General features: G+C 57.8%; 48 protein-coding genes, 3 tRNA genes, 1 rRNA gene and 2 pseudogenes (2 of these 54 cut by a window edge). 44 read left to right on the top strand and 10 right to left on the bottom strand.

The window, feature by feature from the left end; genetic code table 11:
- Positions 1 to 529, bottom strand: partial view of a sensor histidine kinase gene (locus ACSAMM_RS07220; RefSeq protein WP_457790743.1) — the 5' portion only. 494 nt of this gene lie to the left of the window's left edge; the window shows 529 of its 1,023 coding nt (coding positions 1-529); it begins with the start codon at positions 527 to 529; the stop codon falls past the left edge of the window.
- A 15-nt stretch (positions 530 to 544) separates the two neighbouring features.
- Entirely contained in the window at positions 545 to 1,231 is a 687-nt protein-coding gene (locus ACSAMM_RS07215) for a response regulator transcription factor (RefSeq protein WP_457790741.1), read from the bottom strand.
- A gap of 170 nt (positions 1,232 to 1,401) precedes the next feature.
- Here ACSAMM_RS07215 and ACSAMM_RS07210 point away from each other — a divergent pair, with 170 nt between their 5' ends.
- The 18 genes from ACSAMM_RS07210 to ACSAMM_RS07125 all read left to right on the top strand — a co-directional run bounded on the left by ACSAMM_RS07210 (position 1,402) and on the right by ACSAMM_RS07125 (position 21,111).
- Positions 1,402 to 1,770 carry a ComEA family DNA-binding protein gene (locus tag ACSAMM_RS07210; protein WP_457790739.1) on the top strand — a complete coding sequence of 123 codons (369 nt, stop codon included), beginning with the start codon at positions 1,402 to 1,404 and terminating at the stop codon, positions 1,768 to 1,770.
- 177 nt (positions 1,771 to 1,947) lie between these two features.
- Positions 1,948 to 2,718 carry an FAD-dependent thymidylate synthase gene (thyX, locus tag ACSAMM_RS07205; RefSeq protein ID WP_178721652.1) on the top strand — a complete coding sequence of 257 codons (771 nt, stop codon included), beginning with the start codon at positions 1,948 to 1,950 and terminating at the stop codon, positions 2,716 to 2,718.
- Positions 2,718 to 3,377, top strand: a complete 660-nt coding sequence (locus tag ACSAMM_RS07200; RefSeq protein ID WP_178721654.1) for a thymidylate kinase — start codon at positions 2,718 to 2,720, stop codon at positions 3,375 to 3,377. The genes thyX and ACSAMM_RS07200 overlap by 1 nt, the downstream gene beginning before the upstream one ends.
- Positions 3,378 to 3,394: 17 nt before the next feature.
- A complete protein-coding gene (locus ACSAMM_RS07195; protein ID WP_178721656.1) occupies positions 3,395 to 4,300 on the top strand; it encodes a phosphatidylglycerol lysyltransferase domain-containing protein in 906 nt (301 codons plus the stop codon).
- 48 nt (positions 4,301 to 4,348) lie between these two features.
- Positions 4,349 to 5,182, top strand: a complete 834-nt coding sequence (locus ACSAMM_RS07190; protein WP_457790736.1) for a GNAT family N-acetyltransferase — start codon at positions 4,349 to 4,351, stop codon at positions 5,180 to 5,182.
- A gap of 48 nt (positions 5,183 to 5,230) precedes the next feature.
- Positions 5,231 to 5,779 (top strand): DJ-1 family glyoxalase III, encoded by a 549-nt coding sequence (locus tag ACSAMM_RS07185; protein WP_457790734.1) that lies wholly within the window; start codon positions 5,231 to 5,233, stop codon positions 5,777 to 5,779.
- Positions 5,770 to 6,366, top strand: coding sequence for a 5-formyltetrahydrofolate cyclo-ligase (locus ACSAMM_RS07180; RefSeq protein ID WP_457790732.1), 597 nt, complete (start codon positions 5,770 to 5,772; stop codon positions 6,364 to 6,366). Before ACSAMM_RS07185 ends, ACSAMM_RS07180 begins: the two co-directional genes overlap by 10 nt.
- A 61-nt stretch (positions 6,367 to 6,427) precedes the next feature.
- Positions 6,428 to 7,927, top strand: coding sequence for an endolytic transglycosylase MltG (gene mltG / locus ACSAMM_RS07175; protein WP_457790730.1), 1,500 nt, complete (start codon positions 6,428 to 6,430; stop codon positions 7,925 to 7,927).
- Positions 7,928 to 7,991: 64 nt separating this feature from the next.
- The gene (locus ACSAMM_RS07170; protein WP_457790728.1) at positions 7,992 to 9,221 is read left to right on the top strand and encodes a peptidase U32 family protein; all 1,230 of its coding nucleotides are present in this window, start codon (positions 7,992 to 7,994) and stop codon (positions 9,219 to 9,221) included.
- A 66-nt stretch (positions 9,222 to 9,287) separates the two neighbouring features.
- Entirely contained in the window at positions 9,288 to 10,931 is a 1,644-nt protein-coding gene (locus ACSAMM_RS07165; RefSeq protein ID WP_457790726.1) for a peptidoglycan D,D-transpeptidase FtsI family protein, read from the top strand.
- A 137-nt stretch (positions 10,932 to 11,068) separates the two neighbouring features.
- On the top strand, positions 11,069 to 12,403 hold the full coding sequence (locus ACSAMM_RS07160; protein ID WP_457790724.1) for an MATE family efflux transporter: 1,335 nt from the start codon (positions 11,069 to 11,071) through the stop codon (positions 12,401 to 12,403).
- A 147-nt stretch (positions 12,404 to 12,550) separates the two neighbouring features.
- Positions 12,551 to 13,252, top strand: a complete 702-nt coding sequence (locus ACSAMM_RS07155) for a response regulator transcription factor (RefSeq protein WP_457790722.1) — start codon at positions 12,551 to 12,553, stop codon at positions 13,250 to 13,252.
- Positions 13,253 to 13,270: 18 nt separating this feature from the next.
- Positions 13,271 to 15,151, top strand: a complete 1,881-nt coding sequence (locus tag ACSAMM_RS07150) for a sensor histidine kinase (RefSeq protein ID WP_457790720.1) — start codon at positions 13,271 to 13,273, stop codon at positions 15,149 to 15,151.
- 251 nt (positions 15,152 to 15,402) lie between these two features.
- The gene (locus ACSAMM_RS07145) at positions 15,403 to 15,675 is read left to right on the top strand and encodes a (2Fe-2S) ferredoxin domain-containing protein (protein ID WP_457790718.1); all 273 of its coding nucleotides are present in this window, start codon (positions 15,403 to 15,405) and stop codon (positions 15,673 to 15,675) included.
- A gap of 212 nt (positions 15,676 to 15,887) precedes the next feature.
- Positions 15,888 to 17,618: a [Fe-Fe] hydrogenase large subunit C-terminal domain-containing protein gene (locus ACSAMM_RS07140; protein ID WP_457790716.1), complete on the top strand. Its 1,731-nt coding sequence runs from the start codon at positions 15,888 to 15,890 to the stop codon at positions 17,616 to 17,618.
- Between the two features lie 8 nt (positions 17,619 to 17,626).
- Positions 17,627 to 18,802 (top strand): SpoIIE family protein phosphatase, encoded by a 1,176-nt coding sequence (locus tag ACSAMM_RS07135; protein ID WP_457790714.1) that lies wholly within the window; start codon positions 17,627 to 17,629, stop codon positions 18,800 to 18,802.
- A gap of 25 nt (positions 18,803 to 18,827) precedes the next feature.
- Entirely contained in the window at positions 18,828 to 20,291 is a 1,464-nt protein-coding gene (locus ACSAMM_RS07130; RefSeq protein ID WP_178720843.1) for a monomeric [FeFe] hydrogenase, read from the top strand.
- 10 nt (positions 20,292 to 20,301) lie between these two features.
- Positions 20,302 to 21,111: an HAD-IIA family hydrolase gene (locus tag ACSAMM_RS07125; RefSeq protein ID WP_178720841.1), complete on the top strand. Its 810-nt coding sequence runs from the start codon at positions 20,302 to 20,304 to the stop codon at positions 21,109 to 21,111.
- Between the two features lie 335 nt (positions 21,112 to 21,446).
- On the opposite strand, the gene ACSAMM_RS07120 is transcribed toward ACSAMM_RS07125, so the two are convergent.
- The 4 genes from ACSAMM_RS07120 to ACSAMM_RS07105 form a co-directional block, all read right to left on the bottom strand.
- Entirely contained in the window at positions 21,447 to 22,628 is a 1,182-nt protein-coding gene (locus ACSAMM_RS07120) for a DUF1266 domain-containing protein (protein ID WP_178723225.1), read from the bottom strand.
- Positions 22,629 to 22,808: 180 nt separating this feature from the next.
- Positions 22,809 to 23,294 (bottom strand): hypothetical protein, encoded by a 486-nt coding sequence (locus tag ACSAMM_RS07115; RefSeq protein ID WP_178723227.1) that lies wholly within the window; start codon positions 23,292 to 23,294, stop codon positions 22,809 to 22,811.
- 140 nt (positions 23,295 to 23,434) lie between these two features.
- Entirely contained in the window at positions 23,435 to 24,352 is a 918-nt protein-coding gene (locus tag ACSAMM_RS07110) for a T6SS immunity protein Tdi1 domain-containing protein (RefSeq protein WP_178723229.1), read from the bottom strand.
- 145 nt (positions 24,353 to 24,497) lie between these two features.
- Entirely contained in the window at positions 24,498 to 25,121 is a 624-nt protein-coding gene (locus ACSAMM_RS07105; protein WP_178723231.1) for a TetR family transcriptional regulator, read from the bottom strand.
- A 416-nt stretch (positions 25,122 to 25,537) separates the two neighbouring features.
- Here ACSAMM_RS07105 and ACSAMM_RS07100 point away from each other — a divergent pair, with 416 nt between their 5' ends.
- The 8 genes from ACSAMM_RS07100 (at position 25,538) to ACSAMM_RS07065 (ending at position 34,979) form a co-directional block, all read left to right on the top strand.
- A complete protein-coding gene (locus ACSAMM_RS07100) occupies positions 25,538 to 25,972 on the top strand; it encodes an Rrf2 family transcriptional regulator (RefSeq protein ID WP_178723241.1) in 435 nt (144 codons plus the stop codon).
- Between the two features lie 198 nt (positions 25,973 to 26,170).
- Entirely contained in the window at positions 26,171 to 27,451 is a 1,281-nt protein-coding gene (locus tag ACSAMM_RS07095; RefSeq protein ID WP_178723233.1) for an aminotransferase class I/II-fold pyridoxal phosphate-dependent enzyme, read from the top strand.
- Positions 27,452 to 27,710: 259 nt separating this feature from the next.
- A complete protein-coding gene (gene metF, locus ACSAMM_RS07090; protein ID WP_178723235.1) occupies positions 27,711 to 28,580 on the top strand; it encodes a methylenetetrahydrofolate reductase [NAD(P)H] in 870 nt (289 codons plus the stop codon).
- Positions 28,581 to 28,619: 39 nt separating this feature from the next.
- Positions 28,620 to 29,270, top strand: a complete 651-nt coding sequence (locus ACSAMM_RS07085) for a Vitamin B12 dependent methionine synthase activation subunit (protein ID WP_457790710.1) — start codon at positions 28,620 to 28,622, stop codon at positions 29,268 to 29,270.
- A gap of 76 nt (positions 29,271 to 29,346) precedes the next feature.
- On the top strand, positions 29,347 to 31,734 hold the full coding sequence (locus ACSAMM_RS07080; protein ID WP_457790708.1) for a homocysteine S-methyltransferase family protein: 2,388 nt from the start codon (positions 29,347 to 29,349) through the stop codon (positions 31,732 to 31,734).
- Between the two features lie 24 nt (positions 31,735 to 31,758).
- Entirely contained in the window at positions 31,759 to 33,027 is a 1,269-nt protein-coding gene (locus ACSAMM_RS07075; RefSeq protein ID WP_457790706.1) for a DNA recombination protein RmuC, read from the top strand.
- A gap of 294 nt (positions 33,028 to 33,321) precedes the next feature.
- On the top strand, positions 33,322 to 34,209 hold the full coding sequence (locus ACSAMM_RS07070; RefSeq protein WP_457790704.1) for a polysaccharide deacetylase family protein: 888 nt from the start codon (positions 33,322 to 33,324) through the stop codon (positions 34,207 to 34,209).
- A 32-nt stretch (positions 34,210 to 34,241) separates the two neighbouring features.
- Complete coding sequence (locus ACSAMM_RS07065) at positions 34,242 to 34,979, top strand: N-acetylmuramoyl-L-alanine amidase (RefSeq protein WP_178722637.1); 738 nt, start codon at positions 34,242 to 34,244, stop codon at positions 34,977 to 34,979.
- 130 nt (positions 34,980 to 35,109) lie between these two features.
- On the opposite strand, the gene ACSAMM_RS07060 is transcribed toward ACSAMM_RS07065, so the two are convergent.
- Both ACSAMM_RS07060 and ACSAMM_RS07055 read right to left on the bottom strand, forming a co-directional pair.
- Positions 35,110 to 35,916 carry a hypothetical protein gene (locus tag ACSAMM_RS07060; protein WP_178722635.1) on the bottom strand — a complete coding sequence of 269 codons (807 nt, stop codon included), beginning with the start codon at positions 35,914 to 35,916 and terminating at the stop codon, positions 35,110 to 35,112.
- A gap of 91 nt (positions 35,917 to 36,007) precedes the next feature.
- Entirely contained in the window at positions 36,008 to 36,553 is a 546-nt protein-coding gene (locus ACSAMM_RS07055; protein WP_457790701.1) for an RNA polymerase sigma factor, read from the bottom strand.
- Between the two features lie 148 nt (positions 36,554 to 36,701).
- Between ACSAMM_RS07055 and ACSAMM_RS07050 the strand changes: the two genes are divergently transcribed.
- The 14 genes and pseudogenes from ACSAMM_RS07050 to istB all read left to right on the top strand — a co-directional run bounded on the left by ACSAMM_RS07050 (position 36,702) and on the right by istB (position 43,614).
- A complete protein-coding gene (locus ACSAMM_RS07050; RefSeq protein ID WP_178722631.1) occupies positions 36,702 to 36,938 on the top strand; it encodes a DUF896 domain-containing protein in 237 nt (78 codons plus the stop codon).
- 311 nt (positions 36,939 to 37,249) lie between these two features.
- Positions 37,250 to 37,723 (top strand): Lrp/AsnC ligand binding domain-containing protein, encoded by a 474-nt coding sequence (locus ACSAMM_RS07045; protein WP_178722629.1) that lies wholly within the window; start codon positions 37,250 to 37,252, stop codon positions 37,721 to 37,723.
- A gap of 4 nt (positions 37,724 to 37,727) precedes the next feature.
- Positions 37,728 to 38,909 (top strand): aminotransferase class I/II-fold pyridoxal phosphate-dependent enzyme, encoded by a 1,182-nt coding sequence (locus ACSAMM_RS07040; RefSeq protein WP_178722627.1) that lies wholly within the window; start codon positions 37,728 to 37,730, stop codon positions 38,907 to 38,909.
- A gap of 13 nt (positions 38,910 to 38,922) precedes the next feature.
- The gene (gene ispE / locus ACSAMM_RS07035) at positions 38,923 to 39,798 is read left to right on the top strand and encodes a 4-(cytidine 5'-diphospho)-2-C-methyl-D-erythritol kinase (RefSeq protein ID WP_178722625.1); all 876 of its coding nucleotides are present in this window, start codon (positions 38,923 to 38,925) and stop codon (positions 39,796 to 39,798) included.
- 84 nt (positions 39,799 to 39,882) lie between these two features.
- Complete coding sequence (locus tag ACSAMM_RS07030) at positions 39,883 to 40,557, top strand: stage II sporulation protein R (protein ID WP_178722622.1); 675 nt, start codon at positions 39,883 to 39,885, stop codon at positions 40,555 to 40,557.
- 119 nt (positions 40,558 to 40,676) lie between these two features.
- A tRNA-Lys gene (locus ACSAMM_RS07025) sits at positions 40,677 to 40,752 on the top strand.
- Between the two features lie 3 nt (positions 40,753 to 40,755).
- Positions 40,756 to 40,831, top strand: a tRNA-Glu gene (locus ACSAMM_RS07020).
- Positions 40,832 to 40,907: transfer RNA gene (locus ACSAMM_RS07015), tRNA-Asn, on the top strand.
- A gap of 50 nt (positions 40,908 to 40,957) precedes the next feature.
- Positions 40,958 to 41,074, top strand: a 5S ribosomal RNA gene (gene rrf, locus ACSAMM_RS07010).
- Positions 41,075 to 41,309: 235 nt separating this feature from the next.
- A complete protein-coding gene (locus ACSAMM_RS07005) occupies positions 41,310 to 41,429 on the top strand; it encodes a hypothetical protein (RefSeq protein ID WP_457790698.1) in 120 nt (39 codons plus the stop codon).
- Positions 41,430 to 41,728: 299 nt separating this feature from the next.
- On the top strand, positions 41,729 to 42,412 hold the full coding sequence (gene istA / locus ACSAMM_RS07000; protein WP_457790696.1) for an IS21 family transposase: 684 nt from the start codon (positions 41,729 to 41,731) through the stop codon (positions 42,410 to 42,412).
- Positions 42,413 to 42,511: 99 nt separating this feature from the next.
- Positions 42,512 to 42,631 (top strand): annotated as a pseudogene (locus ACSAMM_RS06995) (Mu transposase domain-containing protein); the annotation flags it as partial.
- 61 nt (positions 42,632 to 42,692) lie between these two features.
- Positions 42,693 to 42,824: a hypothetical protein gene (locus tag ACSAMM_RS06990; protein ID WP_457792203.1), complete on the top strand. Its 132-nt coding sequence runs from the start codon at positions 42,693 to 42,695 to the stop codon at positions 42,822 to 42,824.
- Positions 42,817 to 43,614 (top strand): annotated as a pseudogene (gene istB / locus ACSAMM_RS06985) (IS21-like element helper ATPase IstB). Before ACSAMM_RS06990 ends, istB begins: the two are co-directional and overlap by 8 nt.
- A gap of 449 nt (positions 43,615 to 44,063) precedes the next feature.
- Here the strand turns inward: istB and ACSAMM_RS06980 are convergent.
- The gene (locus ACSAMM_RS06980; RefSeq protein ID WP_457790694.1) at positions 44,064 to 46,256 is read right to left on the bottom strand and encodes an alpha-galactosidase; all 2,193 of its coding nucleotides are present in this window, start codon (positions 46,254 to 46,256) and stop codon (positions 44,064 to 44,066) included.
- 15 nt (positions 46,257 to 46,271) lie between these two features.
- On the bottom strand, positions 46,272 to 48,554 hold the full coding sequence (locus tag ACSAMM_RS06975; protein ID WP_457790692.1) for an alpha-L-rhamnosidase-related protein: 2,283 nt from the start codon (positions 48,552 to 48,554) through the stop codon (positions 46,272 to 46,274).
- A 355-nt stretch (positions 48,555 to 48,909) separates the two neighbouring features.
- Between ACSAMM_RS06975 and ACSAMM_RS06970 the strand changes: the two genes are divergently transcribed.
- The 4 genes in view from ACSAMM_RS06970 to ACSAMM_RS06955 are tightly spaced (at most 21 nt apart) and all read left to right on the top strand, a layout consistent with a single transcriptional unit that may run on beyond the window.
- The gene (locus ACSAMM_RS06970) at positions 48,910 to 55,605 is read left to right on the top strand and encodes a hypothetical protein (protein ID WP_457790690.1); all 6,696 of its coding nucleotides are present in this window, start codon (positions 48,910 to 48,912) and stop codon (positions 55,603 to 55,605) included.
- 21 nt (positions 55,606 to 55,626) lie between these two features.
- The gene (locus tag ACSAMM_RS06965; RefSeq protein ID WP_178720762.1) at positions 55,627 to 56,538 is read left to right on the top strand and encodes a helix-turn-helix domain-containing protein; all 912 of its coding nucleotides are present in this window, start codon (positions 55,627 to 55,629) and stop codon (positions 56,536 to 56,538) included.
- A 4-nt stretch (positions 56,539 to 56,542) separates the two neighbouring features.
- Complete coding sequence (locus tag ACSAMM_RS06960; RefSeq protein ID WP_457790687.1) at positions 56,543 to 57,475, top strand: ABC transporter permease; 933 nt, start codon at positions 56,543 to 56,545, stop codon at positions 57,473 to 57,475.
- Positions 57,472 to 57,671, top strand: partial view of a carbohydrate ABC transporter permease gene (locus ACSAMM_RS06955; protein ID WP_457790685.1) — the 5' end (the start) only. The gene runs 679 nt beyond the window's last position; 200 of the gene's 879 nt are visible here — the first part of the coding sequence; it begins with the start codon at positions 57,472 to 57,474; its stop codon lies beyond the right edge, outside the window. Before ACSAMM_RS06960 ends, ACSAMM_RS06955 begins: the two co-directional genes overlap by 4 nt.

Genomic DNA, 57,671 nt, shown 5'->3' with positions numbered 1-57,671 from the left:
GCCGGGACATTTTCAGCAGAGAGGACACCAGCCACTGGATCCGCTCCAGCTGGATGCGGATGTGGCGGGTGAATTCCTCCCGCTTGTCGGCGGGCAGATCCTCCCCGCTGAGCAGGTCGGTCATCATCAGCATGGAGGTCAGCGGCGTCTTCAGCTGGTGGGAGATGTCCGCCAGGGAATCGGCCAGCTGCAGCTTTTCCGCCTGCAGCTGGTCGTTGTATTCCCCCAGCATGACGGTGACTTTGTAAATCTCGCTTTTCAGGATGCTCAGCTCGCCCTCGCCGTTGTCCCGCACGTCCAGGGCGTGCTCCCCCGCCGTGATGCGGCGCAGGTAGTCGGCCAGGCGTTCCATCTGCCGGTGCCGCCAGAGGGTGTGCCCCAGGCAGATGCCGCAGAATAAGAGACAGACGAGAAGCACGAGACATCCCGTCCCAACTCCTGCCAGGAACCCCGCGATGGTGGCCCCCAGCGTCACGAGCCCCAGCAGCAAGCAGAGGTTTTTCACATCCGGATTGCGAAAATAGCGCATCGCCTTCCGCCCTCCTCAGCGCCGCCCGCCGACCCGGTAGCCCAGGCCGCGGACAGTTTCGATGACCACGGGGTTCTGCGGATCGTCCTCGATCTTCTCCCGCAGCCGCTTGATATAGACGGTCAGCGTGTTGTCGTTGACGAAATCCCCCGACACGTCCCAGATGCTTTCCAGCAGCTGGTTGCGGGACAGCACCTGCCCCGCGTGGTTGGCCAGCGTCATCAGCAGCCGGTATTCCAGCGCGGAGAGAAACACGTCCTGCCCGTTCTTGTACACCTTTCCCAGCGCGGCGTTAATCTGCACCGGCCCAAACTCCATCAGGGTACTCCCGCCCTGTCCCGCCCGGCGCAGCACACTGCGGATCCGGGAGGTCAGTTCCCGGATCCGGAAGGGCTTGGTGATGTAGTCGTCCGCCCCCATGTCCAGGCCCATGACCACACTCACCTCGTCGTCCCGGGCGGTGAGAAAGATGACCGGCATGTCGCCTTGCCGCTTGATCGCGCGGCAGACATCGTAACCGCTGCCGTCCGGCAGAGAGAGATCCAGCACCGCCAGATCGAACCGCTCCGTTTTCAGTGCCTCCAGCGCGTCGGCCACCCCGGCGCAGAGCGTCACGCCGAACCCCTCCTGTCCTAGGGAATATTCCAAGCCGACGGCAATGCTCCTGTCGTCCTCCACCACCAGCAGTTTTTGCTTATCCACGGCCGATCGCCGCCTTTCCAATCGTTCTGTTCCCATTGTAACCGATTTTGCGCCGCTTTGCATGACGAATCCGTCATTTTCCGGATTTTAGGCAATGTGAATAACTTTCACTTGCCATGCCGCCATTCCGGCGGGTACAATATAGGAAGAATTTACCAAGGGGGGCGGGTATGGCGGAACAGGATGAACGGCGGGAAATCCTGCTGTGGGCGGCTGCGGCGGGGCTGCTTACGGCGGTGGGTCTGTGCGCGGTCATCAGCGCCCCGGACTTTGCCCCGGCGGAACGGGTGGTGTATTCGCGGCCGCCGTATACGGCGTCGGCGCCGCTGTCGTCCACCGTGGAGGAAAAAATCAACCTCAATACCGCCAGCCGGGCGGAGCTGCTGCAAATCAGCGGCATCGGGGACGTGACGGCGGACAAAATCCTCGCCTATCGGGACAGTCACGGCGGCTTTCATTCCCTGGAGGAGCTGCTGCAGGTCGACGGCATTGGGGAGAAAAAGCTGGAGGAATGGCGACCCTATCTGACGGTGGAATAAAGACAAGAGACGGCTAGACGGCCGTCTCTTTTTGTGTTGGAGCGCCGCCCTCACCGCCGAGAATAAAAGAGCCGGCCGCCGTCTTGAACATGGGAGGAAATTCTGTTATAATAAGCTGACATGCGGCAATTTGCCGCCGGCCCCGCGCCGGTCTCTGCGAAAGGAAGGGTCACAAATATGAAAGTCACACTGCTGGCGCACACCCCCCAGCCGGAGCATATCCTGGCTGCGGCGGCCCGCCTGTGCTACTCGCCTGCTACCATCGACGACGTGATGGAGAGCCTCACCGAGGAAAAAACCGCTTCCTTTGTGGAGATGCTGGCCGAAATCGGCCACGAAAGCCCCATCGAACACGCGTCCTTCACCTTCGGCATCGAGGGCGTGTCCCGGTCGCTGCTCGCGCAGCTCACCCGCCACCGTATCGCCTCTTTCAGCGTGCAGAGCCAGCGGTATGTCGCGGAAACCATGTTCGAATACGTGGTGCCTCCCCAGATCGCGGATATTCCCGAGGCGGCGGACGAGTTCCGCCGGGCCATGGAGGAGGATCAGCGTCACTACGAAAGCCTGACCGCCCGCCTGAAGGAGAAGCATCTCGCGGACAAGCTCGCCGCCGGCATGGGGGAGAAGGAGGCGAACCGCGCCGCCGAAAAGCAGGCCATCGAGGACGCCCGCTTCGTGCTGCCCAACGCCTGCACCACCAAGATTCTCATGACCATGAACGCCCGCAGCTTGATGAACTTTTTCCATCACCGCTGCTGCAACCGGGCCCAGTGGGAAATCCGCGAATTGGCTGAGCGGATGCTCGTCCTTTGCCTGGAGGTCGCCCCCCATCTGTTTAAGAACGCCGGCCCCTCCTGCATCGCCGGCCCCTGCCCCGAGGGCAAGATGTCCTGCGGCCGGGCCAAAGAGGTGCGAGCCCATTATCAGCAGCTGAAGGAGCGGACGTGATGGGACGGCTGGTGGTCATCGACGGCCTGGACGGCAGCGGGAAATCCACCCAGCTGGCCCGCCTGAACGAGTATCTGTCCGCCGCCGGGGTAAGCTATAAGCAAATCTCGTTTCCCGACTATGCCCAGCCCTCCTCGGCGCTTGTGAAAATGTACCTGGCCGGGGAGCTGGGCGGTTCCGCCGACGCGGTGAACGCCTACGCCGCCTCCTCCTTTTACGCGGTGGATCGGTATGCCAGCTATAAGCGGTTCTGGCAGGCCGATTACGAGGCGGGCGCCCTCATCGTTGCCGCCCGGTACGCTACTTCCAACGCCATCCATCAGATGGCCAAGCTTCCCCCGGAGGAATGGGACGGTTATCTCGCCTGGCTGGAGGATTACGAATACCGTTTGCTCGGGCTGCCCCGGCCGGACGACGTCGTGTTTCTCGACATGCCGCTGGACGTGGCCCAGACGCTGCTGTCCGCCCGATATGAGGGAGACGAAAAGAAAAAGGACATCCACGAGAGGGACAGCCTGTACTTGCGCCGCTGCCGGCAGACGGCGCTGTATGCCGCTGAACGGGGCGGCTGGCATGTGATCCCCTGTGGCCGGGAGGGGAAGCCTCTTCCCCCGGAAGACATCACCCGCGCGCTGATTGCCGCGCTCGCGCTGGAATAATACAAAGGACGTAACGTATGCCAAGCTTAGTCACGACTCTCGAATTTCACGAACCCTGTCTGACGGACGCCTCCTGGATGGTGCCCATCCTGCGCGCGGCGGACAACAAGGCTTGTGAATATTCCTTCACCACCATTTTCATGTGGCGGAAATACTACGAAAACCAAGTGGCCCATTGCGGGGAGCATCTGTTTCTCAAATCCGGCCACGGGCCGGCCAGCACGTATATGATGCCGGTGGGCGGCGATCTGCGGGAAGGCGTGTCCATCCTGCTGGAGCATTGCCGCGCGGAAGGCTACCCGCTCCGGCTGTTCGGTGCCGAGGCGCCGGATACCGAGCGGCTTTCCGACTGGTTCCCCGGCCGGTTTGCCTGCGCTCCCTCGCCGGGAGACGCCGATTATATCTATAACCAGGCTGACCTGGCCCTGCTGGCCGGAAAGAAATACCACGGCAAGCGCAACCATGTGGCCGGTTTCAGCAAGCAGTACGCCTGGACCTATGAAACCATCGACGACGCCAACGCGGGGGAAGCCGCCGACATGGCCACCGAATGGTGCAAGGGCAAGGGCAACTGCGCCGACAAGGGGCTTAAGTCGGAGAACTGCGCCATCCGGGAGGCCCTGCGCCACCGGGACGAGCTGTCTCTGAAGGGCGGCCTCATCCGGGTGGACGGCAAGGTGATCGCCTTTTCCCTGGGCTCGCCTATATCCGGCACCGTGTTCGACGTGCATGTGGAAAAGGCCCTGCCGGAATACAAAGGGGCCTATGCCGTCATCAACAAGGAATTTACAGCCCGGGAGCTGGCGGCATACCCTTTGGTGAACCGGGAAAACGATTTGAATATCGAAGGCCTGCGCAAGGCTAAGCTGTCTTATTATCCGGCGCTGGTGCTGGAAAAATACCTGTGTACAGAAATTCGCTGAAGCACCGGATCGGCCTGTCGGATCCCTGCGGAAAGGAGGGCCTCTCTCATGGCGGAATTGTCGCGGCCGGATCAAATCCCGGCCTTGAAAGCCATCTGGGCCGCCTCCTTCCCGGAGGATTCCCACGAACTCATTGATCGGGCCTTCGGCCGGCTGTACCGCCCCGCGGACTGTATGGTGGAATGCCGGGCCGGCCGGCCGGTCTCCATGGCCTTCCTGCTCCCCGCCGTATGGCACAATGGGCCGTGCACCTATCCTGTGCAGTATATCTACGCCGCCGCCACCCTGCCGGCTTACCGGGGTCAGGGCCTTTTCGGCGCTCTGCTCCGCCAGGCCCATGAGGAAGCGTCCCGCCGGGGACAAGCGGCCTCCTTTCTCCGCCCCGGCGAGCCGTCGCTGACGGCGTATTACCGCCGGTTTGGCTATGAAAACTGGTTTACCGCCGCCGTGCTGCGGCTGTCCCGGGAAGAGCTGGCCGCGTTGGGCGGCCGTGCGGCGGGTATCGCGCGCTTCTCCTCCTGCCCCGACTACGGGGCCCGGCGGGACGCGCTGCTGGCGGCGCATCCCTGCTGGATTCGCTGGGAGGAGCGGCTGGCCAGGCAGGCGGTGGATACCGCTTCCGGCGTGCTGATTGGCCCCGACGGCTGTGCGCTGTGCGAAAGGGCGGGGGATACCCTGCTGGTGCGGGAGCTGCTCTGCCCGCCAGAGCGGCTGGCCGATTACGGCCGGGCGCTTCTGGAATGCTTTCCCAGCTCCCGGTATGAAATCGTCCGCCCGGCGGACGAAACCCGGCCGGGGGAGGCCTTCGCCATGTGGCGGCCGCTGTCCGAAGCGGCCCGGCGGCCGGCTGGCCCGCCGTATCTCGGGCTGACACTGGAATAAGACATAAATAGGCGGGCGCGACGTCGCTTGCTCGAAAGGATGATGGATATGGTGGCCGTGTTTCTGGCCGATGGATTTGAAGAAATCGAAGCGCTGGCCGTGGTGGACGTGCTCCGCCGGGCTGAGCTGACGGTCGTCACCGTGGGGATCGGTGGCCGGACGGTCTGCGGCGCCCATGGGATCCCCGTGGGGGCCGATATGGACGAGGCCGCCTGGGAAAAACAGGACATGGACGCCCTGCAGGCCGTGGTGCTGCCGGGCGGCATGCCGGGCACCCTCCATCTGGAGCAGTCGCCGGCGGTGGCCTGCGCGCTGGAAACGGCCCGGCGGCAGGGCGCCTATGTCTGCGCTATCTGCGCCGCCCCCTCTATCCTGGGCCATAAGGGCCTGCTCCGCGGGCGGAAGGCTGTCTGCTTCCCCGGCTATGAACAGGAGCTGGAGGGCGCGCGGGTGCTCACTGAGCCGGTGGTGACCGATGGGACTGTCATCACCGCCCGGGGCGCTGGCGTGGCCGTGGATTTCGGCCTGGAAATCGCGGCGCGCCTGGTCTCTCCCGAACGGGCCGAGCAGATAAGGAAATCCATGCAATGCCGGTAGGGGATATCCGCCCGATTAAAGCTGGGCTGAGAGAGCAGTATAAACGCCTGCGGCGCAATATGCCGCGGGAAATACAGGATGCGTACGACGAAACCATCGCGAGGCGCGTGGCCGCACTCTGGCAGTATAAGCGCTGCCGGATGCTGCTGACCTATGTGTCCACCGCCATCGAGGTGGATACCCGCCGGATTATTGAGCGCGCCCTGGCCGACGGCAAGCAGGTGGCGGTGCCCCGCTGCGTGCCCGGCACCAGGGATATGGAGTTTTATCTCATCCGCGGTCTGGACGAGCTGGAGCCGGGAACCTTCGGCGTGCTGGAGCCCCGGCCCGATCCGGCGCGGCTGGTAAAAGATTTCTCTTCCGGCTTGTGTTTGATACCCGCCCTGTGCTATGATTGGCATGGATACCGCCTGGGCTATGGAAAAGGGTACTACGACCGCTTCCTGGCCAATTTCGGCGGCCATATGGTTGGCATCTGCTATAGCGAGTGCGTGCGCCGCAAGCTGCCGCACGGGCGGTTTGACCGCCCGGCCGAGCTGCTGGTGACCGAACGATACCTTCGGCGCACCGGCGACCGGCGCGGATAGCCGGGCCGTCATCGGCGCGGAACCGTTTATCCCTACCGAAATTCGAAGGAGTGTGAGGCGCGTGTCCGAACACGATAACACCCAGCCGGAGCGTTCCGTGGACAAGCTGCTGGAGGATCTGGAGGCCGAAAAGGCGGCGCGCAGCCGGGAAGAGGAACGGCTGGGCGAGGTTCTGAAGGTGGACGAACATACGGCGGCCAAAATCTCGGAGGAGCGAAAGAACAAGGTTTCCGGCTTCAAGCTGGACATCGATCTGGACGAAGAGTTTCAGAAAACGGAGGAGCCCGCTCCGCCGTCCGTCAATGACACGGAGGAGCCTGCCCCGTCCGGGGAGCCGGCCGAAGAGACGGCCGAATCCCTGGACGAAGACGAGCCGACGGCTGAACCCGAGGGGCCGGAAGAGGAAACCGATGGGGTGGAGCCGGAAGAGGAACCGGAGGAAGCCGGCCGGGGCAAAAAGAAAAAGAAGACGAAGAAAAGCACCTGGGGCTGTGTACGCGGCATCATTTACGCGGTGCTGGTGCTGGGGATTTCCGGTGTGCTGGCGTATTTCACCATCACCGGCGCCATCGATTTGGCGGGCCTGGGCAAATCCTCCGGAAAGGTGGACGTGGTTATCCCCCGCGGCGCCTCCACCCAGCAGGTGGCCGACGCGCTCAAGGAGGGGGGCGTCATCGATCAGCCCCTCGTGTTCCGGCTGTATTCCAAGCTGACCAAGGCCGACGGTACCTATCAGCCCGGCACCTTCACCCTCGCGCCCAACATGGGCTATGGGGAAATGATCCGTATCCTGCAGAACTCCAAGCCCCGGGAATCGGTGTCGGTGACCATTAAGGAAGGCTTTACCATCAACCAAATCGCCGAGGAACTGGAAAAGGCCGGCGTGTGCGACGCCGACGATTTCTTCGAGGCGGTGGTGTACGGCAAATACGAGGACGCCTACGATTTCGTGGCGGCCATCCCCGGCATCGAGCAAGGGTCGCAGTATGAGGGCCGGATTTACAAGCTGGAAGGCTATATGTTCCCGGATACCTACGAGTTCTTTACCGGAAGCTCGGGGGACACGGTGGTGCGCAAATTTCTCGATAACTTTGCCGCCCGCCTGGATACCAAGCTCCGCTCCGCCATCAGTGCCCAGGGCAAGACCATCGACGAAATCATCGTCATGGCCTCCATCATCCAGGGCGAGGCCTCCAAGGAGGACGATATGCTCAAGGTTTCCCGAGTGCTGTATAACCGGCTGAACAACCCGTCGGAATACCCCCGGCTCGAGTGTGATTCCACCCAGAAATATATCAACGATTTCATCTCTCAAATCGAGGGGCTGGAAATCACCAACAAAGCCTACGATACCTATAAGCGCACCGGTCTGCCGGCGGGCGCCATCAACAATCCCGGCCTGATGGCCATCCAGGCGGCCATTAATCCCTCCCAGGATGAGGAGGTGGTCGGCTGCTATTTCTTCGCCACCGATTTCAACACCGGCATCACCTATTACAGCAAGACCCTTAAGGAACACGAAAGAATCTGCAGAAAATACGGGATCGGCATGTATGGCTGATAAAAGGGCTGCCGCGTGATTGCGGCGGCCCTTTTTCCTGGAATCGGAGAAAGGAGCCTCAGCGATGAACGACCGGTTGGAAATCCTGGCCCCCGCCGGGGATAGGGAACGGCTGGAGGCGGCGCTGCTCTTTGGGGCGGACGCGGTGTATCTGGCGGGCAAGGCCTACGGCATGCGATCCGCCCCCGCCAATTTTGACGAGGAAGGCCTGCGGCATGCCGTGTCTCTGGCGCACAAAACCGGCAGGAAGGTCTACGTCACCGTCAACGTCCTGCCCCGCAACGGGGAGATGGAGGCGTTGCCCGCTTATCTTGAATTCCTGCAGGGCTGCGGCGCCGACGGGATCATCGCGGCGGATTTGGGGGTCATGCGTCTGGCCCTGCGGCACGCGCCCCGCTGCGCCTTGCACGTGTCCACCCAGACCGGGGTGGTCAATTTCGAAACCGCCCGGATGCTGCACGATCTGGGCGCCGCCCGGGTGGTGCTGGCCCGGGAGCTGTCCCTGGACGAGATCGCGGAAATCCGCGCGAAAACCCCGCCGGAGCTGGAGCTGGAGGCCTTCGTCCACGGGGCGATGTGCATGGCCTATTCCGGCCGCTGCCTGCTGTCGGCCTATCTGACCGGCCGGGATGCCAACCGGGGCGGCTGCGCCCAGCCCTGCCGCTGGAAATACCGGATCGTCGAGCCCTCCCGTCCCGACCGCCCCCTGACGGCGGAGGAGGACGAAACCGGCACCTACCTGTTCAACGCCGACGATTTGTGCATGATCGACCACCTGCCGGCGCTGTCGCGCGCAGGCGTGCGCTCCTTGAAAATCGAAGGCCGCGCCAAGGCCGCCTATTATGTGGCGGTGATCGCCAACGCCTACCGGGCGGCGGCGGACGGCTGGGCCGCCTCCGGCTATGCGGCGGATTACCGGCTGGCGCCCTGGATTTCCGCCGAGGTCAATAAGGTCAGCCACCGCCCCTACGGCACCGGCTTTTATTTTGGCCCCCCTGGGCAGAACACGGCGTCTGGCGGTTACATCCGGGAGTTCGAGGTGGCGGCGGTGGCCGAGGAGTGGGCCGGCGGCCTCCAGCGCTTCAGTCAGCGCAACCGCTTCACCGTCGGCGACGAGTGCAGCGTGCTGGAGCCCGGCCGCCCGCCCTTTTCGCTGACCGTTCGGGAGATGTTCGGGCCGGACGGAGAGCCCTTGACCGCCGCGCCCCATCCCACCATGTCGGTGTGGATCCCGCTGTCCCGCCCGCTCGTCCCGGGCAGCCTGCTGCGCCGCCCCGTTTGCGGCGGTGCCTGATTAAAACCCGTCCCCGCCGGGCAAGCTAGATATACGCACTCTAGCGACGGAAAGGACGGGCTCCCCATGAAAAAACGCGCGCTTGTTCTCTTTACCCTGCTGCTGTTCATCCTGAGCGGGGTGGTGCTCCAGGTCTACCGTCTGTCCGACGCCTATCTGTCCCAGGCGGCGGATCAGCAGGGGAGCGTCACCGTGAAGGTGGCGAACAGCCGGGGGACGATTTATGACGCCCGGCTGCGCCCGCTCACCAACGCGGGGGAGGAATACCGCCTGAGCGTCACGCCGTCGCCGGAAGCTATCGCGGCCCTTTCCGGTATGCTGGACGAGGAGCAGCTCGCCGCTGTGTCCGAGCGGCTGCAAAGCGGGAAGCCCGCCGTTGTCACCCTGCCGGAAATCCCGGCCAATCTGGAGGGAAGCCTGCTGTTCAAGGTGCCGGTGCGGTACGGCGGCCGCCTGCTGGCCCCCCATCTGCTGGGCTATATGGACGGGGACGGTCTCCACGGCCTGACCGGCGTGGAGCTGGCCTTCGACGAATACCTGAACAGCTGCGGCGGTCAGGCGTCCGTCACCTATTCGGTGGATGCCATGGGCAAGCCGCTGCAGGGGATCGCGCCCCAGGTGGTCAACACCCTGGCTGACGCCAAGGCCGGCGTGGTGCTCACCATCGATCAGGATATCCAGAAAATCGCGGAGGAAGCGGCGAAAAGGTACATGACCAAGGGCGCGGTGGTGGTTATGGAACCCGCCACCGGCCGGATCGCCGCCATGGTCAGCCTGCCTGACTTTCAGCCGGGCACGGTGGCGGACAGCCTGGACGCCGCCGATTCCCCCCTTCTCAACCGGGCACTGTGCAATTACAACCTGGGCTCGGTGTTTAAAATCACCTCCGCCGCCGCCGCGCTGGAAAAGGGGATCCCCATCTCCACCGCCTTCCCCTGCAATGGATCCGTCACCATCGGCAACGTGACCTTCCATTGCCACAACCGCTTGGGCCACGGCACGCTGAATATGCAGGACGGCTTCGCCCAGTCCTGCAACCCCTATTTTATTCAGCTGATGCAGCAGGCGGGCGGCTCCGCCCTGTTGGGTATGGCCTCTAACCTGGGCTTCGACCGGTCGCTGATTCTGGCCGACGGCCTGAAAACCGCCCGCGCCACCCTGCCCACGGCGGAGGAGCTGCTCTCCCCGGCGGCGGTGGGCAATCTGGCCTTCGGTCAGGGCAGCCTGCTGGGCACGCCGGTGCACGTGGCCCAGATGGTGGCCGCCGTGGTTAACGGGGGGAAAATCATCCGTCCCACCATCCTGAAAGGCTACTGCGACAAGGAGGGCCGGCTGTCCGAGGAAACGATCGAACCCGAGCAGACCGTTTTCTCCAAACAGACCGCCCAAACCCTCAAGGACCTGATGATTTACGCCGTCAAGGAAGGCACCGGCGCCTCCGCCCAGCCCACCGTCAGCGCCGGCGCCGCCGGCGGCAAGACCGGCACGGCGGAAACCGGATGGAAAAGCGAGAACAAGGCGGTGGTGCAGAGCTGGTTCGGCGGCTTTTACCCGGCGGAAAATCCCAAATACGTCATCGCCGTCATCGCGGAGGATTCCGACAACACCAAGGGGAAATCCTCTCCCGTGTTCAAGAAAATCTGCGAGGATATCTATATGCTGGAGCAGGCGCGCAAGGTCCTGGCCGGCGAGACCTCCTCCGACAGCTGATTCCGTCCCGCCCTTTCCAGGGGCGGGCTTTTGCTATACGCCCGCCGTATGGCAACCATCAAAAATCTATAGTTTCCTTATACCCTTTTCCTGTGGTATGATAGATCCGAACTCCAACAGACAGGCGGCGACAGGGTATGATAACCGATTTGACGCAGGGCAGTATCAGCAAACGGCTGTGGCTGTTCTCCATCCCGATGCTCATCAGCGTCATGTTCCAGCAGATATACAACATCGCGGACAGCATGATCGCGGGGAAATTCGTGGGCGAGGACGCCCTGGCGGCGGTGGGCGCTTCCTATCCGGTGACCATGCTGTTCATGGCGGTGGCCATGGGCTGCAACATCGGCTGCTCGGTGGTGATCTCTCAGTATTTCGGCGCGAAGCGGCTTTCCGAGATGAAAACCGCCGTCTCCACCACCTTCCTGGCCAGCGGTGGTCTCAGCGCCGTGCTGACCGTCGGCGGCCTGCTGTTGTCCGGCCCCATCCTGCGCGCCATCCATACCCCGTCCAACATCTTCGCCGACGCCGCCCTGTACCTGAACATCTACATAGGCGGCCTCGTCTTCCTGTTTTTGTACAACATCTGCACCGGCGTGTTCAACTCCCTGGGCGATTCCCGCACCCCGCTGGTTTTCCTCATCGGCTCCTCTCTGGGCAACATCGGGCTGGATCTCCTCTTCGTCACCGTCTTCGACATGGGGGTGGCCGGCGTGGCCTGGGCCACCTTCATCGCCCAGGGCGCGGCCTGCCTGCTGTCGCTGGCGACCCTGCGCCGGCGGCTGAACCGCCTCGAAACGCCGGAGAAAAGCCCCCGCTTCTCCCTGGAGATGCTGGGCCGGATCAGCCGCATCGCGGTGCCCAGCATCCTGCAGCAGAGCTTCATCTCGGTGGGCAATATGTTCATCCAGGGCCTGGTCAACGGCTACGGCTCCTCCGTCATCGCTGGCTACTCCGCCGCCGTCAAGCTCAACACCTTCGCCATCACCTCCTTCACCACCCTGTCGAACGGCCTGTCCAGCTTTTCGGCCCAGAACCTGGGCGCCGGGAAAATCGACCGGGTCAGACGGGGCTTCTGGTCGGGCTGCCTGCTGGCGGTGTGCGTGGTGGCGCCCTTCACGCTGGTATACGGCCTGTTCACCGACGCCGCGGTGCGCCTGTTCCTGGACACCACCAGCCGGTACGCGCTGGAAATCGGCTGCGACTTCCTGCGGCTGGTGGCTCCGTTTTATCTGGTGATTTCCGTCAAGCTGATGGCCGACGGCATCCTGCGGGGCGCTGGCGCCATGAAAAGCTTCATGGTGGCCACTTTCACCGACTTGATGCTCCGGGTGATGTTGGCCTTTTTGCTGTCGGCCCGGCTCGGCACCGATGGTATTTGGCTGTCCTGGCCCATCGGCTGGACGGCGGCGGCAGTGCTGTCCTGCGCGTTCTATTTTGCCGGTCGCTGGAAAACCCGTTTCTTAAGGTGAGTGATGAATAAATCTTTGCACCCGGATTTATTCATCGCTTACCTGGCGGGGCCGGGCGAATTTTAAGGATTCCTTAAGGTTTCGTTCCGCCCATTTTCCCTCCGCCGCGTTAGAATAGCAACAGAGAGAGAAAAGGAGAGCTGCATCATGGCACAGAAGGTTCTGGTTTGTGACGACGACCGCGAAATCGCGGCAGCCGTGGATATTTACCTGACAGCCGAGGGCTACGAGGTTCTGCAGGCCTACGACGGCTTCCAGGCGCTGGAACTGTTGGAGAAGCACCCGGATGTCCAGCTGATCCTCATGGATATCATGATGCCCCGCCTGGACGGCGTGCACGCCACCATGAAAATCCGGGAAAGCCGGAACATCCCCATCATCATGCTGTCCGCCAAAAGCGAGGATAATGATAAAATCCTCGGCCTCAACATCGGCGCGGATGACTACATGACCAAGCCCTTCAACCCCATGGAGCTCATCGCCCGGGTGAAATCCCAGCTGCGCCGGTATACCAATTTCGGCGTCAGCGAGGAGGGCGGCGCTTCCTCCGTCACCGTCAACGGCGGCCTGGAAATGGACGACGGCGCCAAACGGGTGACGGTGGACGGCCAGGAGGTGGCCCTGACCCCGGTGGAATACAAAATTGTCAAATTCCTCATGGAAAATCGTGGCCTGGTGTTTTCCAGCGCGCAGATTTATGAAAATGTGTGGAACGAGCCCTCTTATGGCGCGGATAACATCGTCGCCGTCCATATCCGCCATATCCGGGAAAAAATCGAGATCAATCCCAAGGAGCCCCGGTATATCAAGGTCATCTGGGGCCACGGCTATAAGATGGAAAAACTCTGACCGAAGGAGGCGGCGCCCGTGAAACTGCGTGAGAGCCTGTTCAGCAAGCTGCTGGCGTCCATATTGTTTATCCTGACGCTGGCGGCTTCGGTTTGCGGCGGTGCCTATGTGTCCTATGTCTCCTACAACGGGGATGTCTGGTCGAGCCGGGAGATTTTGACCCGCACCCGCCCCTTCCAGGATAAAATGAACCAGGACGCCTCCGCCGTGCAGGAATACTACAGTCTCCTGCAGGCGTCGAAATCGGCGGAAACGCCCCTGTCCTATGAAAGCGCCCACCAGATGGCCCAGTATGAGCAGCAGTTGGGCCTCAGCGGCGGCGGTAACTTTGTCTTTCAGCTGCTCGACGGGGAAGGAAACGTCCTGCTTTCCAACCTTCAGGACGGGGAAACGGACGTCAGCGCCCTCGCCGGCGCCAACGGCGCTTACCGCCTGCCCCTGTCCTACAGCCTCTCTGTGTCGAGCGAGCCCAGCTTGCTGGTATACGGCCTGCGGGAGGGCCTGCCCGCGGCGGACGAGTATGCCGACCTGATGGCGCGGCGCATCAATATGCAGGACAGCGTGATGCCGGTGCTCATCGCCACTATTGTATGCGGCCTTCTCTGCGCGCTGCTGTTCTGCTTCCTCGTCGCCGCGGCTGGCCATAGGCCGGGGGGCGAAACCGCCGCGCTCAACCCCTTCGACCACATCTGGCTGGAGGTGCCGGTAGCGGCTCTGCTTCTGCTGTCTTTCCTCTGGGTGATGGCCCTTTACAGTAAGGACTTGGTGCTGTTCTGCATTTCCGCCGTGCTGGCAGGCGGCATGCTGCTGGCCACGGTGCTCTCCATCGTGCGCCGCATCAAGGCGGGTAAGGTCTACCAGACCACCTTCCTGCACCTGCTGGTCAAATTTTTCGTCACCGTCATGCAGCATGTCCACGTGGTGGTCCGGGTGGCGGGCGCTTTCGTGCTGTACGCCGCCGCCCAGCTGGTGCTGGTTTTGGCCATGTCCCAGGGGACCGGCCTCGCCTGGTTTATCTGGATCATGGGCAACTTGTCCCTTATCGTCCTCATCGTCATCGTCGCCATTCAGTACGATAAGGTTAAGCAGGGCACCGAGAAAATGGCGGAAGGCAACCTCGGCGTGGTCATCAACGAGAAAGAGGTGCCCTTCTTCGGCCAGATGGCCCATAATCTCAATTCCAGCGGCAGCGCCATCAAAATCGCCGTGGAACACGCCACCCAGAGCGAACGGATGAAATCCGAGCTCATCACCAACGTCTCCCACGACATCAAGACCCCCCTGACCTCCATCATCAACTATGTGGATTTGTTGAAAACCACCGGCATCACCGATCCCAAGGCCTTGGAATACGTGGACGTGCTGGAACGCAAATCCAAGCGCTTGGCCCAGCTGATGGCCGATTTGGTGGAGGCCTCCAAGGTGACCTCCGGGGCCGTGGGCGTCCATATGGAATCCCTCAACCTGGGCGAGCTGGTCAAGCAGGCCGGCGGCGAGTTCGAGGAGCGCTTCGCCGAGCGGGGCATCCAGCTGATGTGCCGCCTGCCCGATCAGCCGGTGCTGGTCTACGCCGACGGCCGCCATATGTGGCGGGTGCTCGATAACCTGTTCGGCAACGCCGTCAAATACGCCTTGGACAATACCCGCATCTACGTGGATCTCGCCGACCTGGGCAACGAGGTGGTGCTGTCCATGAAGAACATTTCCCGGGATCCCCTGAATATCCATCCCGACGAGCTGATGGAACGGTTTACGCGCGGCGATTCGGCCCGCGTCGGGGAGGGAAGCGGCCTCGGCCTGTCCATCGCCCGCAGCCTGATGGAACTGCAAAACGGCACTCTGGATCTTCAGATAGACGGCGATCTCTTCAAAGTGGTGCTGGCTTTGAAGAAGATGTAATTGTTACAGATCAAGCATTCCCCGGCCCGCGCCGTTTCGCGGGCCGGGGCTTTTTTCGTCCATACCACCAAGCCAAGTCCGTCCGCGTTCACCCGCCTCTCCCAGCCCCATATGGCGCACGCCACCGTGTCCCCTTTTCCCGGCGCCCCTCGCTCTTCCCGTGGCGATTTCCGTCTTTTTTTGCTGGAAATCGCCGCGATAGATTGACAGAAAAATAACAGCACGGTATAATAAAACGGAAAGCCCCGATTATGAAAACAGGGATGGTGTTCGATATGGATTTGATGGTATGCGTGGGCAGCTCCTGCCATTTGCAGAATTCGCGGGATTTGATCAACCGCCTCAAGGAGCTGATCGCCGAAAACCGGCTGGAGGGCCGGGTGGAGCTGAAGGGCTCCTTCTGCATGGGTCACTGCGCCGACGAGGGCGTGTGCGTCAAATTTGCCGATGAGATTTACAGCCTGACCATGGAGAATGTGGACGACTTCTTCGTCCGGCAGGTGGTCGGGAAGCTGGAGGGGTGAACCCGGCGTTTCAAGGCAATACCGCACAATTCTAAGCGCCGGATGGCGTCAGGAAATTTTTTGTCAGATAAAGCAAAAAACGCAGGCAATCCTTTCGGATTGACGAGGCTTTTTGCAAAATATGGCGAAAAATTTCCAAGTCATACGGTGCTTAAAACGAGCGTTGCGAATTGTGCGGTGTTGCCTCAACAGTTTGAGCGAAAGGAAGGGTTATGCTCATGAGGTATATCCGCGTCAAGGAAGCCAATTGTAAAAACTGCTATAAGTGCCTCAAGCACTGCGCCGTGAAGTCCATCAGCTACATAAACGACCGGGTGGAGGTCATCGAGGACGGCTGCATCCTCTGCGGCCGGTGCATCAACGTCTGCCCGCAGAAGGCCAAAACCGTGGTCAACGACCCCGCCGCCGTGCTCGGCATGCTGGCCGACCCCGGCGTACGCACCGTGGCCAGCCTGGCCCCGTCCTACATAGGCGTCTACGGCCGGGAAAACCGGGGCCGCTTTATCGCCGCGCTGAAAGCCCTGGGCTTCGACGAGGTGCAGGAAACGGCTCTGGGGGCCCACGAGGTCAGCCTGCGGTATAAGGAGCTGCTCGACGCGGGGGAGATGCCCGCCGTCCTGGGCACCTGCTGCCCCGCCGTCAACGACCTGATTGTCAAATATTATCCCTCTCTCACCCCCCTCATGGCCCCGGTGGTCTCGCCGGCCCTGGCCCATGGGCGGCTGATTAAGCAGGAGCAGGGGGCGGACACCCGGGTGGTGTTCGTCGGCCCCTGCCTGGCCAAAATCAAGGAGATCGCTGAGCATCCCGAATCGGCCGACGCTGTGCTGTCCTTCCGGATGCTGGATAAGCTGCTGGCGGATCGGGGGATCGACCCCGCCGGCCTGCCGGAGGACGAAGCCCCCCTGCCCGCCCCCTTTTCCCGGATTTATCCCATCCCCGAAGGGGTGGTGCGGGACGTGCGCGGCGCCGCCGGAACCGAATCCAGCGCCTACAACGGCTACCGGTTCATGAGCGTGTGCGGTCTGGAAAACGTCATGGAGTTTTTGAAGGAGCTGGAGGCCGGGCACATCGGCCGCGTCTTTGCCGAGCTCAATGCCTGTGACGGCGGCTGTGTCAACGGCCCCCTTATCGCGGAGGATAAGCGGGCGGCTTACCGCGGCCTGCTCGAGGTGGAAAGCTACGCCGAGGCCTCCGCCCCTGTCGAATCCCGGCCGATTGCGCTGGGGCAGGCCTTCGAGGCCGAGCCGCTCGAGCCCCCCATGCCCGACGAGGCCACCATCCGCAAGATCCTGACGGAAATCGGCAAGCCCACCCCGGACAAGGAGCTCAACTGCGGCTCCTGCGGCTATCCCACCTGCCGGGACAAGGCCATCGCGGTGTATCAGAAAAAGGCCGAGCTGTACATGTGCCTGCCCTATATCAACGATTTGTCCCAGTCCCTGAGCAACGTCACCCTCAGCGTGTCCCCCAACCTCATCCTGGCGGTGGACAGGGACCTGCGCATCGTCGAGCTCAACCTCACCGCCCAGAAGCTGTTCGGGGTCACGCGGCAGATGGCCCTGAAAGCCGATTTGTACGAGTTTATGGACCCCGCCGATTTCGAGGAGGTGTTCCAGACCCACCGGAATATCCTCGACAAAAAGGTCAAGCTCGATCCCCTGAACATCATCACCTCTCAAACCCTGATTTATGTCCCCGACCAGGAGCTGGTCATGGGCTTCATCAAGGACATCACCGAGGAGGAGCAGGCCAAGGAGAAGAATTTCCGCGCCCGGCTGGAATCGGCGGAGATGGCCCAGAAGGTCATTGAAAAGCAGATGATCGCGGCCCAGGAAATCGCCAGCCTGCTCGGGGAGACCACGGCGGAAACCAAGGTCACGCTGAACCTGCTCAAGGATCTCATGCTCGACGAAGCGGGGTCGGCTGACCGGAAAGGATGAAGGAAGGCTTGAGCAATCGCCTGTATTTCGACGTCACCTCCAAAAGCCTCAATAAGAAAAACGAAGAGCTCTGCGGCGACAAAGTGGAAGTGGTGCGCACCGGGGACGACGTGATCGTCGTGCTCTCCGACGGCCTGGGCAGCGGCGTGAAGGCCAACATCCTGGCCACCCTGACCTCCAAAATCATCGCCACCATGATGAAGTCGGGCGCCACCCTGGAGGATACGGTGGACACCATCGTTCATACCCTGCCGGTGTGCAAGGTGCGGCATATGGCCTATTCCACCTTCTCCATTCTCAAGCTGACCGCCGACGGCAAGGCCTACCTGACTGAGTTCGACTGCCCCGGCTGCGTCTGGGTGCACGAGGGCGTGGTGCTGCCGGTGGACTACACCACCCGCGAGGTGGGGGGGAAGACCATCCGGGAGGCTTCTTTCGATTTGTCGGTGGGGGATATGTTCCTTATGTTCAGCGACGGGGTCATTTACGCCGGCCTGGGCGAACTGATGAATCTGGGCTGGGACTGGGAGAACGTCTGCGACTTCGTGCAGGACAACTGCGGGAAGGAGAACACCAGCGCCCGCATGACCGCCGCCCTGCTGGGGGCCTGCGAGGATCTGTATATGAAGCGGCCGGGGGACGACACCACCGTCGCCACCGTCAAGGCCGTGCCCCAGCAGATCGTCAGCATGTTCGCCGGCCCGCCCCGCTTCCCGCAGGATGACGAGCGGGCGGTGGTGGATTTCATGTCGCCCGAGGGCCTCAAGCTGGTCTGCGGCGGCAGCAGCGCCAATTTGGTGGCCCGGGTGCTGGGCCGGGAGGTCACCACCGACCTGAACTATGAGGGGGATCTGCCGCCCATCGCCCATATCAAGGGCCTGGATTTGGTCACCGAGGGGGTCCTCACCCTCCGGCAGGCCAACGCCCTCATCACCCGCTTCCTGGCCGATCCCGCCGATGCCGATACCCTTAAGGAGCTGGATAAGCCCAACGGGGCGGCCCAGATTGCCCACATCCTGCTGGAACGCTGCACCCACCTGTACCTGTTCATCGGCAAGGCGATCAACCCCGCCCACCAGAATCCCCAGCTGCCGGTGGATTTGAGCATCAAGATCCGCCTGTTGGAGGATCTGGCCGAAACCCTGCGGGGGGCAGGCAAAGTGGTGCAGATAAAATATTACTGAACGCGTAGAAATGGAGAAAACGCACATGCCGGACATGATGGATATCGTACAGATTAAGCACGAGGTGCTCAAAACCACCGCGAAACACGCCTTTGCGGGCGACCTCTACGAAAGCTTTGACGCCATTCCCTTTGAGATCATCCAGGGGATCCGCCCGAACTTCCGCTGCTGCGTCTACCGGGAGCGGGAGATCGTCCGCCAGCGGGTGCGCATGGCCATGGGCAAGCTGCCCCATGACGTGCTGTATACCGACGCCGACGCTTCCCAGGTGGTGCACGTCATCCCCTGCGCCTGCGAGGGCTGCCCCATCACCAAAATCACCGTCACCCAGAACTGCCAGAGCTGCCTGGCCAAGAAATGCGCCAAGGCCTGCCCCTTCGGCGCCATTACCAACACGCCCCGGGGCGCCGTCATCGACCAGGACAAGTGCCGCAAATGCGGCAAGTGCGTGGCCGCCTGCCCCTACAACGCCATCGTGGAAATCGAGCGGCCCTGTAAAAAGAGCTGCCCTGTCAAAGCCATCAGCATGGACGAGAACGACATCGCCACCATCGACCCCAAAAAGTGTATCAACTGCGGGGCCTGCGTGGTGGGCTGCCCCTTCGGCGCCATCTCGGACGTGTCCATGATGACCAGCGTCATCGACGCGCTGCGCAGCGACGGCCAGGAGGTGGTGGCCATGGTGGCCCCCGCCATTGAGGGCCAGTTCGGCAAGGCCACCCTGCCCCAAATCAAGGAGGCCATCCGGCAGCTGGGCTTCAAGGATGTGTATGAGGTCGCCCTGGGCGCCGATATGGTGGCCCTCAGCGAGGCGGAAGAGCTGCTCGAGCGCAAGGCGGAGGGCCAGCCCATGACCTCCTCCTGCTGTCCCGCGTTCGTCAGCTTGGTGCGCAAGCATTTTCCCGCCCTGCTGCCCTTCGTGTCCACCACCGTGTCCCCCATGGTGGCCGCCGAACGGTATATCCGCAGCAAGCGGCCCGAGGCCGTGACCGTATTCATCGGCCCCTGCATCGCCAAGAAGAACGAGGTCATGTCCCAGTATATCCAGGAGCTGGAGTACGTCTTGACCTTTGAGGAACTGTACGCCATGCTCTGCGCCAAGGGTATCGAGGCCGAGGCGATCGCTGTGCCCGATACCGGCGACGACGCCACCCGCTACGGCAAGGGCTTCGCCCTGGCCGGCGGCGTGACCGCCGCCGTTCAGCGGGTGATCGAGGAGAAGGGGGCCGACGTCTCCCTCTCGGTGGCCAAATGCAGCGGCGCGGACGAGTGCCGCAAGGCCCTGATGCTGCTCAAGGCCGGCAAGCTGCCGGATGACTTTGTGGAGGGCATGGCCTGCGCCGGCGGCTGCCTGGCCGGCCCCGCCACCCTGTACGAGCTGCAGAAATCGAAGAAGGTCTTTGAGGCCCGCATGGATGCCGCGCCGGACAACATCCGCGACAATGTGGCCGAAAAAGGCTGCGCCGCCGATGTGCACCGGCATGTTTGAGAGGTGCCGAATGAATAGCGAGGAAAAGCGGCGGCTTCTCCGCCGGGTGCGCGGTTTCGTGCTGGATATGGACGGCACCATTTACCTGGGGAACGAGCTGTTCCCCTTTACGAAGGCGTTTCTGGAAGCGGCGGGGCGCACCGGCCGCGAGACCTTCTTTTTCACCAACAATTCCTCCAAAAACGCCGCCTGCTACATCGAGAAGCTGCGGGGCATGGGCATCGAGACCGACGCCGGGCGGATGTTCACCTCCAACCAGGTGGCGGTGCGCCATCTGGCGGCCCGGTTCCCGGGCGGCCGCGCCTTCATCCTGGGCACCCCCTATCTGCAGGAGGATTTCCGGGCCGCGGGCTTCACGGTGGAGAGCGACGCCCCCGACGTGGTGGTGCTGGGCTTCGACACCACCCTGCAATATGATAGGCTGCGCCGGGCCTGCGATTTCATCCGGGCGGGCGTGCCCTATGTGGGGGTCAATCCCGATTTGAACTGCCCGGTGGAGGGCGGCGGCTTTATGCCCGACTGCGGATCCATCGCCCGCCTGATCGAGGCGTCCACCGGCGTCTTCCCAGAATTTTACGGCAAGCCCTCCCGGCACACCCTGGACTTCCTGACGGAGAAAACCGGCTTCGCCCCGGCGGAGCTGGCCGTGGTGGGGGATAGGCTGTATACCGACATCGCCCTGGCCCAGGGCACGGAGGCGACCTCCATCCTGGTGCTGACCGGCGAGGCCACCCGGGAGGAGGCGGAGCGTGGTCCCGTCACCCCCACCCTCATCGTCCGATCCCTGGAGGAGATCACCGAGCTGCTGCTTTCAGAATAACCCACTCCCGCCCGGCAAGCGTTCCCAAAAGGAACGCCCGCCGGGCGTTTTTGCCTGCCCAAGCATCTTTCCGAGACGCTTTGCCCTATCGGGCTTGGCGTTGGTATGGCGGGTTTTCTTATGATTGTCTCATGAGTCAGACGGCCGGCAAATCGACACAGCATGACCTCCCTACTGCCGCCATATCCGCATAAAAAGACGGCGGCCTTGAAATGGTTCATTCCAAAACCGCCGCTTAGCTTTCTCTTGGGTGTACAGCAACACTGCCGCCATCCAGCGTTTTTTATATGCCGTTTCGTTGGTGGCTGGAGAGTAACCGCGACTTTACAAAAAATTTAAACCGTAAAACCGATCTTTCTTTGCGCGGGCCAGGGACAGTCACGCCACTGCCCGTTGCCTTGCTCCTCTTTCCCGGCCAGAAGGTCTGTGGCGGCGTCTGCAATGTACCCCAGGTAACTTCCGGCGGAGCTGTCACCGCACAGCAATTTCCACATTAGGCCGCCAAAAAGATAAGACTGGGCAAATTCGCGCCAGCTATGCAGCTCCTCAACAACCTTTTGGGATAGATCCCAAAGGATGCCGACAGCCTCGCTTTCGGTAATCCAACCCAAATAGCACCCCCAACGGGTCAGCATTGCCGCTCGGCCAATATCCCATCCAGCCATAAATCCGGGGGCATATTGATTTTTATAGCGTTGTACAAATCTCCATGCCCGGCTGGTAGACTCGCGATCATCCTCATCCATAGTTTCATCCATCAATTCTTCCGGCGAAGCCGCCTCACTATAAAGCTGATACCGCAGGATATAGCCCTCCTGCGCCAGATAGCGGATCATATCCAGCAGATCGCTGCGACCATCTATCCCCCAAGAACGACGTACAAGGGACACGATTTTCTGTTCCATCACAGGAATATGTTCCTCCACATCCATACGATACAGATCGTGGTCGTTAAGGGTCGATAAAATACCAGACAGCAGGATGCCGAATCGTTCCCATTTTACGTCCTCTTTTTGGTACGGGATCGGCTCCGGCTCAGGCATGGCCTCAAGCCGATCCATTGTTTCTTCCAGGGTAGTATAGAGATTTTCTTCCAGTTCCAGATCAAACGAGAGTTCTTCCTCATCGTCCGCATCTTCCATCTCCAGCGTTTCCAGAGCCGCCGCGATCACGCCCATATCTTCTCCGAACAGTTGTCCCATCAAGTCCTCAGCAGTAGATGAAGTTGCCTCAGCCACTTTATCATTTACCATTTTTTTCAATAATTCCTCATTGACAGCCATCTGCGCCATGCTGTCAGCCCCGAATATCTGGCCGAGGATTTCCACTTGACGTTGAGTGTTCGCGTTGATCTGTTCTTCTACTTCAGCGGCAGGTATAGATGCGCTTTTTTCAGAGCTGGGAACCTCGATTTTGCTGATTAGTTCCTCACTTTTTTCCACGGTCTTTTTCATAGAATCGGTCGCATGCTCACTGGCTTGCTGCGCCCGTTTCCTAATCTCGTTGATATCAAACATTTTCAGTCCTCCTTGTCTGGGGGGAGCGGATGCCATGCCGGAGGCTTTTTATGACGTGTAAATAGCCTTTTGATCCGCCTCAGTATGGCTTCTGTGAAATGAAACCATAGATTACCAACTATAAACACGCCCACCAGAATCAGCAGGAACGCTCCGATTTCTCCAAAAGGCATTTTTACCTCACTTTGTTGCAAATCGGGTCATAAAGAAGTCGGTAAAAGCGGCCAACTCATCATCTTGTGACACATAAACATACAGCTTTTCATCTTCCAGCCAGTCGTAGGCATTGATGCCGATGTACCCTTTTTTGTCCGGGTAAATGATAAATGCGTCGGTAGGGTACTTATTACGATAGGCTTTCAAAATTTCAGACCGGCGATAATAGGTCGGATCGCCGCAGCCGGAAAGATCGGGTACTGTGGGAACGACCACAATCGTCTGGCTGGCTTCGTTCCAGCCGACAATTAAATTTCCGATCTTCGTTTTACTTCCATGAACAAATCCATAGTTGAAACGGCTCACATCCTCGGTATATCCGAAAATCAGCCTATAATTATCCCCATCTTCTACGACCTGGTTAAATAGAGCACGCATTTTCTTTGCGTTTGCGTTGCTCTTTTCCATGTCAATTTCAGGCCCCTTAAATAACTTGCTAAAAAATCCCATGCTCGTTTTCCTCCTGAATATTTAAATGTTTTATATGGCTCTGGATAGGGCAGTACCCACAACCTCATACATGAAGTAATACTGCAAAATAAGGCATACCATTTCGGGCACTTTGTCACAAAGTGGCGATAAAGCAAAGTCTATTGCTCCGATAGGACATGTTCCATCTCCGACAGGCTCAAGCCGCGAATCAATATGTAGTCTCCCCTCGTTTCCACAATGTAGGGCTGTAACCGTTGCAAGGCCCTGCGATATTCTAAAAAGCCGAGGTTTTCCTCTTTTGTTAAGCTAACAAAAGTCAAAGCCCATAGAGAGATGGTCTCGCCCTCGATTTCGTATAGCGTTTCTGGTGCTACCGGCAGGATAGTATCCACGGTTTCCGAAAAAGTAAAGCTGACCATAAGCCCGCCGTTCTCCAGTTCAAATACGTGAGGATTTGCTTCATAGGCTTGCGACCACCTATCACCTGGCTCTGTATCGTCGGAATTATCCCCTCCCATTTCAAACAACAAGTGCTGATGAACAACGGCATTTCCTTTTTCGATATATGGAATGGACTCGGCTCCGCCAAAAGCCAAAGCCGGAGCAAAGAAAAAGATTTCGTTTTCTGCAAGGCCCCCTTGTTTAGCAGATGCTTCTTGAAAGAGCTCTACTCGCAAAAATTGTTCTGCAAAGTTTTCGGCGGGAATGATACGCTCAAAAAAATCGGAAAAGCTGGTGGAAAAGCTGCCCGATTTGCGGTAGTGAATATCAAGCAGACACATATCGTCGGCTGTCTCAGATAGCTTGCGATAAATAAAAAGCGTTCCAAATCCAGTCATTAAAATGGGCAGGCATCCCTCTTGCTCACCCAGCCAAAGTGTGAGCGTATCAACGTAATCAGTTGGATCTATTATTTTCAGTAATCCGCCGCCATAATTTCCGAAGCCATATTCCTGCCAAAAGTTCAGAAGTTCTGCTGGCAGTTTCCCGTGAAATTGCTCCAGCATTTCAGCGGTGGGTTTTCGCAAGTCATTACCCGGTGGATATTTGCTTACGAATCGGTCAAATGCTTTCATCGTATGTTCTCCTTTACGTTTTGTTTTGATCTCTATCGTTGAAAGATAAGAGCAAATAACTAAATTTGTTTTTATTTTAATGAAAGTGAAATCCGTCTGAATATAAGGCCGAAACATAATATTCGGACGGATTTCCTCATTCCTACTATTCAAGATGCGGAGCCGTTTTCAATTTCTCCAAGGCATCCACAATGGCATTTAGCTGAAAGTCAACCGTTTCATCGGCAGCTTCGGGAACAAACAGGGGGAGCGTATTAGGGATTGCCCTGCGTACAACCATCGCCGTCAGACTTAAATTCGTAAATAGATGGATTCTTGCTGTGTTGGCCTTTATCCCAAAGTTTTCTAAAATTTCTCCAAAAAGACGAAATTGCTTTTGACGAAACACTTGATAGCTTTCTTTTGACAGACGCTTAAAAATAAGCTGTTGTTCTTCAATCGTTAAAACAGCAATTCCATTTTTCTCTCCATAGCAGCAGGCGTGGAGAAATTGTTTCACAGCGTCACGCCAGCTTAAAGCCGGATCGGCCATCAGCTTTTGCACATACTCAATAATTTTAGGTTGTTGCAAGTATAGCGTTTCAACAATCAAATCTTCTTTTGTTGAGAAAAAAGAATAGAAGAAAGTACGTGATATGCCAACTCTTTTGTATATTTGCTCCACGGTTGTATGCTGTATGCCTTGTTTTGCCATCAGTTCAAGCCCAACTGTAACAAGTTCCGCCCGGATCCGTTCCCTATCCTCCTCAGAGTAAGCTACCTTTGGCACTCCATCACCTCCGCGTACAATAAAAACAAATTCGATAGGTTGAACTTATTTTAGCATGTCCCATACAATAATACAAGAGTGAAATGAGCGCCATAAGTCTACTATTTTTTAACGACGGTACTTCCGAGGGCCGCACGTTTCTGCAAGCAATTCGGGTGTGGCCACACTCCGAAATTTTTGCTGGGCAGGGCCTGCAAGAATGCTTGTTGGGAAACCTCAGCAAATCCGGCTCTTTGGGACAAAATGCCCCAAAGAGATTGACTGCGCCGCTGCCGCTGTCGTGCGGAGCCTAATCCACACCCGATTTCTTTTCCTATAGAAAAAGTAGGCATTCTCTTGCCACCCTCCGCCTCCTGTGCTACAATAGGCCATGACAAGCAAAAGGACTTTCTAAAAAGGAGAGTACCCTCATGGCAATGAAAATTTCAACCAAGGGCCGCTACGCGCTGCGCCTGATGCTCGATCTCGCCCTGCACGATACCGGGGAGTATATCCCTCTCAAAGAGGTCGCCGCCCGGCAGGAGATTTCCGATAAATATCTTGAACAAATCATCACCCAGCTCAGCCGCGCCGGCTTTGTCAAAAGCGTCCGCGGCGCCCAAGGCGGCTACCGCCTGGCCGAGCCTCCCGCCCAGTACACTGTGGGGCGGATCCTCCGGCTGATGGAAGGCTCCCTGGCGCCGGTGGAATGCGTGGATGGGGAAGGGGACTGCTCCCGGGCTGACCGCTGCGTGACCATCGAGGTCTGGCGCGCCCTGAAGGAGGCCATCGACAACGTGGTGGATTCTATCACCTTGGCCGATCTCGTGGAAAAGTACAGCGAACGGGGCACAGTCGATTACTGCATTTGAAAAAATCGTCCCGCCCTCTTGACAAGAGGCGGGAATTGTGATTTAATCATACTAATCCTATAGGAAATATTTAGTTACCTCCGGAGCCTGCCGTGCGAAACCGTGCGCTTTTATGCGAAAGCCGTATGGCCTTCGCAGCGGAAAACGTGTATTCTGTGCGGAAATGTGCGCTTTTGTGCGAATGAAAGGTGGATATTTATGAGCAAAAATGATTGGAAATTCGAAACGCTGCAGCTGCACGCCGGGCAGGAACAGCCCGATCCGGCCACCGACGCCCGCGCCGTGCCGATTTACATGACCTCCTCCTATGTGTTCAAGGACTGCGATCAGGCCGCGGCCCGCTTCGGCCTGACGGAGGAGGGGAACATCTACACCCGCTTGATGAATCCCACCACCGATGTGTTTGAGAAGCGGATCGCCGCCCTGGAGGGGGGCGCGGCGGCCCTGGCCACCGCCTCCGGCGCCGCCGCCATCACCTATGCGGTGCAGAATATCGCCAAGGCCGGGGATCACATCGTCTCCTCCAAGCGGGTATACGGGGGCACCTACAACTTGTTCGCCCACACCCTGCCTGCCTATGGCATCACCTGCACCTTTGTCGACCCGGACGAGCCGGGCGAGTTTGAAAGGGCTATCCGGCCCGAGACCAAGGCCATTTTCCTGGAGAGCGTGGGCAACCCGAACTCCAGCCTGGTGGATCTGGATGCCGTGGCCGCCCTGGCCCATGCGCACGGCCTGCCCCTCCTCGTGGACAACACCTTCGCTACCCCGTATCTGCTGCGGCCCTTGGAGCATGGAGCGGATATTGTGGTGCACTCCGCCACCAAGTTCATCGGCGGCCACGGCACGGCCGTCGGCGGGGTCATCGTGGACGGGGGCCGCTTCGACTGGTCGGCCTCCGGCCGCTTCGGCTGCCTGACGGAGCCGGATCCCAGCTACCACGGCGTGGTGTACACCGAGGCGGCGGGGGCCCTGGCCTACATCACCAAGGCGCGGGTGACGCTGATGCGGGATACCGGCGCGGTGCTCAGCCCCTTCCACGCCTTCCTTTTCCTCCAGGGGCTGGAGACCCTCAGCCTGCGGGTGGAACGGCATGTGGAAAACGCCCTGCGGGCCGCCGAATTCCTGGCCCGTCACCCCCGGGTGGAAAGGGTCAACCATCCCGCCCTGCCGGACAGTCCCTATCACGCGCTGTACCGGCGGGATTTCCCCAAAGGGGCCGGCTCCATCTTCACCTTCGAAATTCGGGGCGGCGCCGAGGCGGCCCGGGCCTTCATCGACCGGCTGCAGGTGTTTTCCCTGCTGGCCAATGTGGCGGACGTCAAGTCCCTGGCCATCCATCCGGCCAGTACCACCCATTCCCAGATGAGCGAGGAGGAGCTGGCCGAGGCCGGCATCCGGCCAGGCACGGTGCGCCTGTCCATCGGAACGGAGCATATCGACGATATCTTGGCCGACCTGGAGCAGGCACTCAAGTGAATATATTTCACAAATTTGCTTAAACATACAAAAAAATCGCCATTCGTCCCCACCGGACCCGCCCGGAGTGTCGCAAAAGCGGATATTTTATGACAACCCCTTTTCTTTTCGCACAAATTCTGATATAATAGTAGAAATTCGCAGGAAGCCGGATGGATAAAATTGGCGGGTAGTCCGGGCGGGAAGCGGGGGCCACCCCCCAACAGGCACCCGCCGCCCCATCCGACCTCCAGGTATGCGAGAGAACGGAAGGTACTGCATGAAAATACGGGATCTCCTAACCCCCTCCCGCCCCACCCTCTCCTTCGAGGTCTTCCCTCCGAAGAAGGAAACGGACGCCGCGCCTATTCGGTCGGCGGTGGGGGAAATCGCGGCGCTGCATCCGGATTTCATGAGTGTGACGTATGGAGCCAGCGGCGGCACCTCCCAAAACACGGTGGCCATCGCGTCCCATATTCAGAACGACTGCGGCGTGACGGCACTGGCTCATCTGACCTGTGTCTCCTCCACCAAAGAGATGGTGGACACCATGTTGGGCCGGCTGCGGGATAACGGCATCGAGAACATATTGGCACTGCGGGGCGACATACCCGGGCCGGACGCCTTCCCGCTGCCGGGGCATTACCGGTATGCCTACGAGCTTATCGAGGAAATCAAACGGCGGGGGGACTTCTGCATCGGCGCGGCCTGTTACCCGGAGGGGCACGTGGAATGCGACCATCAGGAGGAGGACATCCTCCATCTGAAACAGAAGGTGGAAAGCGGCTGCGATTTCTTGACCACCCAGATGTTTTTTGACAACAGCGTGCTGTACAGCTTTTTGTACCGCATTTTAGCCAAGGACATACAAGTGCCGGTGATAGCGGGAGTCATGCCGGTCACCAATGGGCGGCAGATCCAGCGGATTTGCCAGCTGTCCGGCACCTCGCTGCCCTCCCGGTTCCGTTCCATTGTGGATCGGTTCGGGGACAATCCGGCCGCTATGAAACAGGCGGGCATCGCCTATGCGACCGAGCAGATTATCGATCTCATCGCCAACGGGGTGCGGGGCATTCACGTATACACCATGAACAAACCAGATGTAGCGGCCAGTATCCGGGCCAATTTGTCAGCTATTGTGGGCCAGTGACGGAACGGGGAGGCGCCGGTTTAAAGGGGTGTTGCAAGTATGGGAGCGGTTACGGTCAATCGCGACGAGGTACTCCGGTATCTGGGTTATCGCCGGCAGGAGGCGGACGACGCCGTGGCCGAACTGGCCGACACCTGCCTGGAGGAGCTGAAAAGATGCGCGGCGGCTAAGTATATCAGCCGCACCTTTGCCATGGACATCCGAGGGGCCTGCGTCTCCTTCGGCGGCGTGGCCGTCCACAGCGACATGTTGGCCAATCACCTGGAAGGATGCCGCGAGGTCATCGCTTTCGCGGGAACACTGGGCGCGCCGGTGGACCGGCTGATCCACCGGTACAGCCAAACCACCATGAGCCGGGCGGTGGTGATGCAGGCGGCGGCCACCGCCATGCTGGAAGCCTACTGCGACGAATGGATGGGGGAGCTTGGCCGCGAGGCGCGAGAGCGAGGCCTGTATTTGCGGGCACAGTTCGGACCGGGGTACGGCGATTTCTCCATCGCCCACCAGGCGGATATGCTGGCGCTTCTGGACTGCGGGCGGCGCATCGGGCTGACCATGACCGACAGCTACATGCTCACTCCCACCAAATCGCTCACCTGCCTGCTGGGACTGACGGCGGACGCGGGATCCTGCCACATGGTGAAATGCGCGGCCTGCGATAACGTGGGGTGCGCGTTCCGGCGGGTTTGATAAAGGAAAGCTGTTCCGGTGGAGCTTGGCGCTTCACCGGATTTTTTTGACACCAACAGAAAGGCGCGGATGGACGATGCAAACACAGACCATACGGGAGCGGCTGGGAAAAGATCTGCTCTTTTTCGACGGGGCCATGGGCACCATGCTGCAGCAGGCGGGGCTGCCTCAGGGGATGCTGCCGGAGGAATGGAACCTCGCCAGGCCGGAGGTTATCCGGGACATCCACCGGCAGTATGCGCAGGCGGGCTGCCAGATCCTCAAGACCAACACCTTCGGGGCCAACCGGCTGAAGTTCGGTGAGAGGACCGAGACGGTGATTGCCGCCGCTGTGGGCCTGGCGAAGGAGGCGGCTGGCCAGAGCGGACGGGACGACGTATGGGTGGCCATGGATATCGGCCCCACCGGCAAGTTGCTGCAGCCGCTGGGGGAGCTGTCCTTCGAGGCGGCCTACGACCTGTTCGCCGAAATGGCGGCGGCGGGGGAGCGGGCGGGGGCCGACTGCCTGCTCATCGAAACCATGAGCGATACCTATGAGCTGAAGGCGGCGGTGCTGGCGGCCAAGGAGGTCACGAAGCTGCCGGTCTTCGCCACCATGATATTCGACGACAAGGGCAAGCTGCTCACCGGCGGGGATATCGCGGCCGCCGTGGCCCTGCTCGAGGGGCTGGGAGTGGACGCCCTGGGCTTCAACTGCGGCTTGGGGCCGGATCAGATGAAGGGCCTGCTCCCTGAGCTGATGGCCTGCGCCTCCCTGCCGGTTATCGTCAACCCCAACGCGGGGCTGCCCCGCAGCGAAAACGGACGGACGGTCTTCGACGTAAGCCCCGAGGCTTTCGCGGCGGACATGGAGGCGATGGCGGCGGGAGGGGCCTGGCTGCTGGGCGGCTGCTGCGGCACCACGCCGGCCCATCTGGCGGCCATGATCGGCCGCTGCCGGGGGATCACCCCGCCGCCGGTGAGCCGCAAGGGGCGCACGGTGGTTTCCTCCTACGCCAAAGCGGTGACCATCGGCGGCGCGCCGGTCATCGTGGGGGAGCGGATCAATCCCACGGGCAAGGCACGCTTCAAGCAGGCCCTGCGGGAAAACGACATGGAATACATCCTGCGGGAGGGGATCGCCCAGCAGGAAAGCGGGGCCCATGTGCTGGACGTCAACGTGGGGCTGCCGGAAATCGACGAGACCGAGAGGATGACGGGAGTCGTCCGGGCGCTGCAGGGGGTCACCGATCTGCCCCTGCAAATCGACACCTCCGACGGGCGGGCCATGGAGGCCGCCATGCGGCTGTACAACGGCAAGCCTCTGATTAACTCGGTCAACGGCAAGCAGGAATCCATGGACATGGTGTTCCCGCTGGTGAAAAAGTACGGCGGCGTGATGGTGGCGCTGACGCTGGACGAAGGGGGGATCCCCGAAACGGCGGAAGGGCGGCTGCGCATCGCGGAGAAGATCGTGCGGCGGGCGGAGGCCTGCGGTATCGACCGGCGGGACATCCTGGTGGATGCGCTGACCATGACCATCAGCACCGGAGCCGAGGCCGCGCTGGTCACCCTGGAGACGGTGCGGCGGGTGAAGGCGGAGCTGGGAGTGGGCACCATTCTCGGGGTATCCAACATCTCCTTCGGCCTGCCCCAGCGGGAAAATATCAACGCCGCCTTTTATCTGATGGCCCTGCAGAGCGGGCTGGACGCGGCCATTCTCAACCCCAACGCCGAGGCGATGATGAAAGCCTACTTCTCCTTCCGGGCCCTGAGCGCCCAGGACGAGCAGTGCGGGGCATATATCGCGCGGTATGCGGGCGCGGCGCCCGCGGCGGCACCGACGGCGATGGCGGCGGAGATGGGGCTGCGCGAGGCCATCGTCCGGGGCTTGAAGGAGCGGGCCTACCAAGCGGCGGCCGCGCAGGTGAAAGCTCTGGCGCCGCTGGATATTATCAACGACCAGCTGATACCCGCCCTCGATCAGGTGGGGCAGGGCTTTGAAAAGGGCACCCTGTTTCTGCCGCAGCTGCTCATGAGCGCGGAGGCGGCCAAGGCGGCCTTTGAAGCTCTCAAGGCGCATATGGACGCGGCGGGACAGCCGCCGGTGAAGAAGAACAAAATCATTCTGGCCACCGTCAAGGGAGACATTCACGATATTGGCAAGAACATTGTCAAGGTATTGCTGGAAAACTACGGCTACGATGTCATCGACCTGGGCAAGGACGTGGATCCGGCGCTGGTAGCCGAGACCGCCCGGCGGGAAAAGGTGCGGCTGTGCGGGCTGAGCGCTCTGATGACCACCACGGTGGCGGGGATGGAGGAGACCATCCGCGCCCTGCGTGCCGCCGCGCCCGGCTGCCGGGTGATGGTGGGCGGCGCGGTGATGACCCCGGAATACGCCGCGCAAATCGGAGCCGACCGGTATGCCAAGGATGCCATGGGGGCGGTGCATATCGCCCAGGAGCTGTTTGGAGAAGAGTAACAGGCAGGAGAAAGTGGGGAACACATGGAGACGTATCTGCTCATCGGACTGTCGGCGGCGAACCTGATCCTGCTGGCCGTGCTGCTGGCGCTCACGTCGCGCACGCGCAGGGACCGGCGGGAGGCTGACGAGCTGCGCCGGATGCAGGAGAAGCTGGACGGGCTGCGGGCCGATCTGCTTGCGGAGCTGCGGGACAGCCGGATGGAGAGCAGCCGGAACGTCCAGCAGGCGGTGGGTAATCTGGGGGCCATGCTGGTGAACACCCAGACGGAGGCCAACCGGCTGCTCAACCTCAGCCAGGAGACGCTGCAGAAATCGGTAACCGGCATGGTCAAAAGCAGCGATGAGAAGATGACCCTGTTCATGCAGCAGAGCGAACGGCAGCTGGCTGAGATGCGGGCTACGGTGGACGAAAAGCTGCAGAAGACCCTGGAGGAGCGCATCGGCCAGTCCTTTCGGCTGGTCAGCGAGCGGCTGGAGCAGGTGTATAAGGGGCTGGGCGAGATGCAGACCCTGGCGGCGGGGGTGGGCGACCTGAAAAAGGTGCTGGCCAACGTCAAGACCCGGGGGGTTCTCGGAGAAATCCAGCTGGGAGCTATCCTCGAGCAGATTCTGTCGCCCGAGCAGTACGAGGCCAACGTGATCACCAAGGCGGGCAGCAAGAACTTCGTGGAGTTCGCGGTCAAGCTGCCGGGGAACGACGAGGGGCCGGTGTACCTGCCCATTGACGCCAAGTTCCCGGCCGACGCCTACACCCAGCTGGAGGATGCTTACGACAGCGGGGATCCGGCGCTCATCGAGGCGGCGGGGACGGCGCTGGAGAGGCGGATCAAGCTCTTTGCCAAGGATATCCGGGAGAAGTATCTCGACCCGCCCCACACCACCGATTTCGGCATTTTGTTCCTGCCCTTCGAGGGGCTGTATGCCGAGGTGGTGCGCCGGGGGCTCATCGAGCCGCTGCAGCGGGACTGCCATGTCAACATCGCAGGGCCCACCACCATGGCGGCCATTCTCAACAGCCTGCAGATGGGCTTCCGTACCCTGGCCATTCAGAAGCGGTCGGGCGAGGTCTGGCAGGTGCTGGGGGCGGTAAAAACCGAGTTCGACAAGTTCGGCGCGGTGGTGCAGGCGGCGCAGCAGCGCCTGGAGCAGGCGGGCAGCGAGCTGGACAAGCTGGTGGGGGTGCGCACCCGGCAGATTCAACGCCGGCTCAGCGCCGTGACCAAGCTGCCCGAGGCCCAGGCGGCCGCCCTGCTGGACGGTGAGGAAGAGGAGGGGCCGGCGGCCGAGTAAACCGGCCGGGGCCGCCCTTTGAAAACCGATTCGAAAATACCGGAGGAAAACCCGGGGCGGCGTCGTATGGCGCTGCTCCGGGTTTTTATGACGACAGAGGGCGCGGGCCGCCGGGCTTGTCCACACGAGCGCCTTTGGGATCGCTTTTTTGTGGTTTTGCGCATAAATCCGCGCCTGTCCGCCATATACAAGGAGTAGACCGTGCGGCCCTCCGGCAGGGCGGCACGGCGAAATTGCGTACAGGAGCGGGACGGAATCCTCCGCCCGGCGCCTGCCGGAAAGGCGTGAATCGGGTTGATCGTCCATACCATTCATCTGAGACTAAAGCACGGCATTATCGCCGCCTGCTGCGCGGCGGCGTTGGTGCTGGGCCTGTGTCTGTACAACATACCGGCGTCGGGGGCCAGCGGTCCGCCGCCGGAGGGGGCTGTCCAGGTACCGATCATCATGTACCATGGGCTGCTCAAGGAGACCAAGAGAACCGGCGCCTACGTGGTGACGCCCGAGACCTTCGAAAAGGATTTGCAGTATCTGAAGGAAAAGGGCTACACCACCATTGTCATGCAGGATTTGCTCGATTATGTGGGGAAAAATCAGCCGCTTCCGGAAAAGCCCATCATGCTGACCTTTGACGATGGGTATTATAACAATTATCTCTACGCGTTCCCGCTGCTAAAGCAGTACGGCTGCAAGATGGTGCTGTCCCCCATCGGGCGGTACACGGATGAATACAGCCAGGTGGAGGACACCCACGCCAACTATTCCCACGTGACCTGGAAGCACATTCAGGAAATGATGGATTCCGGCCTGGTGGAAATCCAGAACCACAGCTACGACATGCACGCCAGCGACAAGGCCCACCGGAAAGGCACCAAAAAAACGGCGGGGGAGACGCTGGATCAGTACCGGCAGGCGCTGACCGAGGACGTGACCAAAATGCAGGCCAGGGTCAAGGAGATGACCGGATACACCCCCACCACCTTCACCTATCCGTTCGGAGCGGTGAGCAAGGAAGCTCTGCCCATCCTCAAGGAACTAGGCTTCCAGGCGACCCTGGTGTGCGAGAGCCGGGTAAACTATATCACGAAGGACCCGGAATGCCTGTACGGGCTGGGGCGGTATCTGCGGCCCAGCGGACCGGATTCCGAGAAATACTTCACCAAAACCGTCAAGCTGCCGTGACAGCATCAGCTTATGAAAAAGGAGAATACACCATGCCGACCATTTTTCTCAGCCCGTCCACCCAGCAGAACAACCCCTATGTCATCGGGGAGAGCGAAGAGTATTACATGAACCGGATTGCGGATGCCATGGAGCCCTACCTGCGCTCCACCGGCATCCGGTTCACCCGCAACAATCCAGACGAAACGGTAACCCAGGCCATCGCCCAATCCAACGCGGGCAACTACGATCTGCATCTGGCGCTGCACTCCAACGCGGCGGGACCGGCCAACGCGGGACAGGTGCGGGGCATCGACATCTATTATTTTCCGGGAAGCGCGGCGGGACAGCGGGCGGCCGACATCATTGCGGAGAACTTCAAGCGGATTTATCCGCTGCCGGAGCGGGTGAGGACGGTGCCCACCACGACGCTGGCCGAGGTGGTGCGCACCCGCGCGCCGGCGGTGCTCGCGGAAATTGGGTATCACGACAATCCGGAGGACGCGGCTTGGATCCGGGACAACATCCCCGCCATCGCCCGGAACCTGGTGCAGTCCCTGGCGACCTATTTCGATATCCCGTTTATCGAGGCGCAGTCCCCACGCAAGGGGATCGTGGACACGGCCCGCGGCAACCTGAACCTGCGGAACATGCCCAGCATGGGAGGAGACATCATCGGCTCCATCCCCAACGGGGCAGCGGTGCAGATTCTGGGGCGGTGGCAGGACTGGTACGTCGTGGACTATAACGGCCAGACGGGCTATGCCAGCAGCCGGTATATTCGCGGCTGATTCCAGGGAAATGATGATGAAATCTGCGTAACCGGATTGAATCATCGCTTACCTAGGAAAGCCGCATGGGCAAGGATTGGCCGTATACAAAAGAGAAGCCCGATGCATCGCGTGCATCGGGCTTCTTGGTTTAGCAGATTGAGCGGGCAAGCTCGCGGACGGTACCCCAGTCGAGATCGGCGGTCAGGATATACAGGATGTCTCCTGTATGGAACACGCAGCGCACCTGGCCACGATATTCCAGCAGGGCGTATGTCACGCCGTTGTTTACAAATTCCTCCATGCGGGAATATGGATAGGATTTCATAATACTCACTTGCTCGGCCTCGCGATAATCCGCCACCTCGAACGTCACTTGATTCTTTCGATTCTTCCAGGTGACCATGACGCTGTTGCCGATTTTGTTGGCCAGCTTTTCCAGCGACACTTTATAGGAGTCTAGGAGATCGGAGCGGGGAAGCAGCGGCTGCTGGATTTGCAGGGCTTCCAGCTGCTTATACAGCGGCGTATCCGACTGCGTGCCGGCCAGCGTTATTTCCTCCGGCTCGTCAGACACGCCGGCAGTAATCTGGAAGGAATACTCGTTTGGATTGCGAAGCAGGCGGCCGTTGATATCGGCATAGGCGCCCACGACCAGAAAGCTGGCCACGCATGCGGCGATCAGAAGGCGGCGCATGGACGAGGGAAAAACCTTGCGGGAGCGAGCGGCCGGCTGCGGATTCATGTCGGCTGCCTTGGCCATCAGCTGCCGGAAAGCTTCGTTTTTATCCGGCGCCCAGTCCATCGTTTTTCCATCCAGTTCCAGGATGGTATCGGAGCTTTCCTTCATAAATTGCAAATCGATGCTGGCGGAGCTTTTTTGCAGTTCACGGTTCTGCCGCAGCTTGAGCTGGCGAGACGAGCCGGCGGCAGGGAAGGGAACGGGTTCTTTTTCCATGCGGATACACCTCCTATATATATATAATCCCAATATTTTCCGAATCTTACATGCGAAAACAATTTTTCTACATATTTGTTGCTGCTTGGCCCTAAGCCAGGCCTAAATTGTGCACTTCCCTTAAAATGTGGATCCGCAGCCGGGACAGCCGCTGGTATATGGTATTCTCGGATGCGCCGAGTTCCTTGGCGATTTCCCGGCAGGGCCAGTCCTCCGTATAATACATATGATACAGTTCAAGCTCCAGCGTGTTCAGCTTGCCGAGCACATGAACCTTCAGCGGTTCGACCTCGATGGGCAGTTCCAGCGCGGCGTCCAGATCTGGCTGATAGGCGAAGGCCCCTGCTTCCGCTCCTTCGGGGCGTTCCTGGTAGTAATCCAGGCGGGCCTGCTCCGTCTGCAGGTTCCGGAGCATCTTTTTCACCTGGAATTTAGCGGTGCGGTACAGCCAGACCTTCAAACCGTCCGGCGTGGGGAAGGCTGGCTGCTTTTGCAGACAGAGAAGAAAAACCTCTTGACAGCATTCCTGGGCATGCGTTTGATTATAGCCCAGATGGATGTAGCAGTATTTCAGAATTTCTTCGTAATAAGCGTCGAAGTATTCTTGAAAGGAAGCCGCGTAGTCCTCACTCAACATCCATCCCCCCTTTTTTCGATACATATGAGCAAAGTATAACATATTTTTCCAGACGGCGCCAGTGTTCTTTAAAAATTACCGCAAGGGCGTTGTAACAGCGGGGAAAGTGCGGTATACTGTAAAAACCATGTGGCGGGAGGAAATCAAGATGGAACAGAGCAAAATCGAGAGGATCAACGAGCTGGCGCGCAAGGCGCGGCTTCAGCCGCTCAGCGAGGAGGAGGCCGCGGAGCAGAAGGCGCTCCGGCTGGAATACGCGGCCGCCTGCCGGGCCAGCCTGCGGGCATCGCTGGAAAACACCTATATCGTCGAGGCGGACGGAACCAAGCGAAAGGTGCGCCGCCGGGACGAGGCGGCCGGCGAAGGGCAGAAACCGGTTGTATAAACCGGGGGATTATAGTATAATAACCTCACGCCGTAAACGGAAATCCAAGATTTCCGACGGCTGAGAGAACATTGAACCACTCCGGAACGGGCAAAGCCGTTTCGGACTAAGGTAGGCGCTGCGCCTTGCGCATCGCTTTGTGGTATAATAACCTCGCGCCGTAAGCGGAAATCCGAGATTTCCGACGGCTGGGAGAACATGGAACCACCCCGGAACGGACAAAGCCGTTCCGTACTAAGGAGGGCGGCGCTCCGCGCCGCCTTGTGGTATCATGGCCTTACGTGCCCCACAAAACAAAAGGAGGAAACCCCATGGATAAGCTGCTGAAATTGTTGGATACCAACGCACGTCTGACCAACGCCCAGCTGGCCGTGATGCTGGACACGACGGAGGAGGCCGTGGCGGCACAAATAGCCGATTGGGAAAGAAGCGGCGTTATCCGGGCATACAAGGCCCTCATCGATTGGGACCGGACCGATCGCGAGTATGTCACCGCCATCATCGAGCTGCGGGTGACCCCCAAGCGGGATTTGGGCTTTGAGGGCATCGCGGAAACGGTGATGCGCTTCGAAGAGGTGGAGAGCGTTTACCTCATGTCGGGCGGGTATGACCTGTCGGTGGTGGTCAACGGCCGCACCTTTAAGGACGTGGCCATGTTTGTGGCCAAGAGGCTGTCCCCCCTGGATTCGGTGATTTCCACCGCCACCCATTTTGTGCTGCGCCGGTACAAGGAAAAGGGCGTGCTCTTCCTCGGGGAGGAAAAGGACGAGAGAGGAGCCCTGTGAACCCATGAATTACGATGAGATACTCAACCAGACGCTGCGGGTGCTCAAGCCCTCCGGGATCCGCCGCTTTTTTGACATAGCCAACGAGATGGAGGACGTGATTTCCCTGTCCATCGGAGAGCCGGATTTTTCGACGCCCTGGCACATCCGGCAGGAAGGGATCCGCACCCTGGAGGCGGGGAAAACCTGGTACAGCCCCAACGCCGGGCTGATGAAGCTGCGGGAGGCGATTGCCGCCTATGTGCAGCGGCACAGCGGCGTTACATATTCTCCCAAGGACGAAATCCTGGTGACGGTGGGAGGCAGCGAGGCCATCGACCTGGGATTTCGCGCCCTGCTGAATCCGGGGGACGAGGTGCTGATCCCCGAGCCGTGCTTCGTCTGCTATGAGCCGCTGTCCCGCATGGCGGGAGGAGTGGCGGTGCCGATCGTCACCAGGGCGGAGGATGGGTTCCGTCTGACGGCCGCCGCGCTGCGGGCGGCTATCACGCCCCGGACCAAAATGCTGGTGCTGCCTTTCCCCAACAACCCGACGGGGGGCGTGATGCGCCGCGAGCATCTGGAGGAAATCGCCGAGGTGCTGCGGGGAACCGAAATTATGGTGCTGTCGGACGAGATTTACGGCGAGCTGACCTATGGGGAGCGGGAGCATGTGAGCATCACCTCCCTGCCGGACATGCAGGCTCGCACGCTGCTGGTGGGCGGGTTTTCCAAGGCGTTTGCCATGACCGGCTGGAGGCTGGGATACGTCTGCGGGCCGCAGCCGCTGATGGCGGCGATTGTCAAGCTGCACCAATACGCGCTGATGTGCGCGCCCACGACGGCCCAGTATGCGGCCATCGAGGCCATGGAGCACGGGGACGAGGACGTGACGGTCATGCGCGCGGAATACGATCTGCGCCGCCGCTTCATTGTGGATGAGCTCAACCGGATGGGACTGACCTGCTTTGAGCCGGAGGGGGCCTTTTATGTGTTCCCTTCCATTCGGATTACCGGCATGACGTCGGAGGATTTCTGCCAGAAGCTGCTGATGGAAAAGCATGTGGCGGTGGTGCCGGGAACGGCGTTCGGGGAATCGGGCGAAGGGTTTGTGCGGATTTCCTACTGCTATTCCCTCAAGCATATCACCGAGGCCATGGAGCGGCTGCGCGCCTTTATCGCGGAGCACGCCGGGGACGCGGAATAGGAGGGGGAAGCCGGTGGAAATCACCATGCTGGCGCCGGCCAAAATCAATTTGACGCTGGACATCACGGGACGACGGGAGGATGGGTATCACCTCATCCATACCATCATGCAGGCCGTGGACTATACCGACGAGGTGCGGGTGAGCCTGCGGGAGGCGGGTGGGATCCGGCTGACGGTATCGGATCCGACGCTGCCGGCCGACGCCCGCAACACCGCCTACCGGGCGGCGGCGGCTTTCCTAGCGACCGTGGATTTGGAGGAAGCGCTGCCCGGGGTGGACATTCATGTGACCAAGCGCATTCCCATGGAGGCGGGGCTGGCCGGCGGGAGCGCCGACGCCGCGGCGGTGCTGACGGCGCTCAACCGGCTGACTGACGCGCATATGACGGCGGAGGAACTCTGCGAAATTGGGCAGACGGTGGGGGCGGACGTACCCTTCTGTATACTGGGCGGGGCGGCGGCGGCCACCGGCATCGGCACCATTCTGTCGCCGCTGCCCTCCCTGCCCGCCTGCTGGCTGGTAATCGCCAAGCCGGACTGCGGGGTTTCCACGGCGGAGGCCTACCGGCTGGTGGACGGGGCGGACATTCCGCACCGTCCCCATCAGTTCGCCATGACCGACGCGCTGTGCGGCGGCGATTTGGAGGCGGCGGGACGGGAGCTGTGCAACGTCTTCGAGTACGCGCTGGATTTGCCCGAGGTGCGGGACATCAAGGCGGTCATGCGCCGGCACGGCACCTTGGGCTGCCAGATGACGGGGAGCGGTTCCGCCGTGTTCGGGCTGTTTTCGGACAAGGGGGATGCCCGCCGCTGCGCCGACGCGCTGCGGGAGGGCGGCGTCAGCGTCCACGTGTGCCGGCCCTGTGAAAGCGGGCCGTTTCCGGCGTAAATCAAATTTTTGGAAAATTTTGTATAACGCAATAAATCCCGCCTATACTGTTGCCTGTAAGCAATGGAAAGGCGGGATTTTTAAATGGGAAAGTGGATGAAGGCGATCGCCTGCGGGCTGCTGCTTTGTTTATGTATATCGCTGTGCGGCTTCAGCGCCGAGTGCGGTGAGATTCGGGAACGGGTGCTGCGGTTGCATATTCTGGCCAACTCCGACAGCGGGGAGGACCAGCAGCTGAAGCTGAAGGTGCGCGACGCGGTGGTGCGGGAGGCGGCGGGGCTGTTCGACGGCACGCAGGATGCGGGGGAGGCGCTAGGGCGGGCGGAGGACGAGCTGCCCCGGCTGATCGCCGCGGCCCAGCAGGTCGTGTGGGACGAGGGGTACGACTACACCGTGCAGGCCAAGCTGTGCCATATGTATTTCACCACCCGGCAGTATGAGACCGTCAGTCTGCCGGCGGGCATGTATGATGCGGTGCGCTTCACCATCGGCAAGGGCGAGGGAAAGAACTGGTGGTGCGTGGTGTTCCCGCCTATGTGCGTATCCGCCGCCACCCAGAGCGAGAAGCTCAGCGACGTGCTGGACGAGAAGCAGGCGGATATTGTCACGAAGCCGGGAAAATACGAGGTGCGCTTCAAGGCGGTGGAGGTGTTCGAGGACATCACGCATCAGCTGCGCAAGTGGTTTGCGGGTCAGGACGACGCCCAGGATATCGCCGCTGAATCGACGACAGCGGCGTCTTCGGAGCCGTCGGATTGACGGCGAGCGGGATGGCACAAAAAGTTCCTATTTTTTGCAGATTCGCCCTTGACAATTCGACAGGGATAGTGTATTATAGTCAAGCGGTTTGATTCCGGCCCTGCCCATTCCGCGAATTTGCGCCATTAGCTCAGTTGGTAGAGCACCTGACTCTTAATCAGGGTGTCCCGGGTTCGAGTCCCTGATGGCGCACCATATGGCCCGTTGGTCAAGTGGCCTAAGACTCCGGCCTCTCACGCCGGCAACACGAGTTCGAATCTCGTACGGGTCACCATCCTCCTTAGCTCAGTCGGTAGAGCGTTCGGCTGTTAACCGAAATGTCGTTGGTTCGAGTCCAACAGGGGGAGCCAGTCTCCGGAAGGAGACCCAAACGGAACATCGCGCAAGCGGTGCTCCCATAGTTGGTGTCGATGGCGGTGGGGGTACACCCGTTCCCATCCCGAACACGGCAGTTAAGCCCACTTGCGTCGAAGATACTTGGCTGGAAGCGGCCCGGGAAAATAGACAGATGCCAACATCACAAGCCCCGGAAGTAGTTTTACTTCCGGGGCTTGTGCCATATGTAGAAAAAAGCCGCAAGGCTGCATAGAGGTTCTCATACGGAAAAAGAGGCGTACAGTTTTTTAAAATTGTACGCCTCTTTTTCCGTTTAACGACAAGAGAGTAGGTGAGCCAACATACAAATCACAGCCTCGCCCCCTTTTCCCTGGGTTGGTGGCAAGACCGCGCTACTTCCATATATCCTTGAGCGAATGCCGGATGACGCCGACCGGTATGTGGAAGTATTTGGTGGAGGAGGAGCGGTTTTGTTTGCTCGCCGTCCTGTGCCATTTGAAATTTATAACGATTATAACGGCTGTCAACGCCGGTGATAAAATGTAAAAAAACGCCGGATAAAAAATGTAGGTTTCTGGCAGAGAGGAGGAATAAATGATAGACTTTTTTCCGTACCAAAACAATGGTGTGGAAAGGAAGTCAAAATAGAAGGAGCAAAATAGATGGAAATCCGAAATGACAGACTCAAAGGGATGAGCTACATAGAATTAGGGAAAAAATACCACATAGACCCGCGGACAGCGAAACGGTACGCAGAATCACCGCAGCGTCCGGAGTACACACTGTCTGCGCCAAAACCTACAAAGCTGGATGAATACAAGCAGCAAGTGGATCAGTGGCTGGAGGAAGCGCCGTATACTCAGCAGTCCGGATTTTAGAAAAACTCAAGGAGCGGGGGTTTGAAGGGAAGTACAGCATCGTCAAGGAATATGTGAGAAGCCGAAAAATGGATCTGGATGAAAAGGCGACGGTGCGGTTTGAAACAATGCCTGGAAAACAGGGCCAGATGGATTGGGGATTCTTTGAGGATCACACGGTGTATGAAGACGGGAAATGGAAGAGGCTGTACTGTTTCCTGCTGGTACTGGGCTACTCCCGGATGAGGTACATTGAGTTTGTCACAGACATGAGTACCAATGTACTCATCCGGTGCCACCAAAACGCATTCCGGTATTTTGGCGGGTATCCGGAAGAGAGCCTGTACGACAATATGAAACAGGTGGTAGTGAAACGACTGCTGAAGCAGGAGGACAGTACCCTAAACCGCCAGTTTGAGGACTTTGCGGGATTCTATGGATTCAAGCCCATCCTGTGCCGTCCATACCGTGGACAGACCAAAGGGAAAGTAGAACGGACGGTTCAGTTTGTGAGGGACAACTTCATGATCGGGATCAAATACAACAGCCTGGCAGATCTCAACGGACAGGCTCTGGCATGGTGTACAGTGTCTCGCAAGCGAGCCACGGGGTCAACGGAAAGGTTCATGCCACTACCAACGAGATTCCCTTTGAAAGATTGAAAAAAAGAGGGCCTAAGCCCTCTCAAACGCGAATATATCATCGACAAAATTAATCTTCGCCGGGTACCGCAGAAACACCCGTGTGTTTCTGCCAAAGACATGCCTCATCAGCTATGCAGTCGACCGTGGACGGTCGACCGCAACCAGTACTCTGTTCCCGCAGAGTACGTCGGCAAGGATGTGGCAGTCGTGGCCCTCGACAATATGCTGGCCGCATACTACGAGGGAAAGCAGATTGCTCTGCATCGGATATCGTATCAGAAAAAGGATATGGTCGTCAATGCATTACCGCAGGCTCACTCTCAAACAGTCCATGGACGTGGAAAATCCTCTTTTGGAACAGGACAACATCATTGACTTCCCGCTGAAATCCAGAGATTTGAGCCGGTATGACGAGGTGCTGTATGAGTGAGTTGACGATGGACAGGCTTCGGGAAAACCTGGAAAGCCTCAAGATGAAGAACACACTGGAAATCCTGGACAACTACCTGGAACGGGCTGTTGCCGACAAACTCAACATTGTGGAGGTTTTAGACCATATTTTTGCAGAAGAGGCGAAATCCAAGCGCAAACGCGCCTACGAAAAGCAGGCACAGATGTCCGGCTTCCCCATCAAGAAGACCCTGGATGACTTTGACTTTTCCTTTCAGCCCTCCATCGACAAGCGCCAGATTGATGAACTGGCTACCATGCGCTTTCTGGAGAACGGAGAAAATGTGGTCTTTCTCGGCCCGCCTGGTGTAGGCAAAACCCACCTGGCTTCCGCCCTTGGTCTGGTGGCTGCCCAGCACAGATTCTCTACCTACTACATCAACTGCCATCAACTCATTGAGCAGCTTAAAAAGGCCCACTTTGAGAATCGGTTACCCGACAAACTCAAAGTCCTTGCCAAGTACAGGATGTTCATCATTGACGAGATCGGCTACCTTCCCATGGATATTCAGGGAGCCAATCTTTTCTTTCAGCTCATTGCCAGGCGCTATGAAAAGACCTCTACCGTCCTTACCTCCAACAAAACCTTTTCCCAATAGAATGAGGTCTTTGCCGACGTCACCATCGCCTCGGCTATCCTCGACCGCGTCCTACATCATTGTACCGTTATTAACATCAAGGGCGAGTCTTATCGTCTGAAGGAACGCAAGGAATTCATGCGCCAGAAGCAGCACATTGTCAACACACTCTTTGATCAGGGCAATGCCTGATTTTTTACATCCTTTCTCCGCCTTTTACCTACACAATTTCCTCGGCGTTTTCTTGCTTTTTTATTTCGTCGTTGACAGCATATTTCCACCCGGACGGTCTACCGGGCGCTGGCCGAACTGGAGCAGGCCGGCTTCGTGGAACGCATCCCGCGAAGCCGGGCCAGTGGAGCCAGGAGCAGCTCGCAGTATTGGTTGAAGAAATGACCCAAACAGCCTTTTAAAGAGCCACCTCTAAAACGGCGGGGCTATGATGAGAAAAATGAATAGGACGGTAACACATCTTTAACTTCATAGGTATTGCTACACGCACTCTTTTTTGAAAGAGGTCAGAGAAAATGCACACACGAGTATTCCACGGTGCGCATATTATCGGAGAGATGCCGCTCATCAGCAAGGGTATCGGTGACAGTGCCAAAGATGTCAGGGAGATGTTGTAGGGCAACAAGGTATTAATCAATTTTTTTAATATAAAACATACGTGAAAAAATGGCGTTTGAATTTTGCTCTCTTTCCCGTTCCCAAGCAAGCGGCGCAAAATCCAGAGGGGCGTGATTCAGTACATCCCCGCGCACAACATAATCCTGTATGTAGTCGATATTGCATTGCTGGCGCATAGAGATATGATACAGAAAGTTGTCATCAAGGCCGGTCAAGTGGAATTTTACGGGAATCGGCTGTTCATAGGTGTGCTGTATTACCGTCGCGATGGCCTCGCTTTTATCTTCGGAAACTACGATATAAGACGTTACGCCGTCGCAATTATTATCGTAGACGCTATCGATCAAATGGTACTGGCCGTATTGCAGCAGGGCACGATGCTTCTTGTAAAAGGCAATTTGTTTTTTCATACAGGCCAGTTCTTCCTCCGAGGCCTTTGTCAGATCATATTCGTAGCCAAGGATCCCCGCCGCAGCGACATTGAATCGTGATTCCAAGGGGGTGGTGTTACCGGTCTGATGATTGGGAACGATGGATACATGAGCTGACATCACGCTCTGGGGAATGCCGTAGAGACTGCCCTCCTGAATTTTTGTTCGCATCCGCGCGTCGGTATTGTCGCTTGTCCAAATCTGCGGAGTGAAGCACATGAGCCCCAAATCATACCGTGCGCCGCCTCCCGCGCAACCTTCAAAGAGCACCTGCGGATACCGCATGGTAAGGGTTCCGATTAATCGATAAAAGCCTTGCATAAAGCGATACAGGAACATACCCTGGTTTTTGAGTGTCCTGGAATAGAACTCCGTCATGAAGCGATTACAATCCCATTTGATGTAGTCCGCCCGGCAGCGTTCGATAACCCCTGCGATTTGCTCAAGAAGGTAGTTGACGACCTCTGGGTTGGCCAAGTCGAGAATATACTGGTTGCGCAGTTGAATAGGAGTGCGTCCGTCAATAGTCACAGCCCATTCAGGATGAAGACGGTACAACTCACTGTTTGGATTCACCATTTCCGGTTCCACCCATATGCCGAATTGCAATCCGATTTCTCGTATCTTTTCTGCGAGAACCCGGATGCCCCCCTCTGTTTTCTCTAAGTTATCTGACCAGTCACCGAGTCCGGATGTATCGTTGTTGCGTGTGGAAAACCAGCCATCATCCAAAACGAATAGCTCGACACCAATATTTTTTGCCTTTTTTGCAAGCTCCACTATTTTTGGAACGGTAAAATCAAAGTAGGTTGCCTCCCAGTTGTTGATAATCACCGGCCGCTCCGCCCGAGCGTACATACCCCGCAGAATATGACGATTAACAAATTTGTGCATCTCACAGGTAATGGCGTCCCGTGAGGGGGCATACACCTGCACTGCTTGCGGTGTGGTGAACGCCTCTCCGGCACCCAGTTCGCAGGAGAAAGCGAAGTCGTTCATCCCAACCAGGACGCGCGTTTTATTGGCGTAGTTAAGTTCCACGCTCTCCTTGTGATTTCCGGTAAAAAGAAGGTTATAGGCGTACCAGTCATCATATCGGCTGCGTTGCAGCATGATAAACGGATTGGTCAAGGCGGAGGACATACCGTTGAGGGATTCGTTGACAAAAACACCGATACTGAGAGGATGCGTTTTTCGCATCCGTTCATGGCCCCAGTCTCCGTTGAAAGTATAAGCGGTGTAATCTCCGCCTACTAAATCCGATTGCAGGCTCATCAATCTGCGCACGGTGATGGTATTTTCACCTTTATTCACAAGTCGGAATGCGGATGTTAGGACATCCGTGTCTTGAAAGCAGCCGATATACTGATACAATTCCGCCTGGGTACGGTTGTCAACGTAGCGAATTTCCAGCAATTGAGCGACGGAATGAGCTTTCGGCATACCATCGGATTCATAATCCCCCACCTCACGAATACCCATGAACCGGAAATCGTTGACATAAGAGCCGTCCGCGTTTTGAATCAGAAGAAGTGGTTCCCGGACGTCCGTGTTTCCGGGGCAGGAAATGGAGGCGAAACGGCCCGCCTCGTTTTTGCACAGGATGTCGAAATCGTCTCCATCCTGGAGTTTCCGGCCATAATGAATCGGCATGAGGTAGCTCTCAAACGGCTCGTAAGTATAGTAAGGCTGTATCTCCTTATGACACACCTTAAACAGCAGGGTGGTGTGCGGCGTATCGATCTTCAAATGTTTATCTGTAAGCTGAAACATAACGTCTCTCCTTGATTATGGTAGGGTAGGACGGCCTGTTTGGTAACCATCGGGCAGAATAATCGAGCGAACACCTCTCTCCAGGATAATTTCCAACGTCTGTCCCGCTATGGGAAAGCGCGCGGTTCCGCATATGGACGAATCGGATTCGGTCAAATATACGGTTTTGCTCACTGGATCGAACCCCCAATATCCAAAAACGGCGCGTGCAAGCAGTACGGTCAAATAGGACGCAAAGCCATGTGCACAACTGGCGGTCGCCTCATTGTTTTCCCACAGCGTCATGGTACGATCGGCCATACGCAGAAAATACGCCTGGCATTCCGCTAACAGGATTTTACGCTCATCCGAACGGCTGAGCCAGTCATAGCGCAGAAAATTGCCGATGAATGCGTTGGATGGGAAAATATCGGTATGCACATATGAAGAACGCAGCGGACCGAATTGTTCCACCATGGTTTGATAAAGCACAGGATCCTCGTCCTTGGTTGCGATCCCAAACCGGAATGCGTAATATTGGCAAGTTTCTGTAATGTTTCCCGTCGCCACGAGCCGTCCATTCTTCCTAAGGAGATTATCCTCAAAAAAACGGCCGTTGAACGACAGGCGGCGAATGACGGCACGGAGATTGTCGGCGCGCTGTCGATAGACTTCCTCGCCGTACAGCCGAGAGGCGCAGAACAGAGCCCGATAGTAGAGCATATTAGTGGGAAAATTGACGTCCTGAACAAAGTCTGCGCATTTACTCCACTCTACAAATACCCAGCCAGGCAGATTCTCCAGCAAGCCGTACTCGTTTTCATAGGACTCCAGCCAGTCCAACAGGCTTCGGATTTTTTCCCCAAAGGCGTTGATCAGTTCCTCGTCGCCCGTTCGCCTTTGGTAATCCTCCAACTCAATGATCAGAAACATAGCCCAGTTGGGAATATACTGGCCATCGTTGTGATCGGCCGGGTAACACATAGGTGGCATGGAAGCAGGAAGTTCAGGCAGCGGAGGGACAAGCCGATAACTCTCCAGGAGATTCCTTTCCACCCGATTGCCACCTGTCAGCAATGCTTCTGCCTGTGCGGTAAAAAAGCTGTCACAGAGCCAGCCAGCTCGTTCCCGCGACGGGCAATCGGTAAGCACGTCGACGGCATTTTGCGCAAAGGTTCGCACACCGGCCTCGAATATTTGGTTTAACTCTGGTCGATCGGTACAAAATATGTCTTTTGGAATGCTAGGATTTTCATAGGGGATATGATACACGCGTTTTAGACGTATCCGGCCCTTTACTGCAATTTTTAAATAGCGGAATGTATATGGCTCAAAGGAGCAGAGACGGTACTCGCCTTTCTTTAGGCTATATTTGATGACGTTGCAGCATTCCAGCCGTGAAAAACTCAGAGGAAGTGCTTTGCTGTCAAAAAAAGTGCGTAGGTGAATATCATCTAAAGCCTCATGCCAGAGGATTTCATCAAATGTAAAAAAGACAATCGCATCGGTCTCGGCACATAGTTCGGCTCCAATAAACGATGTATAGTTCATACCCGCGTCCAAAAGCAGGTACTCATTCTCATACACATCCTTTTTCTGTACCTCTGCATAGGGATGAAAACCGATTTCCGCCAGTTCCTCAACCGGAAACTCCTCCAGTTCGTCCAGACGATATCCCTTGAGTTTATCGCCGATTTGCGTAATGCAGCGGTCTCGAAAATGGTATGGATGCTGGTTTTTACATAGCGTACCCTGTTCCACCGCATTGGTAAGCTCTGTTAAGTTCAGAATCGGAAGAGATAAGTCGCTGGTATGCAGGGTGTTTCCACGAACCTCCACGGCAGTATCCTGCGGATAGGGCACATTCTCTCCTACATACAGTGCGCGGCGATCGGTCTCCATGCGGTAGCTTTCAGAAAAGGGTCGCTGAAAGCTGTATCGAGGGACTTTCCGTACTCGGTCGTCCAGACGAAACACCTGAAAATCTTCGGTATTCGCTATCGGTTTATCTCCGACTAGAATGGTACATATAAAAAAGGGCGGCTCTTCCACACAGTAAAAGCCATTGATGCCGTAATAGGCCACCTCTACAACCAGCGTGGAATCCTTACGGGAAGCCAGTGGGATTTCAGACAGCAGGCTGTGTCCATGAGCGGCGCGCATGGGACCTCGGAACAGCAGGTCACCGTCCTGAAAAAGCATACAAGCGTTGGAAGCCGCCAGGCGGATTCGGCTGTCAGGAGGAAGTGCGATCGTCAGACGAAACGCGTAGGTTACATTTTTCTCGTCGGCCTGTATGGCGGGAAACAGCATATTCATTCTCATAACCTCTATTTGTAATTACATGACGGGAAGTTTTCCGCTATGTATAATATACTACCGTTGCAAAACAGGCCTGTCAACGAATTGGGGCTTGCAAATAGGTGGACGAATATGACGTGATTCCGTTAAGAGTATGAATGCTATTCAATAAATTTTTAAAAATTAGTGCAGAAAACAAAAGGAAATTCTCCAGACTTATTTCAATAAAATGAGGTGGACTTTTATGAACACTTCCAATGCTTGGTCGATTGACAAGGTAAAATGGAGTGGATACAATTGAAGCATAAGGTTTACTGGTAAAAGTAGACGTAAGTTATTCGTAGGACTGCCGTATGAATTGGAGGAACGATGCATGAAAAACTATAAACGGCACTTCTTGCTGGCGTTATCTTGTCTGGTGCTTTGTATGTTTGCAGCGGCGTGTGGGACTCCCAAATCCACGGTTGTAAAAAAGGTATTGAAAGGTGCATCGGCCTCGTTTACGCAGGCGTGGGATTATCTGCAGCTTAACGAAGAGCCGAGTGCCAATTTTTGGATGAAGACAACTGTGCTGTCGAATTATCGTTCGGATGAGCGTGGACGTCGGGCCGGCACCATATATTTCCGCACAGATGCGGGAGAAACGTATTTGTTCGTCGACAAAGCGGACGCTACCGTTACAGTTGCCACTGTGTATATGGTGGGACGGACGAAGGATGGCGAAGCAAACCGAGCCTACGCTACGGAAATTCCTTTTGAGGGCGCGAATCACCAAGCGACCATTCAGGTACTTTTCCACAATGGCGTATATTATCTGCAAATCGACGGACACTGGACAGTCATTGATGGAAGTACCACGCCGGTCTCGTCCGAGGGAGACTATGATTTTTTTACCAAAGCAGAAAAGCTATATGGCATTGGAAACAGCGGTGCGGGATCCTCAACACATGAAAATGTGACTGGCGGTGCGCAGGTTGAGGAGAAACTGAAGGAGTGTCAGGTGAATTTGACAATCCGCTGCGCAGACGGCGGCACGGCGGTTTTAAGCGATACGACCGTCCTGATGGGCCAAGAGGTCACCCTGACGGTGACGCCGGCCGAGGAAAGTCTAGTACCCACGGTGACCTATGCAGGACGGCAGATTTCCGCCAGCGGTCTGAATACCTATACGTTCAAGGCAACAGAATCCGGGGATGTGACGATAACTTTCACCCGTGCATATCTTGTGGAGGGGAATTACGGCTATGCGGACGGCCTGTATGCAAATGGCGATGAGGTTACGGTGCAGTCGAAAACCGCGGGATTGTTCGGCACGGCAGCGAACGGGAAGTTTCGTATTCGCCTGCCCGCGGGAACGCACAGCGTGATCCTGACCAGCGCTCGTTTTGAAGCAATAGGCTTTGATGTGACGGTGCGGGAAAAGGATGTGCGCGTGACCGGAAACAACCGATTTACCCAAATTAAGTTCGAGAGCGGCAATGTACCGGCAGATGGCCGCTATCGGCTGCAAAATGGCAATTACGAGTTGTTTGCAGGCGTATCGCTGAAGAATTTTTATGCCACGATGCGTGTCGAGCGTATGGACAAGGGTGAATCCACCAGTGGCATATACTACTATACGCAAGGCTCGGTCAGTCCGGTCAAAATTCTATTGCTCAAGGCGGAGAACGACACGGTAAAAATCCGTCTGACGAGGGGAAAAGGCTGGGACGATCGGTCCGATCGGGATTATACGACCGCTGTACCATGGAAAGAGGTATACCGGCTGTCGGTGCTCAGCTTCGACGACACCCTGTATGTGGGAATTGATGACAATTGGCTGGCCATAGATCGGAAAACAGCCTATACGCCAGTTGTCAAAAACGCGGATTTCGACGAGGCGACGGTTTGGAACGCGGGAGCGGAGAAAACCTTCGGCGTATTTGCCAACGGTGAAAGCGGCGTGGGATTTCCGATTACAGAGATTGCGTACACGGCCGGTACACAGGAGGTCAGGAACGCCTGTTATGCGACGCTCAAGGTGGATTGCTCCAATAAAGACGTTCAGGCGGTTTTAAATAAGACGAAAGTTCTCAAAGGCACCGAACCGGTAGTACTGACGCTTAAGGGCGCGGACGACCGCTATATGGTGACTGTCACCTATGCGGGACGACAGATTCCAGCCAGCGGAAATCATACATACACCTTTACGCCCGCGGAATCGGGAAGCGTAAAAGTGTCCCTTACCCGTGTCTATCCCGTAACCGGCGGTTACGGCTATGCGGACGGCCTGTATGCAAAGGGCGATACGGTCATGGTACACTCCCAAACCACCGGCACTTATGGAACGGCGTCCGATGGTAAATTTCGCATACGCCTGCCCGATGGACGGCATACCCTCGTCTTGACCAGCGCCCGCTTTGAATCGATACGTTTCGATGTCACCGTGCGCGGCGGCCGGGTGGACATCCCGGATATGAAGCGATTCTCCCAAGTGAAGTTTGCGGTGGGGAAAGTGCCGAACGGGGGAAACTATACACTGCGAAATGGCGATTATGAACTGTTTTCCGGTGTCTCGCTGAAAGACTTCTTCGTCACGGCCACCGTGCGGCGCATGGACCAGGGAGAAGCGACCAGTGGCGTATTTTTCTACGCCGGCGGGGCCAGTCCCGTCAAGGTGTTGCTGCTTCGGGCCGATGACGGCAACACAAAGATCCGCCTGATGAGAGGCGTAGGCTGGGACGATCGATCCGACCGGGATTATGCCACCGCAATCCCCTGGAAAGAAGTTTTTAAGCTTTCGGTACTTAGTTACAGCGACACGCTGTATGTGGGTATTGATGAAAAATGGACAGCCATCAACCGGGACACCCCTTATAAAGAAGTAGTCAAAAACGTAGCATTTGATCCAGCGACTGTGTGGAATGCAGAAGCGGAAAAAACTTTCGGCTTGTATGCGAACGGTGAGAGCGACGAGGGCTTTCCAGTAACGGATATCGCCTACAAGGCTGGCACACAGGAGGTTAAGAACGCCTGTTATGCGACGCTGACGGTGGATTGCGCCGACAAAAATGTAAAAGCCGTTTTGAACAAAGCCAGCGTGCTGAAAGGTACCGAGCCGGTAACCCTGACCCTAAACGGAGTGGATGATCGCTATATGGCTGAGGTAACTTTCGAGGGACGGCGGATAGCGCCTGATGAGAACGGTAAATATACCTTTATCCCCGCCCACTCCGGTACGGTGACAATAACTTTTACCCGCGTCTACTTGGTAGAGGGCAGCTACGGTTATGATGCAGGTCTGTATACGACGGGCGATAAGGTCAGTATTTATTCGGAAACAGCGGCTTTGTACGGGACGGCGGGCGACGGGAAATTCCGCATCCGGCTGCCCGACGGTACCCACAGCCTAGTGTTGACTAGTGAGCGGTTCGCGCCGGTGCGCTTCGAGATTGTTGTTAAGGCCGACAATGTCCATATAGCGGAACAAAAGCAGTTTAAAGATTTGAAATTCGTCAGTGGTCATACAACAAAAGACAGCGCTATCACGCTGCCCCCCAAGAGCTATGAACTGTTCGCCGGAGTGTCCATGAAGGATTTCTTTGCCACGGCCCGTGTGCAGCGCATGGATCAGGGCGAGGCGACCAGCGGTATTTACTACTACGCCGGGGGGAACAGCCCGGTGAAAGTGCTTCTGCTGAAAGCGGACAACAATATGTTTAAAATCCGCCTGACCAGGGGACTGGACTGGGACGACCGGTCGGATCGCGACTATACGACCGCAATCCCCTGGCAGGAGGAAGCTCGTCTCTCGGTACTTAGCATCGGTAACACGCTGTATGTGGGCATCGACGATCAATGGACGGCTATCGGCCCGGACACCCCACACAAAGTGGTGGTGCACAATGTGGATTTCGATGAGGCGACGGTTTGGAACGCGGGCGCGGAAAAATCCTTTGGCGTGTTCGCCAACGGCGACAGCGCGGTCGGTTTCCCTATCACCGGGATCGCATATCAACCGGGAACTCGGGATGCGTGCATGGCCGATTTGACGGTCCGCTGTGAGGATGAAGGCGTGACGGCGCATCTGGACAAAACCAGCGTACTCAAAGGGACGGAACCTGTGACGTTGACGCTCTCCGGTTTGGATGACACCCGCGCGGCTACCGTCTCATTCGGCGGACATATCCTGACCGCAACCGGGGACAACACCTACATCTTTACAGCTGCGAAGTCAGGTGTTGTTGAAGTGAGCATCACGCGTGTCTATCCGGTGGAGGGCCGCTATATATATGCCCAGGGCCTGTATGCGCACGGCGACACGGTTACCATTCGTTCGGAGACGGCGGGTATCATCGGGACAGCGGCGGACGGGAAATTCCGTATCCGGCTCCCCGATGGCACCCACAGCCTCGTACTGACCAGCGCACGGTTTGCACCGGTTCACCTTGAGGTTGCCGTGAACGGCGGCGCTGTCAATATGCCGGAGGTGTCAATGTTCGAAGAGCTGATGTTTGGCAGCGGTCTGGAGACGAAAAACGGCGCCGTCACACTGCTCAACGATCAATACGAGCCGTTCGCCGGGGTAGCCTTGACGGACTTTTTCGTCACAGCCCGTGTTCGGCGCATGGATCAGGGTGAATCGACCGGAGGCGTCTATTACTATGTCGAGGGGGCGGCAAGCCCGGTGAAGATCCTGCCGCTCCGGGCTGACGACGGCAACGTGAAAGTACGTTTGACGAGAGGAAAAGGCTGGGACGACCGTTCCGACCGGGATTATGCAACGAATATTCCCTGGCGGGAGGAGATGACTCTGTCGGTGCTCAGCATCGGCGACACGCTGTATGTGGGTGTCGATGGCAATTGGATGGCCATCAGCCGTGATACCCCATATACGCAGGTGGTCCACAACGTGGAATTTGATGAAAAGACGGTGTGGGACGCGAATACGCTGAAAATCTTTGGCGTGTTCGCCAACGGCGCCAGCGAGATCGGCTTCCCGATTACAGATATTGCCTACAATGCCGGCACGCAGGAAATCAAAAATGCGTGCTACGCCGATTTGACGGTCCGCTGCGATGACGAAAGCGTAACGGGGACATTAGATAAAACCAGAGTTCTGAAAGGGACGGAGCCGGTGATGCTGACGCTCTCCGGTATGGACGAGAGTTGCGCGGCCGTCGTCACATTCGCAGGACGGATTCTGACGCCTGACGCGGAGAATCGCTATACCTTTACGGCGGCGGAATCCGGTGAGGTGGTCGTGACCATAGCGCGCACCTATTCGGTAACAGGTACCTACGGCTACGCGCCGGGCCTGTATGCGGACGGTGACGTGGTTACGATCTGCTCGGAGACGGCGGGTATCACCGGGACGGCGGCGGACGGAAAATTCCATATCCGGCTCCCCGATGGCACCCACAGCCTCGCACTGACCAGCGCACGGTTTGCACCGGTTCGTTTGGCGGTTACCGTGGAAAGCGGCGTCGTCACGGTGCCAGAGAGATGTCTGTTCAAGGAACTGAAATTCACCGACGGCAAGGAGACGTCAAACAGTGCCGTCACTCTGCAAAACGGGGACTATGAGGCGTTCGCAGGCATAGCACTGAAAGACTTCTTTGCCACGACCCGTGTCAAGCGCATGGATCAGGGCGAATCGACCGGCGGCATTTACTACTATACGGAAGGCGCGTCCAGCCCGGTCAAAATCCTTCTGCTTCGGGCCGATGACGGAACAGTCAAGATACGTTTGACGCGGGGTACGGGCTGGGACGATCGTTCCGACCGGGATTACACGACAGCTATCCCTTGGCAGGAGGAACTGACCCTGTCGGTTCTCAGCTTGGGAGATACGCTGTATGTAGGAGTCGAGGGGCAATGGACAGCTATCGGTCGGAATACTTCCTATACACAGGTGGTTCACAATACGGATTTCGATGAAGCGACGGTATGGAACGCAGATGCGGTGAAAACCTTTGGACTGTTCGCCAACGGTGCCAGCGATAGGGGCTTCCCTATTGCGGATGTGAGATATGCGGCCGGTACGCAGGAGGCCTGCTATGTGAATCTGACCGTCCGCAGCGACGATGAAAAGGTGATAGGAGTTCTGGATAAACCCAAAGCGCTCAAGGGTACGGATTCGGTAACGCTGACGCTCTCCGGCATGGAACCCGGGAGTGAGGTTATCGTCACCTATGCGGGGCGCCGGATACCAGCGAAGGCGGAGAACACTTATATGTTTACGGCTGCGGAGGCTATGGAAGTCTTGGTGTATACTCGGTTTGCCGAGGTGGGCGGAAGCTATGGCTGCGCGGAAGGTCTGTATGCAGACGGAGACGCGGTTACGGTGCGATGGCTCGAGGGCGAGACAAGTGCCGTGGCTTCCGACGGAACGTTCGGCTTGCGGCTCCCGGATGGATCGCACACCCTGGTACTCGAAAGCGCGCGCTTTGTATCGGTGCAGTTTAAAGCCACGGTAAAGGATGGCCAGCTGACTGTTTCGGAAACGCCACGGTTCACTGAGGTGAAGTTTGCCAGCGGCCATGCACCGACGAACGGAAACTATATTCTGCAAAACAACGATTATGAGCAGTTCGCGGGTGTGGCGCTGAAAGACTTTTATGTGACGCTTCAGGTCAAGCGTATGGATCAGGGCGAATCGACCAGCGGTATTTACTATTATACGGAAGGCGCTTCCAGCCCAGTCAAAATCCTGTTGCTCCGGGCCGATGACGACACGGTCAAGATACGCCTGACGCGGGGAACGGGCTGGGATGACCGTTCCGATCGGGATTATGTGACGGCTATCCCTTGGCAGGAGGAACTGGCGTTGTCGGTGGTCAGTCTTGGCGATACGCTGCATGTGGGCGTGAATGGCACGTGGACAGCGATCAGCCGGAGCACCTCTTATAAAGAGGTGGTTCACAATGTGGATTTCGATGAAGCGACGGTTTGGAACGCGGACGCGGTGAAAACGTTCGGTATATTTGCCAACGGGGCGAGCGATACCGGATTTCCAGTTACAGGGATCGCGTATTCAAGCGGTGTGCAGCAGCCGCTGGCTTACTTGGAGAAGCGCCGTCGGCCATAACGGGCATAGGCTGGGTGAAGAATGGAAAAGAGTAACGGCATTGAAAAATTTTATACATGGTCTCTTTACAACTATTCGCGTCCGGAAATCCTCGAGTGTCTGAGGGAAATGTGCTCCCCGTATAAAAAAGAAGAGGTGCCGGCAGATCCGAACCGGACCTATGTCTCGCTTCACTACATCGTCAGTGGGAAAGGCCGGCTGTATTACCGCGGGCAGAGTTATGAACTGGTCAAGGGGGATTTATTTATCATTCCCCCAAAAGAAGCCATCCGTTATAAGGCGGACAAGGAGGATCCTTTTTGCTACTACTGGGTGGTTCTCGCAGGACAGTCAGCCTATGAAATGCTGGAGGAAATCGGCTTGAGCCGGGAACGTGTGTATGGGCGGTGCAAGGGTCATCATACGGAAATCGTGGATCTGTTTGGACGGATGAACCGGGCCTATCTGGAGAGGCCCAGGGCCAGTTATGAAATACTGGGCTGGTTCTATCTGCTATTTGATCGCTTGAAAGCGGGATTTCAGACGGAAAACGATTTCAATAAAGGGCATTACGTTAACCAAACGGTGATCCTAGTGGGTTGCTCCTATATGAACCCGCATTTTACCGTCGAGGACATTTGTGTAAATCTGAACCTTAGCTTAAGCTATCTAAACCGCGTATTCAAGCGGGATATGGGAATGTCTCCAAAGCAATATCTGACCTTTATCCGTATTAAAAACGCCTGCGATTTGCTGGTGCAGACAAACCGGAGGGTGGCGGATATCGCCAGGCTGTCGGGGTTTGAGGATACCAAGCTGTTCGCACGAAATTTCAAAAAAAGCACGGGTATGACGGCGTCGGCATTCCGGGATACATATGCCAGGACCGATCCCCGCGAGGCGTTTGCCGCAGAGAAAGCACAGAACAAGTATATAAACGCAGGGGGAGAGTGATCACATGAAAACCGATTGGAAAAGGCTCAAGGTGTCCGTTTGGCAGAACAAGCAGGTGTATCTTATGATGCTGCCGGTTTTGGTTGTGTTGCTTCTGTTTTCGTACTACCCTATGTACGGTCTGGTGCTGGCGTTCAAGGAATACCAGCCGGCTCAGGGGATTTTCGGCAGCGAATGGGTGGGCTTCCAGCATTTTGTGGACATATTCGCACTGCCGGATTTTGCCCGTGCGTTCCGTAACACCATCGTCATCAGCACACTGAGCCTCATTTTTTGCTTTCCGGCCCCCATTTTGCTGGCTTTGCTACTCAATGAGGTGTGCCACAAGCCGTATAAACGACTTATCCAAACCTGTATCTATTTCCCGAATTTTATCTCTTGGGTCATTTTGGCGGGCATCCTGAATTCGCTGCTAAATTTCTCCACAGGTACGTTTAACAACATTCTTGCCTCTCTGGGAATGCAACGAGTGGAATTCCTCACCAGCGAACACCTGTTTTATCCGGTTTTGCTCATTTCCAGTATCATCAAGGATGCAGGTTGGGGTACAATTATCTATACGGCGGCGATTACTAATATCGACCCGACCCTCTATGAGGCGGCATCCATAGATGGCTGCAAACGGTGGGGCATGGCCCGATACGTCACCCTGCCTTGTATTATGCCGATAATCATTATCATGTTTACCATGCAGGTTGGCAATATCCTCAACGCCAACTTTGATGCCATCTACAACATATATAATCCTACGGTTTACAGTGTGGCGGATGTCATTGATACGCTGGTGATGCGCACCGGCTTTGAAAACGGGTACTATGAACGGGGCACGGCCATCGGCCTGTTCAAGTCGGTGATCAATTTTGTCTTGCTGTTGTCGGCAAATGCCGTCGTGAAAAAGATCAACGGTTACGGCATGTACGAGGTGGCTGAATCATGAGAAAGAAAGCATTGTCCAAGACTCCCATGACCGTGTGGAGAGTGCTGATTTACCTGTTCCTGTTTTTATTCATGGCAGCGTGTTTGTTTCCGTTGCTGTACGAGGTTTTGCTGTCGGTTTCCTCCCGGGACGATTTTCTGAATGCCCGGTTTCTGGTGTTTCCCCACCATTTCAACTTGGAAATGTATAAGCTCAT

The organism is Anaeromassilibacillus sp. SJQ-5 (genome assembly GCF_054108045.1).
The sequence above is the reverse complement of the archived record's forward strand: the minus strand, read 5'-3'. Positions and strand labels throughout refer to the sequence as shown.

What these genes read in the sequence shown, in the direction of transcription:
- ACSAMM_RS07145 (WP_457790718.1), top strand. Translation starts at nt 15,403, where the DNA reads ATGAAAACAGGGATGGTGTTCGATATGGATTTGATGGTATGCGTGGGC.
- ACSAMM_RS06970 (WP_457790690.1), top strand. Translation starts at nt 48,910, where the DNA reads ATGAAAAACTATAAACGGCACTTCTTGCTGGCGTTATCTTGTCTGGTG.
- ACSAMM_RS07045 (WP_178722629.1), top strand. Translation starts at nt 37,250, where the DNA reads ATGGATAAGCTGCTGAAATTGTTGGATACCAACGCACGTCTGACCAAC.
- ACSAMM_RS06965 (WP_178720762.1), top strand. Translation starts at nt 55,627, where the DNA reads ATGGAAAAGAGTAACGGCATTGAAAAATTTTATACATGGTCTCTTTAC.
- ACSAMM_RS07085 (WP_457790710.1), top strand. Translation starts at nt 28,620, where the DNA reads ATGGGAGCGGTTACGGTCAATCGCGACGAGGTACTCCGGTATCTGGGT.
- ACSAMM_RS07030 (WP_178722622.1), top strand. Translation starts at nt 39,883, where the DNA reads ATGGGAAAGTGGATGAAGGCGATCGCCTGCGGGCTGCTGCTTTGTTTA.
- ACSAMM_RS07005 (WP_457790698.1), top strand. Translation starts at nt 41,310, where the DNA reads ATGCCGGATGACGCCGACCGGTATGTGGAAGTATTTGGTGGAGGAGGA.
- ACSAMM_RS07165 (WP_457790726.1), top strand. Translation starts at nt 9,288, where the DNA reads ATGAAAAAACGCGCGCTTGTTCTCTTTACCCTGCTGCTGTTCATCCTG.
- ACSAMM_RS07195 (WP_178721656.1), top strand. Translation starts at nt 3,395, where the DNA reads ATGCCAAGCTTAGTCACGACTCTCGAATTTCACGAACCCTGTCTGACG.
- ACSAMM_RS07125 (WP_178720841.1), top strand. Translation starts at nt 20,302, where the DNA reads ATGAATAGCGAGGAAAAGCGGCGGCTTCTCCGCCGGGTGCGCGGTTTC.
- ACSAMM_RS07160 (WP_457790724.1), top strand. Translation starts at nt 11,069, where the DNA reads ATGATAACCGATTTGACGCAGGGCAGTATCAGCAAACGGCTGTGGCTG.
- ACSAMM_RS07075 (WP_457790706.1), top strand. Translation starts at nt 31,759, where the DNA reads ATGGAGACGTATCTGCTCATCGGACTGTCGGCGGCGAACCTGATCCTG.
- ACSAMM_RS07060 (WP_178722635.1), bottom strand. Translation starts at nt 35,916, where the DNA reads ATGGAAAAAGAACCCGTTCCCTTCCCTGCCGCCGGCTCGTCTCGCCAG.
- thyX (WP_178721652.1), top strand. Translation starts at nt 1,948, where the DNA reads ATGAAAGTCACACTGCTGGCGCACACCCCCCAGCCGGAGCATATCCTG.
- ACSAMM_RS07120 (WP_178723225.1), bottom strand. Translation starts at nt 22,628, where the DNA reads ATGTTTGATATCAACGAGATTAGGAAACGGGCGCAGCAAGCCAGTGAG.
- ACSAMM_RS07185 (WP_457790734.1), top strand. Translation starts at nt 5,231, where the DNA reads ATGGTGGCCGTGTTTCTGGCCGATGGATTTGAAGAAATCGAAGCGCTG.
- ACSAMM_RS07180 (WP_457790732.1), top strand. Translation starts at nt 5,770, where the DNA reads ATGCCGGTAGGGGATATCCGCCCGATTAAAGCTGGGCTGAGAGAGCAG.
- ACSAMM_RS07065 (WP_178722637.1), top strand. Translation starts at nt 34,242, where the DNA reads ATGCCGACCATTTTTCTCAGCCCGTCCACCCAGCAGAACAACCCCTAT.
- ACSAMM_RS07155 (WP_457790722.1), top strand. Translation starts at nt 12,551, where the DNA reads ATGGCACAGAAGGTTCTGGTTTGTGACGACGACCGCGAAATCGCGGCA.
- ACSAMM_RS07095 (WP_178723233.1), top strand. Translation starts at nt 26,171, where the DNA reads ATGAGCAAAAATGATTGGAAATTCGAAACGCTGCAGCTGCACGCCGGG.
- ACSAMM_RS07190 (WP_457790736.1), top strand. Translation starts at nt 4,349, where the DNA reads ATGGCGGAATTGTCGCGGCCGGATCAAATCCCGGCCTTGAAAGCCATC.
- ACSAMM_RS07210 (WP_457790739.1), top strand. Translation starts at nt 1,402, where the DNA reads ATGGCGGAACAGGATGAACGGCGGGAAATCCTGCTGTGGGCGGCTGCG.
- ACSAMM_RS07200 (WP_178721654.1), top strand. Translation starts at nt 2,718, where the DNA reads ATGGGACGGCTGGTGGTCATCGACGGCCTGGACGGCAGCGGGAAATCC.
- ACSAMM_RS07110 (WP_178723229.1), bottom strand. Translation starts at nt 24,352, where the DNA reads ATGAAAGCATTTGACCGATTCGTAAGCAAATATCCACCGGGTAATGAC.
- ACSAMM_RS06960 (WP_457790687.1), top strand. Translation starts at nt 56,543, where the DNA reads ATGAAAACCGATTGGAAAAGGCTCAAGGTGTCCGTTTGGCAGAACAAG.
- ACSAMM_RS06980 (WP_457790694.1), bottom strand. Translation starts at nt 46,256, where the DNA reads ATGTTTCAGCTTACAGATAAACATTTGAAGATCGATACGCCGCACACC.
- ACSAMM_RS07050 (WP_178722631.1), top strand. Translation starts at nt 36,702, where the DNA reads ATGGAACAGAGCAAAATCGAGAGGATCAACGAGCTGGCGCGCAAGGCG.
- ACSAMM_RS07130 (WP_178720843.1), top strand. Translation starts at nt 18,828, where the DNA reads ATGCCGGACATGATGGATATCGTACAGATTAAGCACGAGGTGCTCAAA.
- ACSAMM_RS06990 (WP_457792203.1), top strand. Translation starts at nt 42,693, where the DNA reads ATGCATTACCGCAGGCTCACTCTCAAACAGTCCATGGACGTGGAAAAT.
- metF (WP_178723235.1), top strand. Translation starts at nt 27,711, where the DNA reads ATGAAAATACGGGATCTCCTAACCCCCTCCCGCCCCACCCTCTCCTTC.
- ACSAMM_RS07080 (WP_457790708.1), top strand. Translation starts at nt 29,347, where the DNA reads ATGCAAACACAGACCATACGGGAGCGGCTGGGAAAAGATCTGCTCTTT.
- ACSAMM_RS07170 (WP_457790728.1), top strand. Translation starts at nt 7,992, where the DNA reads ATGAACGACCGGTTGGAAATCCTGGCCCCCGCCGGGGATAGGGAACGG.
- ACSAMM_RS07055 (WP_457790701.1), bottom strand. Translation starts at nt 36,553, where the DNA reads ATGTTGAGTGAGGACTACGCGGCTTCCTTTCAAGAATACTTCGACGCT.
- ACSAMM_RS07140 (WP_457790716.1), top strand. Translation starts at nt 15,888, where the DNA reads ATGCTCATGAGGTATATCCGCGTCAAGGAAGCCAATTGTAAAAACTGC.
- ACSAMM_RS06975 (WP_457790692.1), bottom strand. Translation starts at nt 48,554, where the DNA reads ATGAATATGCTGTTTCCCGCCATACAGGCCGACGAGAAAAATGTAACC.
- ACSAMM_RS07040 (WP_178722627.1), top strand. Translation starts at nt 37,728, where the DNA reads ATGAATTACGATGAGATACTCAACCAGACGCTGCGGGTGCTCAAGCCC.
- ACSAMM_RS07115 (WP_178723227.1), bottom strand. Translation starts at nt 23,294, where the DNA reads ATGGGATTTTTTAGCAAGTTATTTAAGGGGCCTGAAATTGACATGGAA.
- ACSAMM_RS07100 (WP_178723241.1), top strand. Translation starts at nt 25,538, where the DNA reads ATGAAAATTTCAACCAAGGGCCGCTACGCGCTGCGCCTGATGCTCGAT.